Annotated in this window: 36 protein-coding genes; 18 read left to right on the top strand and 18 right to left on the bottom strand. The window is 70.0% G+C overall.

Going from position 1 to position 41,271, the window contains the following annotated elements:
* Positions 1 to 70: 70 nt before the first annotated feature.
* The gene (gene hrpB, locus PMI01_RS23820; protein ID WP_007675534.1) at positions 71 to 2,512 is read right to left on the bottom strand and encodes an ATP-dependent helicase HrpB; all 2,442 of its coding nucleotides are present in this window, start codon (positions 2,510 to 2,512) and stop codon (positions 71 to 73) included.
* 269 nt (positions 2,513 to 2,781) lie between these two features.
* Here hrpB and PMI01_RS23815 point away from each other — a divergent pair, with 269 nt between their 5' ends.
* Together PMI01_RS23815 and PMI01_RS23810 are read left to right on the top strand one after the other, a co-directional pair.
* Positions 2,782 to 4,335 (top strand): amino acid permease, encoded by a 1,554-nt coding sequence (locus PMI01_RS23815; RefSeq protein ID WP_007675530.1) that lies wholly within the window; start codon positions 2,782 to 2,784, stop codon positions 4,333 to 4,335.
* An 85-nt stretch (positions 4,336 to 4,420) separates the two neighbouring features.
* Entirely contained in the window at positions 4,421 to 5,137 is a 717-nt protein-coding gene (locus tag PMI01_RS23810) for an MBL fold metallo-hydrolase (RefSeq protein ID WP_007675528.1), read from the top strand.
* 4 nt (positions 5,138 to 5,141) lie between these two features.
* Here PMI01_RS23810 and PMI01_RS23805 read toward each other — a convergent pair whose 3' ends face one another.
* Positions 5,142 to 5,612, bottom strand: a complete 471-nt coding sequence (locus PMI01_RS23805; RefSeq protein ID WP_007675526.1) for a dockerin type I domain-containing protein — start codon at positions 5,610 to 5,612, stop codon at positions 5,142 to 5,144.
* Positions 5,613 to 5,716: 104 nt separating this feature from the next.
* Between PMI01_RS23805 and PMI01_RS23800 the strand changes: the two genes are divergently transcribed.
* The 6 genes from PMI01_RS23800 to PMI01_RS23775 all read left to right on the top strand — a co-directional run bounded on the left by PMI01_RS23800 (position 5,717) and on the right by PMI01_RS23775 (position 12,498).
* Positions 5,717 to 6,529: a response regulator gene (locus PMI01_RS23800; protein ID WP_007675518.1), complete on the top strand. Its 813-nt coding sequence runs from the start codon at positions 5,717 to 5,719 to the stop codon at positions 6,527 to 6,529.
* A complete protein-coding gene (locus PMI01_RS23795) occupies positions 6,526 to 8,052 on the top strand; it encodes an ATP-binding protein (protein WP_007675515.1) in 1,527 nt (508 codons plus the stop codon). The genes PMI01_RS23800 and PMI01_RS23795 overlap by 4 nt, the downstream gene beginning before the upstream one ends.
* Before the next feature lie 79 nt (positions 8,053 to 8,131).
* A complete protein-coding gene (locus PMI01_RS23790) occupies positions 8,132 to 8,914 on the top strand; it encodes a hypothetical protein (protein ID WP_007675504.1) in 783 nt (260 codons plus the stop codon).
* A 71-nt stretch (positions 8,915 to 8,985) separates the two neighbouring features.
* Positions 8,986 to 10,560 (top strand): efflux RND transporter periplasmic adaptor subunit, encoded by a 1,575-nt coding sequence (locus PMI01_RS26270; RefSeq protein WP_007675501.1) that lies wholly within the window; start codon positions 8,986 to 8,988, stop codon positions 10,558 to 10,560.
* Positions 10,561 to 10,570: 10 nt separating this feature from the next.
* Positions 10,571 to 11,254: an ABC transporter ATP-binding protein gene (locus PMI01_RS23780; RefSeq protein ID WP_007675500.1), complete on the top strand. Its 684-nt coding sequence runs from the start codon at positions 10,571 to 10,573 to the stop codon at positions 11,252 to 11,254.
* A complete protein-coding gene (locus PMI01_RS23775) occupies positions 11,251 to 12,498 on the top strand; it encodes an ABC transporter permease (protein WP_007675499.1) in 1,248 nt (415 codons plus the stop codon). The genes PMI01_RS23780 and PMI01_RS23775 overlap by 4 nt, the downstream gene beginning before the upstream one ends.
* Before the next feature lie 3 nt (positions 12,499 to 12,501).
* On the opposite strand, the gene PMI01_RS23770 is transcribed toward PMI01_RS23775, so the two are convergent.
* A complete protein-coding gene (locus PMI01_RS23770; RefSeq protein WP_007675498.1) occupies positions 12,502 to 13,176 on the bottom strand; it encodes a DUF1345 domain-containing protein in 675 nt (224 codons plus the stop codon).
* A 115-nt stretch (positions 13,177 to 13,291) separates the two neighbouring features.
* On the opposite strand from PMI01_RS23770, the gene PMI01_RS27545 reads away from it, so the two are divergent.
* Both PMI01_RS27545 and PMI01_RS23765 read left to right on the top strand, forming a co-directional pair.
* The gene (locus PMI01_RS27545; RefSeq protein ID WP_007675497.1) at positions 13,292 to 13,459 is read left to right on the top strand and encodes a hypothetical protein; all 168 of its coding nucleotides are present in this window, start codon (positions 13,292 to 13,294) and stop codon (positions 13,457 to 13,459) included.
* A gap of 9 nt (positions 13,460 to 13,468) precedes the next feature.
* Positions 13,469 to 13,678: a KGG domain-containing protein gene (locus tag PMI01_RS23765; protein WP_007675496.1), complete on the top strand. Its 210-nt coding sequence runs from the start codon at positions 13,469 to 13,471 to the stop codon at positions 13,676 to 13,678.
* A gap of 59 nt (positions 13,679 to 13,737) precedes the next feature.
* On the opposite strand, the gene egtB is transcribed toward PMI01_RS23765, so the two are convergent.
* The 13 genes from egtB to PMI01_RS23700 all read right to left on the bottom strand — a co-directional run bounded on the left by egtB (position 13,738) and on the right by PMI01_RS23700 (position 28,222).
* Positions 13,738 to 15,909 carry an ergothioneine biosynthesis protein EgtB gene (gene egtB, locus PMI01_RS23760; RefSeq protein WP_007675495.1) on the bottom strand — a complete coding sequence of 724 codons (2,172 nt, stop codon included), beginning with the start codon at positions 15,907 to 15,909 and terminating at the stop codon, positions 13,738 to 13,740.
* 150 nt (positions 15,910 to 16,059) lie between these two features.
* On the bottom strand, positions 16,060 to 16,479 hold the full coding sequence (locus PMI01_RS23755; protein ID WP_007675489.1) for a response regulator transcription factor: 420 nt from the start codon (positions 16,477 to 16,479) through the stop codon (positions 16,060 to 16,062).
* A gap of 1 nt (position 16,480) precedes the next feature.
* Entirely contained in the window at positions 16,481 to 20,836 is a 4,356-nt protein-coding gene (locus PMI01_RS26265) for a PAS domain S-box protein (protein WP_007675486.1), read from the bottom strand.
* Between the two features lie 88 nt (positions 20,837 to 20,924).
* Complete coding sequence (locus tag PMI01_RS23745; RefSeq protein WP_007675484.1) at positions 20,925 to 21,629, bottom strand: glutathione S-transferase N-terminal domain-containing protein; 705 nt, start codon at positions 21,627 to 21,629, stop codon at positions 20,925 to 20,927.
* Between the two features lie 130 nt (positions 21,630 to 21,759).
* The gene (locus tag PMI01_RS23740; RefSeq protein WP_007675483.1) at positions 21,760 to 22,215 is read right to left on the bottom strand and encodes a hypothetical protein; all 456 of its coding nucleotides are present in this window, start codon (positions 22,213 to 22,215) and stop codon (positions 21,760 to 21,762) included.
* Positions 22,215 to 22,988, bottom strand: a complete 774-nt coding sequence (locus tag PMI01_RS23735) for an ABC transporter ATP-binding protein (protein ID WP_007675482.1) — start codon at positions 22,986 to 22,988, stop codon at positions 22,215 to 22,217. The genes PMI01_RS23740 and PMI01_RS23735 overlap by 1 nt, the downstream gene beginning before the upstream one ends.
* Entirely contained in the window at positions 22,985 to 23,791 is an 807-nt protein-coding gene (locus PMI01_RS23730; RefSeq protein WP_007675480.1) for an MlaE family ABC transporter permease, read from the bottom strand. Before PMI01_RS23730 ends, PMI01_RS23735 begins: the two co-directional genes overlap by 4 nt.
* Before the next feature lies 1 nt (position 23,792).
* On the bottom strand, positions 23,793 to 24,323 hold the full coding sequence (gene mlaD / locus PMI01_RS23725; protein WP_007675478.1) for an outer membrane lipid asymmetry maintenance protein MlaD: 531 nt from the start codon (positions 24,321 to 24,323) through the stop codon (positions 23,793 to 23,795).
* 54 nt (positions 24,324 to 24,377) lie between these two features.
* Complete coding sequence (locus tag PMI01_RS23720) at positions 24,378 to 25,049, bottom strand: MlaC/ttg2D family ABC transporter substrate-binding protein (RefSeq protein WP_007675471.1); 672 nt, start codon at positions 25,047 to 25,049, stop codon at positions 24,378 to 24,380.
* Entirely contained in the window at positions 25,046 to 25,948 is a 903-nt protein-coding gene (locus PMI01_RS23715; protein ID WP_051990029.1) for an MlaA family lipoprotein, read from the bottom strand. The genes PMI01_RS23720 and PMI01_RS23715 overlap by 4 nt, the downstream gene beginning before the upstream one ends.
* A 209-nt stretch (positions 25,949 to 26,157) precedes the next feature.
* Positions 26,158 to 26,580: a DUF2147 domain-containing protein gene (locus PMI01_RS23710; RefSeq protein WP_007675467.1), complete on the bottom strand. Its 423-nt coding sequence runs from the start codon at positions 26,578 to 26,580 to the stop codon at positions 26,158 to 26,160.
* Positions 26,577 to 27,434 carry a metal-dependent hydrolase gene (locus PMI01_RS23705; protein WP_007675465.1) on the bottom strand — a complete coding sequence of 286 codons (858 nt, stop codon included), beginning with the start codon at positions 27,432 to 27,434 and terminating at the stop codon, positions 26,577 to 26,579. The genes PMI01_RS23710 and PMI01_RS23705 overlap by 4 nt, the downstream gene beginning before the upstream one ends.
* Positions 27,435 to 27,451: 17 nt before the next feature.
* Complete coding sequence (locus tag PMI01_RS23700; RefSeq protein ID WP_007675463.1) at positions 27,452 to 28,222, bottom strand: Coq4 family protein; 771 nt, start codon at positions 28,220 to 28,222, stop codon at positions 27,452 to 27,454.
* A gap of 119 nt (positions 28,223 to 28,341) precedes the next feature.
* Here PMI01_RS23700 and PMI01_RS23695 point away from each other — a divergent pair, with 119 nt between their 5' ends.
* The 3 genes from PMI01_RS23695 (at position 28,342) to PMI01_RS23685 (ending at position 31,044) form a co-directional block, all read left to right on the top strand.
* On the top strand, positions 28,342 to 28,959 hold the full coding sequence (locus PMI01_RS23695) for a TetR/AcrR family transcriptional regulator (RefSeq protein ID WP_007675455.1): 618 nt from the start codon (positions 28,342 to 28,344) through the stop codon (positions 28,957 to 28,959).
* Between the two features lie 101 nt (positions 28,960 to 29,060).
* Complete coding sequence (locus PMI01_RS23690; protein ID WP_007675454.1) at positions 29,061 to 29,696, top strand: TetR/AcrR family transcriptional regulator; 636 nt, start codon at positions 29,061 to 29,063, stop codon at positions 29,694 to 29,696.
* Positions 29,697 to 30,000: 304 nt separating this feature from the next.
* Positions 30,001 to 31,044, top strand: a complete 1,044-nt coding sequence (locus PMI01_RS23685; protein ID WP_007675453.1) for an AraC family transcriptional regulator — start codon at positions 30,001 to 30,003, stop codon at positions 31,042 to 31,044.
* Between the two features lie 87 nt (positions 31,045 to 31,131).
* On the opposite strand, the gene PMI01_RS23680 is transcribed toward PMI01_RS23685, so the two are convergent.
* A complete protein-coding gene (locus tag PMI01_RS23680; RefSeq protein ID WP_035038173.1) occupies positions 31,132 to 32,136 on the bottom strand; it encodes a LacI family DNA-binding transcriptional regulator in 1,005 nt (334 codons plus the stop codon).
* A 163-nt stretch (positions 32,137 to 32,299) separates the two neighbouring features.
* On the opposite strand from PMI01_RS23680, the gene ptsP reads away from it, so the two are divergent.
* From ptsP to PMI01_RS23655, 5 genes are read left to right on the top strand one after another with little or no spacing between them, the layout of a single operon-like run.
* Positions 32,300 to 34,813, top strand: coding sequence for a phosphoenolpyruvate--protein phosphotransferase (gene ptsP / locus PMI01_RS23675; protein ID WP_007675450.1), 2,514 nt, complete (start codon positions 32,300 to 32,302; stop codon positions 34,811 to 34,813).
* The gene (gene pfkB, locus PMI01_RS23670) at positions 34,810 to 35,805 is read left to right on the top strand and encodes a 1-phosphofructokinase (RefSeq protein WP_007675448.1); all 996 of its coding nucleotides are present in this window, start codon (positions 34,810 to 34,812) and stop codon (positions 35,803 to 35,805) included. The genes ptsP and pfkB overlap by 4 nt, the downstream gene beginning before the upstream one ends.
* A gap of 38 nt (positions 35,806 to 35,843) precedes the next feature.
* A complete protein-coding gene (locus tag PMI01_RS23665; protein WP_007675446.1) occupies positions 35,844 to 37,559 on the top strand; it encodes a fructose-specific PTS transporter subunit EIIC in 1,716 nt (571 codons plus the stop codon).
* Between the two features lie 35 nt (positions 37,560 to 37,594).
* Entirely contained in the window at positions 37,595 to 38,893 is a 1,299-nt protein-coding gene (locus PMI01_RS23660; protein ID WP_007675445.1) for a carbohydrate porin, read from the top strand.
* A 47-nt stretch (positions 38,894 to 38,940) separates the two neighbouring features.
* Positions 38,941 to 39,756: a shikimate 5-dehydrogenase gene (locus PMI01_RS23655; RefSeq protein WP_007675444.1), complete on the top strand. Its 816-nt coding sequence runs from the start codon at positions 38,941 to 38,943 to the stop codon at positions 39,754 to 39,756.
* 66 nt (positions 39,757 to 39,822) lie between these two features.
* Here PMI01_RS23655 and PMI01_RS23650 read toward each other — a convergent pair whose 3' ends face one another.
* Positions 39,823 to 41,151 carry a polysaccharide lyase 6 family protein gene (locus PMI01_RS23650; protein WP_051990027.1) on the bottom strand — a complete coding sequence of 443 codons (1,329 nt, stop codon included), beginning with the start codon at positions 41,149 to 41,151 and terminating at the stop codon, positions 39,823 to 39,825.
* Positions 41,152 to 41,271 lie beyond the last annotated feature (120 nt).

Below are 41,271 nucleotides of genomic sequence, written 5' to 3'. Positions count from 1 at the left end.
CCCCAAACCTCCCCCCACCGGCCTTCGGCCGCCTCCCCCAGAGGGGGAGGACCTAGATGGGGCAGCGAGCTCACGTCCCCCGAGGCTTGGCTCGCGTCGTCGGCGCGGTCGTCGCCGGATCATCCGGCCACACATGCCGAGGATAGCGCCCCTTCATCTCGCTCTTCACCTCGCGCCACGAGCCGCGCCAGAAGCCCGGCAGGTCGCGGGTGATCTGGATCGGCTTGTGACCGGGCGACAGCAGGGCCAGCACCAACGGAACGCCGGCCACGGTCGGGTGGGCCGTCAGGCCGAACAGTTCCTGCACCCGCACGTCGACGCGCGGCCCGCCGTCGGCGCCGTAGTCGATGGCGAAGCTGGAGCCGGTCGGGGCGGTGAACCGGACCGGGGCCAGGGCGTCGAGCCTTCGCTGGGCCTCCCAGGGGATCAGGGTCCGCAGGGCGTCGGCCAGGGCGGCGTCGCTCAGCGACGCCAGCGACGAGCGCCCGGCCAGCAGCGGCTCCAGCCATTCGGGCAGGCGCGCCAGCAGGGCGGCGTCCGACAGGTCGGGCCAGGTCGCCGCGTCGAGGTCGCGCAGGAAGGCCACGCGGCGGCGCAGGACCTGCGCGCCCTCGCCCAGCGGCACGGCGGAAAGCCCCTCGCGGACCACCTGGTCCAGCAAGGCCCTGGCCACCAGGGCCGGATCGACCTTGTCGAGCAGCCGTTCCGCGATCACCAGCCTGCCCAGGCGCAGCAGCCGGCGGGCCCGGACCTTGCCCCGCGCGTCGGGCTCCAGCCGGTCCTCGGCCACCAGCCGGTCGGCGAAGGCCTCGCGCAGGGCGGCCTCGTCGAGCGGCGCGGCCAGCAGGATGCGGTCGCGGGCCTCGCCGCCGCCCAGTTCGCCGACCGCCAGCCAGGTCTCGCGGGCCAGGGCGTCGGTCGGTTCCAGATAGACGCCGCGCCCGCCGGCCAGTTGGTACTCGCCCGGCTTGCCCCTCGCCTTGGCCACCCGCTCCGGATAGGCCTCGGCCAGCAGCAGGGCGTCGTCCAGCGGGACCGCGCCCGACGGCCGGCCGGCCCCGCGGGCCCAGCGCTCCGACAGCGTCCGGGCGTCACGGGCCCGGGGCGAGCGGTCGCGGCCGAAGCTTTCCAGCCGGTGGCGCAGGTCGACGTCGCGGCCGCCCAGCCCCTGTTCGCTGAGCACGGCGGCGATCTGGGCCCCGCGCCCGGCCTGGCCGGCGGCGGCGGCGCGGACCACCATGTGGGCCAGGCGCGGAGCCAGCGGCATCTCGGCCAGGGCCCGGCCGTGGGCGGTCAGCCCCCCCTGCCCGTCCAGGGCCTGCAGGCGGTTGAGCAAGGTCCGGGCCTCGTTGAAGGCGGCGGCCGGCGGCGGGTCGAGGAAGGCCAGGTTCGCGGCGTCGCGCGCTCCCCAGCGGGCCAGGTTCAGGGCCAGGCTCGACAGGTCCGCTTCCAGGATCTCGGGCCGGGCGAAGGCCGGCAGGGCCCGGGTCTCCGGCTCGTCCCACAGGCGGTAGCAGACGCCCGGCTCGGTGCGCCCGGCCCGGCCCCGGCGCTGGTCGGCGGCGGCGCGCGACACCCGCACCGTCTCCAGCCGGGTCAGACCGCTGGACGGGTCGAAGCGCGGCACGCGGGCCAGGCCGCAGTCGATGACCACCCGCACGCCCTCGATGGTCAGGCTGGTCTCGGCGATCGAGGTGGCCAGCACCACCTTGCGCCGCCCGGGCTGGGCGGGGGCCACGGCGCGGTCCTGCTCGGCCGGGTCCAGCGCCCCGTACAGCGGCGTGACGTCGACCTCGGGACGCCGCAGCCGTTCGCGCAGCAGGGTCTCGACGCGGCGGATCTCGCCCTGGCCCGGCAGGAAGACCAGCAGGCTGCCGCCCTCCTCCGCCAGGGCCCGTTCGACGGCGCGGACCACGCGTTCTTCCAACCGCTGGCGCTCGTCGCGGCCCAGATGGCGCGTATCGACCGGGAACATCCGTCCCTGGCTCTCGACGATCGGCGCGTCGCCCAGCAAGGCCGAGATCCGCGCCCCATCGAGGGTGGCCGACATCACCAGGATCTTCAGGTCCTCGCGCACCAACCCTTGAGCGTCGCGGGCCAGGGCCAGGCCGAGGTCGGCGTCGAGGCTGCGCTCGTGGAACTCGTCGAAGATCACCGCCGCCACGCCGTCCAGGCCCGGATCGTCGAGAATCATCCGGGTGAACACCCCCTCGGTCACCACCTCGATTCTCGTGCGGCCCGAGACCTTCGACTGCAGCCTGACCCGAAAACCGACCGTGTCGCCGACGCTCTCGCCCAGGGTCTGGGCCATCCGCGACGCCGCCGCCCGGGCCGCCAGGCGCCGGGGCTCGAGCATGACGATCTTGCCGTCGCCCACCCAGGGCTGGTCCAGCAGGGCCAGCGGCACGACCGTGGTCTTACCCGCGCCGGGCGGGGCCACCAGCACGGCGGCCTCGCGCCCCGCCAGGGCGGACTTCAGGGCCGGCAAGGCCTCATGGATGGGAAGGGTCACGCGGCGGGTTTAGCGGCGGGCGCGCAAATCGCCAAGCGACCAGCCTCCCGCATCGCAATCGTCATCGCCCAAGCAGGAGGCAGTAGCGGCTACAGAGCGTGCTGCGTCGCAACATTCAGGCGGCAGGTCATGGCCCATATTGCGCACACAAGGGCGAACATTTACGCACGCCCACCGCTTTACCTTGACCGCGTCCCGTTAACCGGGCCACGGTCCGCAAAATTTGTCTACGCGGCCCCCGGGGGGAGCCGCGGGTCTCTGGAGGAAATATGTGGCGCGTTAAGTCACTGGATGCGATTCTAGCCACGGCCGAGAAGAAGTCGTTGCATCGCTCGCTCGGCCCCGTTCAGCTCACCTTGCTGGGCATCGGCGGCATTATCGGCACCGGCATCTTCGTCCTGACCGCGGAAGCGGCCCAAAAGGCCGGCCCCGGGATGCTGATCTCGTTCATCATCGCCGGCGCGGTCTGCGCCGTGGCCGCCCTGTGCTACGCCGAACTGGCCTCGATGGTGCCGGTCGCCGGCTCGGCCTACACCTATTCCTACGCCGTGCTGGGCGAGTTCTTCGCCTGGCTGGTCGGCTGGGCCCTGATCCTCGAATACGCCGTGGCCGCCAGCGCCGTGGCCGTCGGATGGTCCGGATACGTCGTCGGGCTGATCGAGCACCTGCTGCACATCAACATCCCCGACGCCCTCGTCGCGGGTCCCTATGCGGGCGGCGTCATCAACCTGCCGGCCGTGCTGATCTCGCTGCTGGTCACCTGGCTGCTGGTGCTGGGCACCAAGGAAAGCGCCACGGTCAACGGCGTCCTGGTGGCCATCAAGATCGCCGCCCTCAGCGCCTTCGTCGTCCTGGCCCTGCCGGTCATGAAGATGGAAAACTTCCACCCCTTCGCGCCCCTGGCCACCGCCGGGGTCATCGGGGCGGGCGCCTCGATCTTCTTCGCCTATGTCGGCTTCGACGCCGTCTCCACGGCGGCGGAAGAGACGCGCAACCCGCAGGTCAACGTGCCGATCGGCCTGATCGGCTCGCTGGTCATCTGCACCATCTTCTACCTGCTGGTCGCGGCCGGCGCGATCGGCTCTTACGGCGCCCAGCCGGTGTTCGGCCTGCACGGCGAAGTCCTCAACCCCGGCTCGATCGAGCTGGCGGCCCGCTGCAAGGAAATCACCGCCGTCGGCTCCATGCCGCTGGTCTGCTCGCGTGAAGCCCTGGCCCACGTGCTGCGCGAGATCGGCCACCCGGCCGTCGGCAACCTGCTCGGCCTCGCCGCCGGCCTGGCCCTGCCCTCGGTCATCCTGATGATGATCTATGGCCAGACCCGGATCTTCTTCGTGATGTCGCGCGACGGCCTGCTGCCGGAAGTGCTCAGCAAGGTCCACCCGAAGTACAAGACCCCGCACATCGTGACCATGGTCACCGGCGGCCTGGTCCTGGTCGCGGCGGCCTTCTTCCCGGTCGGCCAGCTGGCCGACATCTCCAACTCCGGCACCCTGTTCGCCTTCCTGATGGTGGCGATCGCGGTGATGATGCTGCGGATCAAGGACCCGGATCGCCGCCGTCCGTTCAAGACGCCGCTGGTCTGGATCATCGCCCCGCTGGCCATCGCCGGCTGCCTGGTGCTGTTCTTCTACCTGCCGATGAAGGCCAAGCTGCTGCTGCCGATCTGGGCCTGCATCGGCCTGGTGTTCTACTTCGCCTACGGCTACCGCAAGAGCCACGTCGGCCGCGGCCTGCGCGGCGAAGTCCACGAACTGGACGAGGACGCGCCGCTGATGGCGGTTCCGCCGACTCCGACCGGCAAGCGGCCGGGCGAGGACTAAACTCTTGATCCTGAGCCGATAACGCTTAGTTCGAGCGGGCGGAGGTCTTCGGATCTCCGCCCGTCTTCGTTTTGGAGCCCCTGGCATGTCCGCCGAAATGCCGATCCGCGCCGTCATCGCCCCGGTCACGCCGCTGCAGCAGAACTGCACGATCGTCTGGTGCGCCAAGACGATGAAGGCCGCCGTGATCGATCCGGGCGGCGAGGTCCCGCGCCTGATGAAGGCCCTGGCCGACCAGGGGCTGACCCTGGAGAAGATCTGGATCACCCACGGCCACATGGACCACGCCGGCGGCGCGGCCGAGCTCAAGCGCCTGACCGGCGTGCCGATCGAGGGGCCGCACAAGGACGACCAGTTCTGGATCGACCAGATCCAGTCGACCGGCGAGCGCTACGGCATCCCCGAGGCGCGGATCTTCGTCACCGACCGCTGGCTGGACGACGGCGACGTGGTCACCCTGGGCGAGACCCAGTTCGAGGTGCTGCACTGCCCGGGCCACACGCCGGGCCACGTGATCTTCTTCCACCGCCAGGCGCGCTTCGCCCAGGTGGGGGACGTGCTGTTCAAGGGTTCGATCGGCCGCACCGACTTCCCGCGCGGCAACCACCAGGACCTGCTGGACGCCATCACCGGCAAGCTGTGGCCGCTGGGCGACGACGTGCAGTTCGTCCCCGGCCACGGCCCGATGTCGACCTTCGGGGCCGAGCGGCGCAGCAACCCCTTCGTCGGCGACCTGGCGATCGAGGCGATGAACATCGCGGGCAAGGACTACGCCGCGCCGGTCAACCGGTCGCCGGGTTAGGCGCCTATTTCGGCTTCGGGCCGCCCGGACGGCCCTGCCACATGGCTTTCTGCTCGGCTTCGCTGAGCATGCCGTCCTTGTTCTTGTCGAGCTTGGCGAAACGGGCCTTGCTGACGGCCAGGGCCTCGGCCTGGGTGATCTGACCGTCCTTGTTGGCGTCCATCTCGGCCAGCATGTCGGGACGCTTGCCCGGCCCCTTCGGCGCGTCGGGACGTTCGGCCCGCCGCGCTTCCATGCGCTTCTTGAGCGCGGCCAGTTCGCCGGCGTCGATCACGCCGTCATGGTTCTCGTCCATCCGCTGGAAACGCAGCTTGGCGGCCTTGTCGAACTCCGAGGCGCTGACCACGCCGTCGCTGTTGGCGTCGAGGTTGGGCCGCATGCCGCCAGGGCCGCCCGGCCCCATCTGAGCATGGGCGAGGCCGGCGACGGCGGTGAGGGACAGGGCGGCCAGGGCCGCCGGCAGAATGCGGGACATGCGTGTCTCCAGACAACAATTGCGTCGATAGCTCGCATGGACGGGTTGCGCCCCTGTTTCAGCCGTGAAATCTGCTGGTGACGGGGGCGTGGAAAGAGCAAGTCATGGAAAGTTCGCAAGATCCCGCGACCTCATCGGCCGCGACCGCCTCGACACAAACCGCCTCGACACAGGCCGCCTCGACACAGGCCGCTTCCGACCCGGCGCGCGGCGCCCGCATCCTGATCGTCGACGACGACCCCGGCATCCGCGACGTCGTGGCCGACTTCCTCGGTCGCCACGGCTACGCCATCGACACCGCCTCGGACTCGCGGACCATGGAGCAGGCCCTGGCCCGCGGTCCGGTCGACCTGGTCGTGCTCGACGTCATGCTGCCCGGCGAGGACGGCCTGGCCATCTGCCGGCGGCTGTCGGCCCAGGATGGTCCGGCCATCATCATGCTGTCGGCCATGGGCGAGGAGACCGACCGCATCGTCGGCCTGGAGCTGGGCGCCGACGACTACCTGCCCAAGCCCTGCAACCCGCGCGAACTGCTGGCCCGGGTCCGCGCCGTGCTGCGCCGCCGCCAGGAGCCCCGCGCCATCGACGACGGCATGGGCGCGGCCTGCGAGTTCGCGGGCTGGCGGCTGGACCTGGTGCGCCGCGAACTGCGTTCGCCGCAATCGGTGGTGGTCAACCTGTCGAGCGGCGAATTCTCGCTGCTGCGCGCCTTCGTCGAACGCCCCCAGCGGGTGCTGACCCGCGACCAGCTGCTGGACCTGGCCCGGGGCCGCGAGAGCGACGCCTATGACCGGGCCATCGACGTCCAGATCAGCCGCCTGCGCCGCAAGCTGGACGACGGCGGCGGCGGCGAGCTGATCCGCACCATCCGCAGCGAAGGCTACATGTTCACGTCCAAGGTCACCCGCACGCCATGACGGATGGCGTCAAGGTCAAGGGTCCGGGCAGCGCGCCGCTGTTCGTCCAGGCCCTGGGCCTGGTCATCGTGACCCTGGTGGCGGCGCAGCTGATCGCCATCGCGGTTGTCTTCACCCTGCCGCCGCCGCCGCCGGAGTTCTATCGGCTGAGCGAGATCACCCGCGCCCTGAAGACCGGCGCCAGCGTCCAGCCGCGGGACGGGCGCCTGCTGATCGTGCGCCGGCACGCCAAGCCGTTCCGGGGCCTGGTCGACAACCGCCGGCGGGCCGAGTTCAAGATCGCCGTCGCTCGCGAACTCGGCATCGATCCCTCGCGGATCGAGATCGACGTCGAGAACGGCCCCCGCTTCTTCGTCCGCGCCCAGAAGCGCAACCTGTCGACCCGGCTGCTGTCTCCCGATCCGCTGAGCGGTGGCCCAGGCGGGCCAGGAGGTCCAGGCGGGCCGGGAGGCCGGGAAGGTCGGGGGCCTCCCAACATCCCCGGAGTCCCGCCCGACAACATCGGCGACCAGCGCGGCCGCCCGGTGAACGGGCCCGACGGCTTCCGGGGCCGCCCCCCCGCCTTCGACTTCCCCCACGAAGAACCCTTCATCTTCGGCGACTTCAAGCTGGCCGTGCAGCAGAACGACGGCCGCTGGACGGTCATCGAGCCCAAGCCCGCCCTCCGGTTCGACAGCTGGCAGCAACGCATCCTGCTGATCCTTGGCCTGTCGGTGATTTGCGTCGCGCCCCTGGCCTGGCTGTTCGCGCGGCGGCTGTCGGGCCCGATCAGCGCCTTCGCCGGCGCCGCCGAGCGCCTGGGCCGCGATCCACGCGCCGCGCCCCTGGCCCTCACGGGCTCGGCCGAGGTGATCGCCGCCTCCAACGCCTTCAACATGATGCAGGAGCGCCTGCGCCGCTATGTCGAGGACCGTACGGCGATGATCGGCGCGGTGGCCCATGACCTGCGCACGCCCCTGACCCGCCTGCGTTTCCGCATCGAGGCCGTGCCTGACGAGGTCCGGGGCAAGCTGGCCTCGGACATCGACCAGATGGAGGCGATGATCGCCGCCACCATGGCCTTCGTTCGCGACACCACCCGGCCGGCCGAGCGCACCAAGCTGGAACTGGCCTCGCTGCTGGAAAGCGTCATCGACGAGGCCGCCGAGACCGGCGGCCAGGCGGTGGTCGAGCGCGGCGAGAAGATCATCATCGACGGCGACCCCGTCGCCCTGCGCCGCCTGCTCACCAACCTGGTCGAGAACGGCCTCAAATACGGCGGCGCGGTACAGGGTCGCGTGCATGTCGAAAGCCGGCTGGCGGTGATCGAGATCGACGACGACGGCCCGGGCATCGTTCCCGCCGAGCTGGATCGGGTGTTCGAGCCATTCTTCCGCAGCGAGCCCTCGCGCAACCGCGAGACCGGCGGCATCGGCCTGGGCCTGGCCGTGGTCCGCTCGGTGGCGCGCGCCCACGGCGGCGACGTCACCCTGCACAACCGCCCCAAGGGCGGGCTGCGGGCCCGGGTCGAGCTGCCGTTCTAGATTACAACGTTCGAGGTTTGTTGCGGGGGCGCAAAAGCTGCGCCATACGCCAGACACGCCAGCGCGGTTGATCGAAGGAATGCAAACCCTGTCACGCCTCCGCGCCACCTGCATCCTGATGTTCGCCGCCCTGTGCCTGGCGGCCTGCGCTTCCGGCCCGCCCCAGGACGGACCGCGTGGCGACTGGGGCAAGGCGCCGCGCCCGCCTCGCGACGACGGCGATGGCGGGCCGTCGCGCGCGCCGCACCGGCAGGTGTTCATCAGCCCGGCCGGCGAGCCATTCCGCGCCGACGCCGGGCAGCCCTACCCGGTCGCCGCCTGGTTCGCCGGCGCCGACACCGACCATGACGGCGCCCTGACCCGCGACGAGTTCGTCGCCGACGCCCTGCGCTTCTTCGCGGTGCTCGACGTGGACCACAATGGCGTCATCGACGGGTTCGAGGTCTCCAACTACGAAAGCCAGATCGCGCCGGAGATCCTGGGGGCGTTCCGCGACGCCGGTCAGGGTCCTCGCGGCGGCCAGGGCGCGGGCGGGCCTCCGGGCGGCGGACGCGGACGTGGCGGACCTCCCGGCGGCGGCGGTCATGGCGGCGGCAAGCGCGGCGGCGGCCCGATGGGCGGCATGTTGCAGGGCGCCACCCCCTACAGCCTGCTGGCCGAACCCCAGCCCGTGATGGGCGCCGACGCCGATTTCGACCGCCGCATCACCCGCGACGAGGCCGCCAAGGCCGCCCGGTCCCGCTTCGCCCTGCTCGACAAGGCTGGCGACGGGCGCCTGCACCTGGCCGACTTGCCCAGGACCCCGGCCCAGGCGCGCGGCGAAGGCCCGCCGGATCAGGAACGCCCGCCCAGGCGGCGTTGAAATGTAGCTGCAACCTACAGCGTCTAACGCCATACGGACTTCACCGATTCCGCGCCGGAGCCCCTGCCCCTATGAGCCCACCTTCCCTGCCCGCCCGGCGTTTCCGCATTTCGGCGCCGATGGTCATCGGCCTGATGGTGCTGGTGGCGATCATCGCCGGCCTGGTGTTCTGGCAGACCCGCCCGAAGGCGCCCAAGGATCCCTACCGCACGGCCGCCGTCGCGCGCGGCGACCTGACCAAGACGGTTTCGGCCTCGGGCACCTTGCAGGCCCTGGTCACCGTCGAGGTCGGCTCGCAGATCTCCGGCCAGATCAAGCAGGTGCTGGTCGATTTCAACGACGAGGTGACCAAGGGCCAGGTGATGGCCACGCTGGACCCCCAGACCTACGTCTCGCGCGTCAACCAGAGCCAGGCCAATGTCGCGGCCAGCAACGCCAGCCTGAAACAGGCCCAGGCCAACGCCGCCAAGGCCAAGGCCGACTACGATCGCGCCAAGTTCCTCTATGATCGCGGCATCACCGCCAAGGCGGCGCTGGACGCCGCCCTGGCTGCCTGGAAGGTGTCGCAGGCCGGCATCGACAGCGCCCGCGCCTCGATCAGCCAGTCCCAGGCCGCTATGGCCGTCAACCAGGTCGACCTGGGCCGCACCACCATCATGGCGCCGATCGACGGGGTGGTGGTCGACCGCCAGATCGAGCCCGGCCAGACCGTGGCCGCCAGCCTGTCTTCCCCCGTGCTGTTCAAGATCGCCCAGGACCTGTCGAAGCTGGAGGTGAAGATCACCGTCGACGAGGCCGACATCGGCCAGGTCAAGGAAGGCCAGACCGTCAAGTTCACGGTCGACGCCTTCCCCGAGGATACCTTCGAGGGCGTGGTCACCCAGGTGCGCAAGCAGCCTGAGACCTCGGCCAATGTCGTGGCCTACATCGTGCTGGCCGAGGCCGAGAACCCGGGCGGCAAGCTGCTGCCGGGTATGACCGCCAACGCCGACATCGTGGTCGAGCAGCGCCGCGACGTCGTGAAGGTCCCCTCGGCCGCCCTGCGCTGGAAGCCGGCCGACACGACGGCCGGCCAGCGGGGCGGTCAAGGCGGCGGCCCCGGCGCCGGTGGCCCGGGCGGGCCAGGAGGACCGGGCGGTCCCGGCCAAGGGGCCGGCGGCGGCCAGGGCGGACAGGGTCGCGGCGGCGGCATGGCCGGACGCCTGCTGGCCGAGCTCGACCTCGACGCCGGCCAGAAGACCAAGGCCGAGGCGATCTTCGCCGAGGCCCGGCAGAAGGCGATGTCGGCCGGCGACGGCGACCGGCGCAAGGCGATGCGCGCCAGCATGGAGGCCGCCTTCACCCAGCTGGAGCCGATCCTCAAGCCCGACCAGAAGGCCAAGCTGGTCGCCATCCGCGCCCGCATGGCGGCTCAGCAGGGCCAGCGGCGGGGCGGCATGAGCGCCGGCGTCGTCTATGTGCTGCGCAAGAACAAGCCCGAACCGGTCGCCGTGCGCGTCGGCGCCACCGACGGCTCCAACACCGAGATCGTCAGCCGCGACCTCAAGCCCGGCGACCAGGTGATCACCGGCGGCGGCCCGCGCGCCAAGCTGCAATTGCAGGGCGGCGGCATGCCGGGCGCGGCTCCGCCCCGGGTGCGGATGTAGGGCCAGGGCAATGATCGCGTTCAAGGACCTGACCAAGGTCTATGTCATGGGCGAGGAACAGGTGGCGGCCCTGGCCGGCGTCAGCCTGTCGATCGACCGTGGCGAGTTCACCGCCGTCATCGGCCCATCCGGCTCGGGCAAGTCGTCGCTGATGAACATCCTGGGCGGGCTCGATCGGCCGACGGCGGGCTCGTACCACTTCGAAGGCGAGGACGTCGGCCACTTCGACGACGACCAGTTGGCCGATTTTCGCCGCCGGCGGATCGGCTTCGTGTTCCAGTCCTTCCAGTTGCTGCCCCGCCTGACGGCGATGAAGAACGTCGAGCTGCCGATGGTCTATGCCGGCGTGCCCCCCGAGGAGCGCCGCGCGCGGGCCGCCGGCCTGCTCGACCGCGTCGGCCTGGGCTCGCGCAAGGACCACCGTCCCACCCAGCTGTCGGGCGGCCAGCAGCAGCGGGTGGCCATCGCCCGCGCCCTGGCCAACAACCCGGACCTGCTGCTGGCCGACGAGCCGACCGGCGCCCTGGACACCCACACCGGCGAGGAGGTGCTGGCCCTGTTCCGCGAGCTCAACGCCCAGGGCCTGACCCTGGTGATCGTCACCCACGACCTCGACGTCGCCGGCACCGCCCGGCGGCGGGTGTCGTTCCGCGACGGCCATATCGTCCAGGACGAGAGCGAGGCGCCGGCATGAGCACGATGAGACGCATCGACCTGGTCGGCTTCGCCGCCGGGGCCATCGCCGCCCACCCCATGCGCAGCGCCCTGACCTCGCTGGGCGTGGTGATCGGGGTCGCCGCCGTGGTCATGATGACTTCCATTGGCCTGGGCGCCCAGCAGCGGGTGACCAAGGCCATCGGCGGCCTGGGCTCCAACATCCTGATCGTCCGCCCTGGCGCGGCCCGCGCCCCGGGCCAGGGCTTCGTCTTCCAGGCGGCGGGCTCGGGCCAGTCCCTGAACGACGGCGACGCCGCCGCGATCGCCGCCCAGGTCGAGGACGTGGCCGCCGTCGCCCCCAGCGTCACCGGCGGAGCCCAGATGGCCGCCGACGGCACCAACTGGAACAGCCGCATCGAGGGCGTCACGCCCGACTACCTGGTGGCCCGCGACATCAGCATCGCCCAGGGCCGGATGTTCGACGACCGCGAAGCCCGGCAGGGCAAGAAGGTCATCGTGCTGGGCAAGACCGTGGCCGACAATCTGTTTCCCGACGTCGACCCGCTGGGTCGGCGCGTGCGGGTCGGCACGGTGCCGTTCGAGGTGATCGGCGTCCTGACCGCGCGCGGCCAGAGCGGCATGGGCCAGGATCAGGACGACGTCACCCTGGGTCCGCTGCAGGCGGTGCGCTCGCGCGTCGTCGGCCGGCGGGTCAAGGGCGACAACGTCCAGGCCATCTACGTCAAGGCCAGCTCGGGCGACACCATCGACCGCGTGCAGGAGGACGTCACCAACCTGCTGCGCGACCGCCACAAGGTCCGCAACGGCGGCGAGGACGACTTCCAGGTCCAGAACAGCGCCTCGATCCTGGAGGCCATGCAGGCCTCGACCCAGACCTTCACCGTGCTGCTGGCGGCGGTGGCCGCCGTGTCGCTGGTGGTCGGGGGCGTGGGGATCATGAACATCATGCTGGTGGCCGTCACCGAGCGGACCCGCGAGATCGGCCTGCGCATGGCGGTCGGGGCTCGGCGCTCCGAGGTGCTCTACCAGTTCGCCCTGGAGGCGGTGACCCTGTCGGTGGTCGGCGGCCTGGTGGGCCTGATCATCGGCGTGCTGGGCGCGCTGCTGATGGCCAAGCTGGGCGACTGGCCGATCGCCATCGCCGGCTGGGCCGCGCCGATCTCGCTGGGCTTCTCGGTGATCGTCGGCCTGGTGTTCGGCGCCTACCCGTCCTGGCAGGCCTCGCGCCTGGATCCGATCGAGGCGCTGCGGCGGGAGTAGCGCCTAGGCGGCCACCAGCCCGGCGATGATGTTGATCCCCAGCGCCAGGATGGCGGTGTTGTAGAAATAGGCGCTGACCGCCTGGGCGGTGACGAGGTTGCGCAGCTTCGAGGTCAGGACATTGTTGTCCGAGACCTGGAAGGTCGCCCCGATGCTGAAGGCCAGATAGACGAAATCGCGATAGGTGCTGGCCGGCTCGCCGGGGAACTGGAAACCGGGCTTCCCGGTCCCGTCGCCGAAGTGGCGATGGGCGTAGTGCAGCACGAACACCGTCTGCAGCACGATCCACGACAACACCAGCGTCACCCCCGCGCAAACCGCCGTGAGCGCCTTGATGTCGTGGCCCGCCGTGCGCGCGTTGATCATCGCCGCGACCACCGCCGCCAGGCTGAAGCCGATCGCCGCCAGCACGATGACCAGGATCAGCGACGGCCCCTCGTCCTGCTCGGCCGCGCGGCGGCGCACCTCGGTTTCATCCGCCTTCAGGAACAACCACCAGGTCAGGAGGACGTAGGTCAGGGCGCAGGCGTCCCATCCGACCAGGACGTGGGTGCTGGTCGGCGCGTTCAATTGCCGGGCCGCGAGCCAGCCCAGAACGCCGACCGCGACGGCCGCTCCCAGTCGCCAATGCCTTGTCATGTAAGGCGTTTTCGCCTCGGCCGCCTTGCTCTTGCGCATCACTCGCCCTCGCTTGCGAAATTGGTAAACGCCGGACTCCGCACAATTGTCTTGGCCATTGCGTGAACCGATCGCGACTTCACCGGTTACGTCACTGGAACACGTGGAAGACGCCATGACCGATCCCGACGCCCCGCCGCCGATCGAGCCCTCGCGACCCGACTATGACCCGGGCGTCACGCCCGACGAAGAGCCGATGCGCGAGCCGCCCGTTCAGCCGGACGACGACCGGCCCTATGACGCCTCCCTCGCCCCGTTCCCCCCCGTGACCAGTCCCGATTAGGAGCTACCTATGGACCTCGACAGCGAACGGCCCCGCGGCCGCCGAGGCTTCGCCGCCATGGACCCCGAACGTCGCCGCGAAATCGCGCGCAAAGGGGGCGCCAGCGTCCCCAGCGAGAAGCGCAGTTTCGCCAAAGACCGCGACCTGGCGGCCAATGCCGGCCGGAAGGGCGGTTCCTCGTCGCGCGGCGGCGGACGCCTGTCAGGGCGCGACGCCTGAGATGAAGCGCGCCGCGGCCCGTGGGCCGCGGCCGCCCTCGACCTGACTTCCGCCCGGCCTCACCCGGCCAGGGCGAAGACGCCGAAGCTCGGGCTGTCGCTGATCCAGCGCGCCGCGACCTTCCAGCCCGCGCGACGGGCCAGTTCCACGAACGCCTCCGGCGCGTACTTGTACGAGTTCTCGGTGTGGATGGTCTCCCCGGCCTTGAGCCGGATTTCCCGCCCCGCCAGGTGGGCCACCTGGTCGGTCTTGCTGACCAGGTGCATCTCCATGCGGCTCTCGTCGGCGTTCCACACCGCCCGGTGGTCGAAGGCGTGGAGATCGAAGTCGCCGCCCAGTTCCCGGTTGATCCGCACCAGCACGTTCTTGTTGAAGGCCGCCGTCACGCCCTGGGCGTCGTCATAGGCGGGCACCAGCACGCCAGGGCTCTTGGCGATATCGACACCGACCACGAACATCGCCCCCTCGCCCAGCAGGGCATGGGCGCCGCGCAGGAAGGCCTCGGCGTCGTCGGGCGCGAAATTGCCGATCGTCGAGCCCGGGAAGAAGCCGGTCACGGGACGGCCGCGCGCCGAAGCCGGCAGCCGGAAAGCGTGGGTGAAGTCATCGACCAGCGGAGCAACGATCAAGGCCGGATAGTCACGCCGGATGGCCGCGCTCGCCTCGTCCAACGCCGACTGGCTGATATCGATCGGCGCGTAGACGGCCAGTTGCGGCATGGCGTCCAGCAGGATCCGGGTCTTGGTGCTGGCCCCGCTGCCGAACTCGACCAGGGCCGCGCCTTCCATCACGCGGGCGGCGATCTCCGGCGCGATCCGCCGCAGCAGCGCGGTCTCGGTGCGGGTGGGATAGTATTCCGGCAGCTCGCAGATCGCCTCGAACAGGCGCGAGCCTTCGGCGTCGTAGAAGTACTTGGCCGGCAGGGTCTTCCGCTCGGCGGTCAAGCCCGCCAGGGCGTCTTCGAGGAAGGTCGAGGCGGGCGCCGCCGTCTCGCGCTCCATCGGACTCATGTCGTCGGCCAAGCGGACCCCCGTGAACGCCCAGCGCTGCCGGGGATGAAAGAAATTGCGATAGGACGGCCGCGTGTGGCCGGGCGGCGTTTCCGCCGCGCCGCCGCGCAGGACCATCTGGTTGATCATGAACTTGCCGTTGTACTCGCCCAGCGCGCCCGCCCCCGGCTTGAAGCCGGGATAGGCGACATAGGGACTGGCGGTCCATTGCCAGGTCTCGCCGATCGCCTGGTCCAGCGCCCGGCCTTCGGGCGCGCGAACGGCGGCTTCCCATTCGGCCTCGGTGGGCAGACGGCGCCCGGCCCAGGCGGCGAAGGCGGCGGCTTCGTAATAGCTGACGTGACCGACCGGAGCCCCGGGATCGACCGGGCGCCGCCCCGACAGGGTCATCACCGACCAGGTCGCGCCCTCCTCGCGCCGCCAATAGAGCGGCGCGTCCCAGCCTTCCTCGGCCACGGTCGCCCAACCGTCCGACAGCCACAGTTCCGGCCGGCGGTAGCCGCCGTCGTCCATGAAGGCCAGCCACTCGCCGTTGGTCACCAGGCGGTCGGACAGGCGGTAGGGTTGGAGGAACACCCGATGCCGGGGCCGCTCGTTGTCGAAGGCGAAGCCGGGTCCGTCGTCGCCGATCTCCACCAGCCCGCCCTCGAAGGCGAGGTACCGCGCCTGGGCGGCGGTCGGACGCGCCGCGGGCGGATCATCGCAATAGGCCGGTTGCAGCGGTGACTGGGCGAAGAGGTGCAGCAGGTCCATCAGGATCAGTTCCTGGTGCTGCTCCTCGTGTGCCAGGCCCAGGTCCAGGCGCGCCATGACCTCGGCGGTTGGCGACGTCGTCAGCAGCCGGACCATGGCCGCGTCGACATGCGCGCGATAGGCGCCGACCTCCTCCGCCGAAGGCCGGGTGATCAACCCGCGCTGGGGTCGAGGCTGCCGGGGTCCGACGGCCTCGTAATAGGAATTGAACAGGTAGCCGAAACTGGGGTCGAACATCTGGTAGCCGGACAGGAACGGCGTCAGCAGAAAGGTCTCGAAGAACCAGGCGGTGTGGGCCCTGTGCCACTTGACCGGGCTGGCGTCCGGCATCGACTGGGCGCCCTGGTCCTCGGCCGACAGCGGTCGGGCCAGGGCCTCGGTGCGCCGGCGCACCGCCAGGTAGCGATCGACCAGGGCGATGACGCGGGCCTCGGAGGCCTCCCGTGCGGGGGTATCGTCGGGACTCATGCGCTCTCCTGGCGGCCTCGCTCGGGGGCTTGGACCACCCGATGAGCTCAACGAATATGCAACTTGAGTGTTCCGGCATCGCCATTCAAGCGGCGTCGGGAATGAAAAGTGAACGCCGGTGGAAAAACCGCGTTCCACCTGTCGCGCGATTCAGACGAGGAAGGGCTCGGGATCGGCCTTCGGCGGCGGCGCCGGCTTCGGCCTGGCCTTGCGCAGCAGGCGACCGACACGCTGCAGGAGCTGCTCGTCCTTGAACGGCTTGGACAGGAAATCGCGCGCCCCGAGGGCGATGGCCTGCTTGACGTCGTCGGGCTGGTTGCGCGCCGTCAGGACCATGGTGGGCACGCTCAAGCCCTCCAGCGCCATCTTGCGCAGCAGGCCAAAGCCGTCCAGGCGGGGCATGTTGAGGTCGAGCACCATCGCGCGGGGCCGCAGCTCGTGCAGCCGCGCCAGGCCTTCGACGCCGTCGCGGGCGAAATAGGTGTCATAGCCCGCCAGGTCGAGCCGGGTGGTGATCAGGTCGAGGATGATCGGATCGTCCTCGACCACGAGAATGCGCGTCCGACGCATGTCAGAAACCAACCACGCCGCGGGACATCTCGTCCGCCGTCTCTTCGTCCGTCGCGTGGCTCCAGGTGGTGGCGTTGCTGACGGCCCGGACCAGGTCCAGCGCCACGATCGGCTTGGAGATCACGCCGTCGAAGCCGTGCTCGCTGGCCGGGAGGTCGGGGAAGGCGTCGGCGGTGAAGGCCAGGATCGGGACATCCTGGTTGGGCCCCGCCCCCGCGCGGATCTCCTGCAAGGCCCCCTCGCCCGACAACCCCGGCATGCGAAGGTCCATCAGGATGCAGTCGAAAGGCTCCACGGCGGCGGCGGAGACCGCCGCCAGCCCGCTGGCCGCCTCGCCGACCTCGGCGCCCATCTGTTCCAGCACCGCGCGGGCCAGTTCACGGTTCACAGGGTTGTCGTCGACGACCAGGACACGGACGCCGTCCAGGCTCATCGTCCCTTCGTCATCGGCGACCGCCTCCGGCTGGAGCGACGTCACCAGCGGCGCGGTGATGTGGAACGAGAACATGGAACCGCCCCCCGGCGCGCTCGTCACCGAGATATCGCCCCCCATGGCCTCGGTCAGACCCTTGCAGATCGCAAGGCCAAGGCCCGTGCCCCCGTGCTTGCGCGTCGACGAGGCGTCGACCTGCGAAAAGCGCTGGAAGAGCTTGGTCTGCTGGTCGCTGCTCATGCCGACGCCCGTGTCCTCGACCCTGACGCGCAGGATTTGCGCCTCCAGGTCGTAGGCGACACCCAGGCGGACCGAGCCTTGATCGGTGAACTTCACCGCGTTGCCGACCAGGTTCAACAGGACCTGCCGTACGCGATCGGGGTCGATCATCACCAGGTCGGGCAACTCGCCGTCCACCCCACATTCCAGCCACAGGCCCTTCGCGTCGGCCTGGGGCGCGAACAGGGCCAGGGCGTCCTGGGCGACCGCCAAGGGCGAGACCGCCCGCGGCGCGATCTCCACCTGGCCCGCCTCGAGCTTTGAGAAATCCAGGATGTCGTTGACGATCGCCAGCAGCGCCTGGCCGGCGCTGGACACCCGCTGCACGAGCCGGCGCGAAAACTCGTCCAGTTCCGGGCGTTGCGAAAGCAGGCCCGAAAAGCCGATGACCGCGGTCAGGGGCGTGCGGATCTCGTGGCTCATATTGGCCAGGAACTCGCCCTTCACGATCGCGGCGGCCTCGGCCTGCGCCCGCGCCGCCGCCAGGGCTTCCTCCTGGGCGACCTGGTCGGTCACGTCGCGGATCACGTCCAGGAAGCCGGTCGGCGCATCGGTCGCCGGGTCGCGCAGCAGGGACGGGTTGGATTCCAGCCAGACGTCCCGGCCGGCCGATTTGTGAAGCGTGCGCCAACGCAGGCGTTCCGTCGGCCCGCCCCGGATCAGGTTGCGATAGACCCGACGCACGCGCAGCCGCTCCTCCGGATAGGCCAGGTCGGCGGCGCCGCGCCCCATGATCTCGTGAGGCGCATAGCCCGTCAGGACCTGGCAGGACGCGGCCACGAACGTGATCTTCCCGGACAGGTCCGTGGTCAGGATCATGTCGGTGGTGTTCTCGGCCATCAGCCGATAGCGCGCCTCGCTGTCCTTCAGCGCCGCTTCGGCTTCGCGCCGGGCGGTGAAGTCCTCGATCTGCGAAATGTAGTGGAGGGGCGAGCCGTCCGGATTGTCGACCCGCGAGACCACCAGCTGGACCCAGATGATCGACCCGTCCTTGCGGAAATAGCGCTTGTCCATCCGATAGGTGGAGATCAGCCCGTCATGCAGGTTGGCCACCAGTTCCATATCGGCGTCCAGATCGTCCGGATGGGTGATGGCCTGGAAGTCGAGGGCGAGCAGTTCCTCCCGCGAATAGCCGAGCATGTCGCACAGGGTCGGATTGACCTTCAGGAACGCGCCGTCCAGCCCGACCAGGGCCTCGCCGATCGCCGCGTGCTCGAAGGCGTTCTCGAACAGCGCCAGCTGGGCCTTGCGTTCACTGATGTCGTGCATCAGCGCCGTCATCTGCCAGCCGGCCGCGTCACGCACCGCGCTGACCGCCAGTTCGATGGGGAACTGCGCGCCGCCCTTGCGACGGGCCGTCACCTCGACCCGTTGGTCGATGTCGCCGCCGAGCCGCCCGCCCAGGAAGGCCGCGATGTCGGTATGGTCGTCAGGCAGGATCATCGCCATGTCGGCGCCGATCGCTTCGTCGGCGCTCCAGCCGAAGGTCAGCTCGGCGTGGCGGTTCCACCCCGTGATCCGGCCGTCCTCGTCGGCCGTGACGATGGCCTGGTGGGCGTTGGCGATGACGTTGCGCGCCCGGTCCTCGCTGGCCCGCAGCGAGAGTTCCAGGTTTCGGACCTCGGTCACGTCCCAGTTGGTTCCGACCATCCGCAGGGGTGCGCCGTCCGCCGCCCGAACCACCGTCGCCAGCGCCCGGATCGAGCGCACGTCGCCGTCGGGGCGCACGATGCGAAATTCAGTGTCGTAGGGCGTGTCGCCCTCGATCGCGGCGCGGGCGTGCGCCTGCTCCTCGGCCAGGTCCTCCGGATGCAGGCAGGCGACGAACCGTCCAGCCGTCAGCTCCTCCTCCCGTTCCACGCCGTACAGGGCGTACATCCGGTCGTCCCATGTCAGGGCGTTGGTCTGGACGTTCCAGTCCCAGATGCCGATCTGGCCAGCCTGGGTCGCCAGCAGCACGCGGTCCGACATCGCGCGATAGCGAGCTTCGTCCTCGGCGCGGGCCGTCTCGGCCTCCATGCGGGCGGTGATGTCGACCACCGTGCCGAACACCGCGACGACGGCGCCGGCTTCGTTGCGCTCGCAGCAGCCGTGCCCCTCGAGATAGCGCAGCCGGCCGTCCGACGGCACGACGCGGGTCACGGCCAGTTTCCAATCGACGCCCTTGTCGATCGCCAGCCTCAGCCGGGCGCGCAAGGCCGGCCGATCGTCCGGATGCACCGCCTGGATGAAATCCTCGAGCTGCGGCGCCCCGCTCGAATCGAGACCATAGATCGTCGCGACATGCGGCGACCATGTCGCCTCCATCGTCGCCGCGTCGATCCGCCAGTACCCGATGCCCGCGACTTCCTCGGCCAGGGCGCTCTGCCGCGCCGCGCGTTCGGCCTGTTCCTGAAGCTTCCGACGTTCGGTCACGTCGCGGAAGACGTTGACGATCTCGGTCGGTCGTCCCTCCGCGTCGCGCACCACCCGGGGATTGCCCTCCAGCCACACCCAGCGACCGTCGCCGGTCCGGTAGCGATGCTGGCGAACCGCCGTCGGATCGACCGGCTCGCCGGCGTAGAGCGGCGCGGAATTGCCCACGAACCGATCCAGGTCGTCGGGATGGACCAGCCGGGTGGCCGGCGTCCCGATCAGGTCTTCGGGCTCGTAGCCCATGGTCCGGCAGGCGGGGGACACATAGAGCAGCGTGCCGTCCAGGGCGGTGCGCACGATGACGTCGGAGGTGTTCTCGGCCAGCAGACGATAGCGCGCTTCGCTGGCCGTCAGGCTGTCGAGGCCGCGCGCCTGCTCGGTAACGTCCTGGAGGAGGCCGATCAGCGCGACGACGGCGCCGCGCTCGTCCAGTTCGCACGCGGCCTTGGATTGAACGATCCGCACCTCGCCGTCGGCCCGGACCAGACGCGCCTGCAAACTGCACGATCCCTTGGTCTCGATCGCCATCACCATCTCGGCCTCGACCATGGCCCGGTCGTCGGGATGAAAGGCCTTGAGATGGGGCTCGGCGCCCGGAATGTGGCTCAGGGGGTCATGGCCGTGGATTTCGTAGACCAGGCCCGACCAGAACAGGTCGCCGCTGATCATGTCGTAGCGCCAATGCCCCACGCCCGACATGGTTTCGGCCAGTTGCAGCAGGCGGGTCTGTTCCCACCGCAGGCGGTTGACGCGCAGCCGTTCCATCTCGTCGACGACGATCTTGGCCAGGGTGCGCAGGCGGTCCAGGTCTCGGTCCGAGGGCCGCTCGCGCGGCTTGGTGTCGATGACGCAAAGGCTGCCGAGATTGCAGCCGCTCGGCGAGGTCAGCACCGCGCCGGCATAGAAGCGAATCCCGACCTCGCCCACCACCAGGGGATTGCCGGCAAAGCGAGGGTCCAGGGTGGCGTCCTCGACCACCATCACCGCGTCGGGACCCAGTTCGATCGCTCGGCTGCAGAACGACCACGCGCGCGGCGTGGAACAGGCGTCCAGGCCGTGGCGCGACTTGAACCACTGCCGCTCCTCGTCGACCAGCGAAACCAGGGCGATGGGCGCGTCGAAGAGATCGCTGGCCAGGCGCGTCAGGCGATCGAAGGCGATGTCCGGCGAGGTGTCTAGGACACCGTAGCTCCGGAGCTCCCGGATTCGCCGCGCTTCATCGTGATTCATCATCACCTCCAAGGGCAGCGTGCCCCAAGAGGACGTCGGAACGGTTAAGGCGGCGTGCGACAATCGCGCGCGCCGCCAGCGCCCGCCCCTAGGGTCGCTTGGGAAGCTCCAGTCCGCGCTGAACGGCCGGTCGCGCCAGCCCGCGTTCCAGCCAGGCCGGAACGTTCTTCAGGGCGCCGTAATCGACCAGGTCGCCGGCGCCGTAGAAGCCGATCAGGTTGCGCACCCAGCCCAGGGTCGCGACGTCGGCGATGGTGTAGGCGTCGCCCATGATCCAGTCGCGACCGGCCAGCCGGGTCTCCAGCACGCCCAGCAGGCGCTTGGATTCGGCGACGTAGCGTTCAAGCGGACGCTTGTCCTCGTACTCGCGGCCGGCGAACTTATGGAAGAAACCCACCTGGCCGAACATCGGCCCGATCGCCGCCATCTGGAAGAACACCCATTCCAGGGTCTCGTAGCGCTCGGCCGGCGCGGTCGGCAGCAGCTTGCCGGTCTTCTCGGCCAGATAGACCAGGATCGCACCCGACTCGAACAGGGCCAGCGGCGCGCCGCCGGGGCCGTCCGGGTCGATGATCGCGGGAATCTTGCCATTGGGGTTCAGCGACAGGAATTCCGGCGTCCAGGTTTCATTCTGGCCAATGTCGATGAAGTGCGGCTCGTAGGGAAGGCCGATCTCCTCCAGCATGATCGACACCTTGACCCCGTTCGGCGTCGGCAGGGAGTAGAGCTGCAGGCGGTCGGGATGCTGGGCAGGCCAGCGCCGGGTGATCGCGAAGGCTGAGAGGTCGGTCATGGTCGGCTCCGGAGCGATGGGGTCGCCAGCCTCGGCCGCGACGCTTACTGGCTTGTCAGATAGCCCCGCCAAGCGCCGCCACAAGGTGGGGCGGACCGACGGCGCGAACATTCGTGAGCTGGCGTCCGGCCTAGCGCGCCAGCTTGGTGCGGGTCGAAACCTCGACCTGTTCGACGCCGCGCAGGGCGTCGCCGGACTTCTCCAGCATGCCCTTGAACGTGCGCAGGTCGCCGGTGTCGATGCGCCGGACCTTCTTGTCGCGCGACCATTCCAGGCCGATCAACTGACCCAGCCGGCACGCCTTGGGCAGCAGCGCCGCCTGCTCGGCCGGGCCACCTCGGACCACCAGCTTGCCGACGATATCGTTCCAGTTCGGCGAGCCGGGAATGCAGAACGGCAGGTGGTCGCAATCGCCGGTCCAGAAGCGCTTGTACCAGCGCACATGCTCGGGCGAGTCGAAGCGCAGGGCGGCCGGCGCCACCTGGCCACGGCAGTCGGCGCGCACATAGTCCTGAGCCTGGGCCGGGCCGGAAAAGCCGAAGACCAGGACCGCCAGCAGCGCGGTCCCGCGCAAGGGATAGGTCATTATTCCTCGACCACGCTCGTCATCGGCCCGTCGGCCCGAGCATCGACGAACTGGCGCACATAGGGGTTGTCCGTGCGGTCGAGCTCGGCGGGCGCGCCGCGCCAGACGATGTTGCCGCCATGCAGCATGGCGATCTCGTCGCCGATCGTCCGGGCCGAGGCCAGGTCGTGGGTGATCGACACCGCCGTGCAACCGAGGCCCCGCACCTGGTCGACGATCAGCTCGTTGATCGCCGCCGAGGTGATCGGGTCCAGCCCCGTGGTCGGTTCATCGAAGAACAGGATCTCGGGATTGGCGACCACGGCCCGCGCCAGGCCGACGCGCTTCTGCATGCCGCCGGACAGTTCGGAGGGGTGGGAATCGGCGACGCTGGCCTGCAGGCGCACGCGCGCCAACGCTTCGATCGCCCGCGCCTTGGCGTCCTTGCGCGACACGCCGTCGGCGTTGATCAGGCGGAAGGCGACGTTCTCCCAGACGGTCAGGCTGTCGAACAGCGCAGCGCCCTGGAACAGGACGCCGACGCGCGAAAACAGGTTCCGCCGGGAACGCCCACCCATGCCGATCAGGTTCTTGCCATCGACCAGCACCTCGCCCGCGTCAGGACGCACCAGGCCCATGGCCACCTTGATGGTCACCGACTTGCCCTGGCCCGAGCCGCCGATGATCACCAGCGACCGGCCGGACGCGACGCTGAGGTCCAGCCCGTCCAGCACCGGCGCGCCGTCGAAGCGTTTGCGGACGCCTCTCCATTCGAGTTTGGCGATGTCGGTCATGTGTGGGTGAACAGCGTCGTGAGGAAGTAGTCGGAGGCGAAGATCAGGATGGCCGACGACACCACCGCATGGGTGGTCGCCCGGCCGACGCCGCGCGCCCCGCCCTTGGCGTTGTAGCCGTGGTAACAGCCCATCAGCGCCACGATGAAGCCGAACACCGCCGCCTTGATCAGGCCCGAACCGACGTCCCAGAACTGCAGAAAGTTGGCTGTGTTGCGGATGTAGACGCTGGAGTTGAAGTCCAGGATCCGCACCGCCACCAGCCAGCCGCCGGCCACGCCGATGATGTCGGCGATCAGGGTCAGCAGCGGCAGCACCAGCGTCGCGGCCAGCAGGCGCGGCGCGACCAGGTAGCGGAACGGGTCGGTCGACAGGGTGCGCATGGCGTCGATCTGTTCGGTGGCCCGCATGGCTCCGATCTCGGCGGCGATGGCGGCCGAGACCCGGCCGGCCAGCATCAGGGCCGCCAGCACCGGGCCCAGCTCACGCGTGATGCCCAGGGCCACGATCTGCGGCATCACCTGCTCGGCGTTGAAGCGCCCGCCGCCGGTGTAGATGTTCAGGCCCAGGGCCGCGCCGGTGAAGATCGCCGTCAGCCCGACCACCGGCAGCGAGAAGAAGCCGATGGCGACCAACTGCCGCCAGAGCTGGCCCGGAAACCATGGCGGGGTGAACACCGAGGCTACGCCGCGCACCGAGAAGACGCCGACCGAGCCCACCATGCGCAGCGCGCCGAGCGTCGAGCGCCCGATGGAGCGAATGGGTTTGAAGACGGCGGGGATCGCCGCGTCAGCCGCGGTCATCTCAGTAGCTTTCCGGGGCCACGGTGGCGTCGGAAACGGCGGGCGCGGCGGCGCCCGGCGCGGGGGCCGCCGGCGCTTCCGCGCCGCCCTGGGGCCGCATGACCGAGCCGATCAGGCCGAACAGGTCGACCGCGCCCTGGGTGTTCTCGATCTCGCCGCCCGGCTTGATGTCGTCGATCGCGCCGCCCGGCGCGATGGCCACGTGCACCCCGCCCAGCAGGCTGTCGCTGGTGATCTTGGCGGTGGAGTCCGACGGCAGCTTGACGGTCGGGTCCAGGCTCAACTTCGTGACGGCCAGGAAGGTCTTCGGATCCAGTCTGATTTCCGAAACGGTGCCGACCTTGACGCCGGCCACGCTGACGGCGGCGCCCGGCGCCAGCGATCCGACCTGACCGAACTTGGCCGTGACGTCATAGCCGCCCGGCTTGCTCCCCACGCCGCCGACGCTCAGCGAGTAGACCAGAAACCCCGCCGCGAGGACGAGGACGAGAAGACCCATCAGGGTCTCGGCCCATTGTTCGCGCAACCCCATATCCTTTCGAAGTCCAGTAAGACCGCCCACCCGACCGGACGGCTTCGTCGTTGTCTATTTACGCGCCACGGAACGCTGGCCGTCACGCTGCAACTGGGCGATCAGCACGTCGATATTGCCGCCGGCGTTGTCGATCGTCGAAACGAAGTCCTGCTGCTGGGTGATCGCCAGCCAGACGCCCTTGAACTGCACATCGACCACCTTCCACGAGGCCCCGCCGCCCATCACCCGCCAGGCCACCGGCAGGGGCTGACCGACCTGGCCGCCCGAGATCGTGGTGTTGACGATGACGTCGCCCGGCTTGCGCACAGTGGAGCCGGTGACCGTCAGCTTTTCACCGTGATAGTCGTCGATGCGATTCTGGTACACGTTCTCCGCATAGGTGCGGAACGCCGTCGAGAACCGCGTACGTTGGTCGGGCGTGATGGTCCGCGCGTACTTGCCGAGCACGAAGTTGGTGATCTTGGGCACGTCGGCCAGTTGGTCGATGGCGGTGTGGAAGGTCGCCTTCTTCTGGGCGACGCTCTGGTTCTTGTCGGCCAGCACCGTGATGACCCGCTGAGCCCGCGTCTGCACGAACTGCTCGGCCTGGGGGTCACGGGCGGCCTGGGCCAGAGCCGGGCGCGCTTGCGACAACGCGCCGAGCCCGACGAGGGCCACCAGCGCGAACTGGGTGAAACGGCGGGTGGGGCGGGCGTTGATCATGGTCGGTTCCGGATAGGTCATTGGGGTCCAGCCGCACTGGACGTCGTGACGGCTGACGGGGCTTCGGAAGAGGTTGACGGTGCGTCGTCGAAATCAGGCAAGGCCTGAACCTCGCCCGTGGCCTCGCGCAGGAAGGATTCCCGGTACTGCCCATAGGCCGACCGCGCGGTCACGTAGGGATCCACGGAGTCGTCCAGCGCCCGGAAGGCGCCGTCCGCCCTGGCGCGGACGTCGACGACGCCGACGCCCAGGCGCGTCGCGCCGAAGGTGGTCGTGTAACCGCCGCCGATGATCCCGACAGGGTCGGTCGCGAAGTCGAGCGCGCGGCCCACGCCCTCGCGGAAGCTCAAGGGACCCATGACCGGGACATAGAGATAGGGGCCCGGCTTGACGCCGTAGCGTCCGAAGGTCTGGCCGAAGTCGGCGCCATGCCCTTGCAGCCCCATGCCGGCCGCCACGTCGAACAGCCCCAACAGGCCGATGGTCGAATTGATCACGAAGCGCGAAGTGGTCACGCCGAAGCGCTTGGGATGTCCCTGCAGGACGTCGTTCAACGCCGTGCTGGGTTCGCCCAGATTATAGATCACCGAACTCACCCGGTTGCGAACCGGCTTGGGCGTCACCGCCATGTAGCCATGGGCTATGGGGCCGACGACGGCGCGGTCCAGGCCCATGCTGACGCCAAAGCTGGCCCGGTTGAAGCCTTCGAGCGGGTCATAGGCCGCGAGCCCGGGATCTTGGACCGGCGGCGCGTCCACGAGCGGCGCGGCGTCTTGCGGCGACGCCTCGGCGGGTTCGGCGGCGGTCTGGGCGAAAGCGGGCGAGGCGATCGCCATCAGGCCGGCGGCGGCGATCAAGCCCAGCGCCGTCGACGCTAATCCGGCGCGGTGCTGCGCCTGCGCGGGTCGCGCCTCGGTCATGGACACCTTCGAAACTTGCTTCACCGACGCGCCGATCATTCCAGCCTCCCGCCGGAACCCGGCAGGAGGCATGTAGGCGCCTGAGATAGCTAAGCAAGGGCCAGACCCCTTCCTGAACGTCATCCGTGCACAGAAGCAGCGCGACGGTTCAAACCCGGGCGATCATCGCCAAGTCGCGACGCTTTGTCGGTCGATGAAGCGTCGCCGGTTCAGTCAGCCTGGGCGCGGCGCCAGATCTGGGTCTTGCAGAACGGCCGCACGATACACCCGGTCAGGCGCAGGGTCCCGTCCGGTTTCAGCTCCATGACGCCCTTATAGGTGCCGCCGTCCTCCGGATTGTACACCCAGCCGTCGCCCCAGGTTCCGGGGCCGGTCGACCTGATCTTCATGAAGGTCAGGTCGCGCAACGCCCGGCCGCGCAGGGCGATGTCGCGGTTGTGGACGTCCTTCTGGTCGGGCGCGATCCGCAGGCGCGGTGAACTGACGATGCGGCCGCAGATCCCGTCGCCACAGGGCGCCAGCCGCACCAGCGACCCGCCATCGGTCGGGGTGCGCCAGAGGCCCTTTACATCCTCGGACGTCGACGTCGCGGACGAGGCCAGTCCAGCGGCCAGGACGAGGCCGGCGATCATGCCGGCGCCCCGACGCCATAGGTCGCCGCCAAGGTCTGCTCCACCTCGCTGACCAGGGCCCGATTGTCGTGCTGCCACGGATGGAAGCCCGGCAGGAAGTAGGCGAAGTAGCTGCCCATCACCTGGCGCAGCATGCCGGGCCGCACCAGCATGAAGTGGAAGAGCCGCCGCCAGGTGCGGCCGTTGTTGATCCCGTCCGAGGTGAAGATGTCGGCGATGTTGCTGCCGACGACGGCGAACAGCAGGTGGGTGGCCGCCACCATGGTCAGCACCCGCAGTGTCCAGCGCCGCGGGGCCGGCAGGGACGCGGCCGCCGCCATGTAGACGTCGTAGGCCACCGACTTGTGCTCGACCTCCTCGATCGCGTGCCAGCGCCACATGGCCCTGGCCTCGTCGGAAGCGCCTTCCAGATGGCGTGGGTCGGCCAGCAGCGCGTGCGCCAGGATGGCGGTGAAGTGCTCGAGGGCGATGGTGGCCCCCAATTGCTGCAGCGGCGGGCGGGTGCGGGCGTAATCCAGCCGCGCCCGGGTCCGGTCCTCCATCGCCGCGATGTCGAAGCCGTGGTCGGCGATCTGCTTGTTGAAGAAGATGTGTTCGCGGGTGTGCATCGCCTCCTGGGCCAGGAACCCGGCGATCTGGGCCTTCAGCTTGGCCGGCGCGACGTTGCGGTAGCGGCGCACGCTGTCCATGAAGAACCGCTCGCCGAGCGGGAACGTCGCCGACAGGGCGTTGTAGAACGCCGTGCCGACCGGATCCCCCCCCAGCCACCAGCGCCCGCTGGGCGCGTCACGGCCGAACGCCATGTCGCGTGGCTGGATGGTCAGGTCGGGCGGGGTCTTGCTGGACTGGGTCATCAAAGGTCTCCCGACAGTCAATTGTCGAAGCGGTAGCCGTTGCGCGCCTCTTGCGGCACGGCCTCGTAGAGGGTGGGGCGGGCGATGCGCAGGCGGGCTCGGGCGGCGTCGAGCGGCTGGGCCAGCAGCGCTTCATAGTCGAGCCCCGGCAGCCAGGCCGCCCGACGGCCATGGCGCCAGGCCTGCCAGATGGCGCGGCCGTAGGGATGGCCCTTGCCCAGCTTCCCGAACTCCAGCGCCGCGCCGGCGGCGATGAAGGCGAAGCCCGCGCTGCGGGTCTGGGGGTGGGAGAACGCCACCACGCAGGCCTCGCCCAGGGCGTCGGTTCCGTAACCGGTCAGCACGTGCCAGACATCGTGGACGTCGCGCAGGCGGCGGGCGTACCAGCCGTTGGGATGGGCGGCGTCGATCTCGGTGTCGACGACCTTGCGGCTTTCCTCGGCCAGGCCCTGGGCGGTGAAGCCACGCGCGGCGACAAAGTCGCGATAGGCCGCCCCGACGCTGCCGTCGGGCAAGCTGGCCAGCCAGATCCTGTCATCCAGGCGATGGGCGAACTCGACGGCCAGATAGGCCTGCCGACCGCCCTCCTCCGAATCGAGCAGCCGGATGTAGCCGTTGGGAATCGAGCGACCCGACAGGGCGCTCATGATCTCGAAGACCTGCTCGGTGTCCTCCTTGTCGGCCACCAGGCGACGAAAACCGCGTACGGCCCGCAGCGGATCGATCGCGTGCTTGCGACGAAGCGTCGCAGACCGGCGCTCGACATCGGCATGAAAGGTCTGGGCCAAGGCGACGCTATCTCCTAAACTTCCTGTCAATAAGGCGTCCGACTCCGGTGGAGCTGGAGGCTGTCCAACGCGGAATATATCGACGCTCGACGATATCTACATAGATGTAAGTGACACTGATGTCAATACGTAATGACACCGCCGTGGCCGAGATCCCGAAGCGCCGGCGACGCGCGCCCGACGAAGCCCGACGTGAGGCGCTGGTCGTCGCCCGGCAGCTGCTGATCGAATCCGGTCCGACGGCGATCACGCTCAAGGCGGTCGGCGACAAGATCGGCGTCACCCACGCCAACCTGATCCATCACTTCGGGTCGGCGGCGGGACTGCAGTCGGCGCTGATGGAATCCATGGTCCGCGACCTGGCCGACGCCCTCGACGCGGCGGTCAACCAGTTGCGCTCCGACGCCGGCGCGCCGCGAGCTCTGGTCGACGCGGTCTTTGACGCCTTCGATCGCGGCGGCGCCGGGCGGCTGGCCGCCTGGATCGCGCTCTCGGGCGACCTGCAGCACCTGGAGCCGGTGCGCGCCGCCGTCCAGGACCTGGTCAGGGCCATCGACGAAAAGTTCTCCGCCGAAGGCGAGCAGACCCACAACCGCATCACCTCCGCGGTGCTGTTCATCGCCCTCTGCGCGTTCGGCGACGCGGTGATCGGCGCCCCGCTGCGCGACATGCTGGATCGCGACGAGGACAGCGGCCGCAAGATCGTCGCCCGCCTCCTGCCCAGCTTCCTACTCTAACCAGGGTTGATCTGCGGTCGCCAAACCCCTCGCCTGATTGCATCCTTTTCCGAACCAAGTCATGGTGACATTTACATTGATATAAATATGGAGAAAGCAAGGTGCAGAGCGAAGCGCCTCCGGCGTACGTCAAGACCCGCCGCCGGCGCTCACCCGACGAGGCTCGCGCCCAGGCCATCGCCTGCGCCAGACAACTGCTCATCCAGCATGGCCCCACTGGCGTGACCCTGAACGCCGTCGCTCGCGAGATCGGCGTCACCCACGGCAACCTGATCCATCATTTCGGCTCGGCGGCCCAACTTCAGTCGGCCCTGATGGGGGCGATGGTCCGCGACCTGGCCAAGGCGCTGCAAACGGCGGTGACCCATGTCCGCTCGGACGCCAATGCGCCAAGAGCGCTGGTGGACATCGTCTTCGACGCCTTCGACGAGGGCGGCGCGGGCCAGCTGGCGGCCTGGCTCGCCCTCTCCAACCGCTACGAGCACCTGGAGCCGGTGCGCGAGGCGGTGGGCGATCTGGTGACCGCCCTGGACGAGACCGTCCGCGCCACGGACGGCGCGCCGCAGCACATCCCGTCGGCCCTGCTGTTGCTGACCCTGTGCGCCTTTGGCGACGCCATGATCGGAGGCCCCCTGCGCGGGATGCTGGGCCGCGACGCCGAGTCCGCCCGGCGCATCGCCGCCCACCTGCTGCCCAACCTCCTCGATCAGATCAACACCGGCGCCAACAACTATTGATGGCCCCAGACCCTGGCCGGCAGGGCCTGCCGACACTCGACCCGATGGAGACCGTCCGCCAGCGGCACCCCATTCCCTGGAGATCCGTCGCCACGAACGCGCGGCGGTCGCGGATATCCCTGTCATTCCGCCAGCGCCGCCGTAACCCTTTGGGAATGCCTGGGAATCTCCGATCGAGCGACGTACGGGACATTGCAAGCGCGGCGGGAGAAAACCGGTGAATTTCACGCGGAAATTCGCTACCAAAGTGAAATATGGCGCCGTTTGCGTTCCCCAAGCGCCACACCGTGCGTCAGGATTCCGCTTGCCCGCCTCCCATGTGATATCCTGGGATGTCTCCACCGACACCCTGCCCGACGCCTTCGAGCGCTACATCGTCGGCATGGCGGACCTCTACGAGGTCTCCGGCATCAGCGACCACGACCGCCGGCATTTCTACAACAGGACCCGCTCGGCGCTCACCGAGTCCGGGGTGCTCGGACAGGGGCGCTCGGTGCGCCAGACCCTGTCGCGGGGCGCGGCCACGCTGCGCCGGTCCGACCTGGACGGCCTCAATCTCCTCGTCAACAACGCCGCGGTCGTCGGCGACGCGGACGGTCGCGAAATCCGGGCGGCCCCCGGCGCGATCCAGTTCCGGGACCTGTCCCGACCCACGGCTTCCCGGGTCGATCTCATCGACGTCATTACCGTGCTGGCGCCGCGCGCGGTGGCGCCGCCTTCCCTGATCGCGAAGGACGCGCACGGCCTGGTCATCCCGCCCGACCGGCCGGGCGCCCGCCTGCTCAAGGCCCACCTGACCAGCTTGATGGAGCTCAGCGAAAGCCTGAGCCAGGAAGAGATCGAAACGGCGATCCAGGCGGCCTTCCTGATCGCCGTGCGCATCACCGGGCTGGAGAGCGCCGTCCCCGAACCCGAGATGGCGGCGCTTCAGCGAACCGTCCGCCGCGCCGCCGGCGACTATATCGAGGCCCGGCTGAACGCATTCGAACCCACCATCGACAACGGCGCGGTCGCGCGCGCGGCGGGCGTATCCCGCGCGACGCTCTATCGCGCCTTCGACACCGAGGGCGGGGTCAATCGCTATGTCCAGGATCGCCGCCTGCAACACGCCCGCAGGGCGCTGCGGCGGCGGATGGGGCCCAGCCCGACCATAGCCGACATCGCCTATCAGTACGGCTTCGCCTCCCCCACCCACTTCAGCCGCCAGTTCCGGGCGTGCTTCGGCTACTCGCCCTCCGAGGTCGAGCCGCCCCAAGTGCCCAGGGATGTCTCGATGTCGAACGGTCCGATCCGCCATGACCTTCTGGTCGACTGGCTGAAGACGCTGGAATCGAGACTGGCCGACTGACCTCTCCAGCGGAGGCGGCCCAGCGCGCCGCGCGCCTCGTCCGACCGAGCGAGACCGACTCGCGGCTCGGCTCTATTGACGGGCCGCCTAGTCCGCCACGGCCGGGACCCCGACTCGAGCCGTCGATCCGCGGACGATGCAGCGCCCGGACAGCACCACCTTGCGCGCCGGCTGCGACGGCGTTTCCAGGCGGTCGAGAAGCATCGCCATGGCCTCGCGGCCGATGGCGTCGATCGGTTGGCCGATCACCGTGATCCCCGGCTCGACCAACTGGGTCCAGGTCTCGTCGTCGAAGCCGGCCAAGCCAAGGTCCCCCGGAATGGACAGCCCCGCCGCTCGGACCGCCTTGACCACCCCCTCGAGGAACAGGCCATTGCTGACGATCAGCGCCTCGGGCCGATCCGGGCCGGCCAGCCAGGCGTCGGTTTCGGCCATCGCCGCCGCTACCGAGGGCGGCGCGAACCGCGCCTGGGGCGACAGTCCGCGCCGGGTCATGGCGGCGACATAGCCTTCGTGACGCTCCGCGCCGGTCGTGCTGGTCGAACCGAACAGGCCGCCGATGCGACGGTAGCCTCGGGAGAACAGATGTTCGACGAGGTCGGCGCTGGCCTGGCGATTGTCGAGCACGACGGCGTCGTACCGGCCGCCGGCCCCGGCCCGGTCGATCAGCACCACCGGAAAATCGAAATCGTAGTCGGCCAGTCGCTCGATCGTCGCGCGGGTCGGCGCGAAGATCAGGCCGCTGACCCGTTCTTCCTGCATCAGGCCCAAATAGAGCGCCTCACGCTTGGGATCCTCGTCGGTGTTGCAGAGGATGACCCGCATGCCGGCCTTGTAGGCGGCGTCCTCGACCGCCCGCGCCACCGTGGTGAAGAACGGGTTGCCGATGTCGGCGACCACCAGGCCGACGGTCTGGGTATGTTGCGAGCGCAGGCGTCGGGCCGAGAGGTTGGGCTTGTAGCCGGTCTGGCGCACGGCGGCCTGCACCTGGGCGCGAACCTCGTCGCTGACCGGACCCTTGCCCAGGGCCCGGGAGACGGTCGATACGGCGACGCCGGCGACCTTGGCGACATCCTTGATGCTGACGGTCATGCTGCAGAAAACGTTTCCATCCCAACACCAAGCCTGCACCGGGTTCCCGACCGGCATCAAGCCCTTTTGACGCCACAACCACCTTCACTGCAAAATTTCTTTGACAAATGTTAGTGGAAACGTTTCCACTGACAATCAAGAAACGCCGTAGGGAGGTTCCCAAATGTCCTTTGCCGCAGAAAGCGATCTGCTGCCGCGCGAGCTGGTGCGGCTGGACGCCCGCCCCGCGACCAAGGAAGAGGCCATCCGCCAGGCCGCCCTGATGCTGATCTCCGCTGGCTGCGCGCGCCCCGGGTTCGAGGAAAGCATGATCCGCCGCGAGGCGGTGGCGAACACCTTCCTGGGCCAGGGCGTGGCCATCCCTCACGGCATGGGCGGCGATCGCCACCTGATCAACCGCAACGGCATCGCCATCCTCCAGGTCCGCCAGGGCGTGGAATGGAACCCCGGCCAGACGGCCCGGTTCGTCATCGCCATCGCCGCCCAGTCCGACGCCCACATCGCCACCCTGCGGCGGCTGACCCGGCTGATCCAGGACGAGGAGCGCCTCGCCGCCCTGGCCGTGACCGACGACGTCCGGGAGCTGATCGCCGCCCTCAGCGGCGAACCGCCGCCGGTCGCCGACGCCGCCCCGGCCGACGACCTGGGCGAACATTTCGACTGGACCGTCGACTACCCGGCCGGGCTGCACGCCCGCCCGGCCTCGCACTGGGTCGAGACCGCCCGCCGGTTCGCCGCCCAGATCCGCGTCCGGCATGGGGACGAGGCGGCCGACGCCAAGAACCTGATCTCGCTGCTGCAACTGGGCCTGCGAGCCGGGGACCCGATCACGCTCTCGGCCCAGGGCGGCGACGCGTCCGAGGCCCTGGTCGCCCTGCGCGCCGCCGTCACAGGGCTCAGCAACCAGGAAAAGGCCGACGCCGCGATCGCCGCCCAGCGGGCGCGCCAGGCGCCGGTCGCCGGCTGGTCGCCCGCCGGCGAACCCGCGACGATCGCCGGCGTGGCCGCCGCGCCGGGCCTGGCGATCGGCGTGATCCACCTGCTGTCGAACGCCGAGGCGGCCGTTCCCGACCACCCGACCCCGCTGGTCGAGGCGGCCGCGACCCTGCACGAGGCGCTGAGCCGCACGCGCCAGCAGCTCCAGGCCCTGGCCGACGACACCGCCCGTCGGCTGGGCGCGGCGGATGCGGCCATCTTCAAGGCCCAGGGCGAGTTGCTCAACGACACCGACCTGATCACCCTGGCCTCGCAGATGATGGTCGAAGGCCATGGCGTGGCCTGGTCCTGGAACCAGGCGATCGATCGCCTGGCCCACCGCCTGGCGGCCCTGGGCAACCCGGTCCTGGCCGCGCGGGCCGCCGACCTGCGCGACGTCGGCCAGCGCGTCCTGGCCCAGATCGACCCGAACCTGCGGACGGGCTCGCTGCAGGACCTGCCCGAAGGCCCGTGCATCCTGGTCGGGACCGACCTCTCGCCGTCCGACACGGCGGGCCTGGACCTTTCCCGCGTCGCGGGCCTGGCCACCGCCCAGGGCGGGCCGACTTCGCACACCGCGATCCTGGCCCGCACCCTGGGCCTGCCGGCCATGGTCGGCGGCGGAACCGCGCTGCTGGACCTGACCGACGGGGCGCAGGCCATCGTCGACGGCCAGGCGGGCAAGCTCTATCTGTCGCCCAGCGCCGAGGACCTCGCCTCGGCCCGCGCCTGGATCACGGCCCAGGCCAGAATCCGCGAGCGGGAGGCCGAGGCCCGCGCCCTGCCCGCCCGCACCCGCGACGGCCACGTCGTGGCGATCGGCGCCAACATCAACCTGCCCGACCAGGCCGCCTTCGCCCTGTCGCAGGGCGCCGAGGGCGTCGGCTTGATGCGCACCGAATTCCTGTTCCTGGAGCGCGGCGACACGCCGACCGAGGACGACCAGTTCGAAACCTATCGGGCCATGGCGGCGGCCCTCGACGGCAAGCCGCTGATCATCCGGGCGCTCGACATCGGCGGCGACAAGCAGGTGGCCCACCTGAACCTGCCCAAGGAGGAGAACCCGTTCCTCGGCGTGCGGGGCGCGCGCCTGCTGCTGCGCCGGCCCGACCTGCTCGAGCCGCAGCTGCGCGCGCTCTACCGCACCGCCAAGGCCGGCGCCGAGCTGTCGATCATGTTCCCGATGATCACCAGCGTCGGCGAGGTCCTGACCTTGCGCGCCGCCTGCGAGCGGGTCCGCGCCGAACTCGACGCGCCACCGGTGCCCCTGGGGGTGATGATCGAGGTGCCGGCCGCCGCCCTGCGGGCCGAGGCCCTGGCGCGCCACGTCGACTTCTTCTCGATCGGCACCAACGACCTGACTCAGTACGCCCTGGCCATCGACCGCCAGAACCCGGTTCTGGCCGCCGAGGCCGACAGCCTGCACCCGGCGGTGCTGCGCCTGATCCAGATGACCGTGGCCGGCGCCGCCCGGCACGAGCGCTGGGTCGGCGTCTGCGGCGGCATCGCCGGCGACCCGTTCGGCGCCGCTCTGCTGACGGGCCTGGGCGTCGACGAGTTGTCGATGACCCCGCGCGACATTCCGGCGGTCAAGGCCCGCCTGCGGGGCAGCGCGCTCGGCGACCTGCGGGCCCTGGCCCAGAGGGCCGTCGATTGCGCAGACGCCGAGGACGTGCGGGCGCTGGACGGAGACCTCGCATGAGCGGCCCGGTGCGCACCGTCACCCTGAACCCGGCGATCGACCAGACGGTCGCGCTGGACACGCTGCGGCCGGGCCAGGTCCACCGCGCCCTGGCCGTGCGGCACGACCCCGGCGGCAAGGGGGTCAATGTCGCCTCGTGCCTGGCCGACTGGGGCGTGCCGACCATCGTCACCGGCCTGTTGGGCGCGGACAACGCCGCCCCGTTCGAGGCCCTGTTCGCCGCCAAGGCGATCGAGGACCGCTTCGTCCGGGTGCCGGGCGACACCCGCACCAACATCAAGCTGCTGGAAACCTCGCCCGGCGGGACCACGACCGACATCAACCTGCCCAGCCCCTTCGCCGACGCCGCAGCCCTGGCCGAGGTCCGCCGGCGCCTCGACGACGTCGCCCCGGACGACCTCGTCGTCCTGTCGGGCAGCCTGGCTGACAGCCTGCCCGACGACACCTACCGGCGCCTGATCGGCGACCTTCGCGCGATCGGCGCCCGCGTCGTCCTCGACGCCAGCGGCGCGCCCCTGGCCGAGGCGCTCACCGCCGCGGAGGACGCCCTGCCGTTCTGCATCAAGCCCAACCGGCACGAGCTGGAGACCTGGGCCGGACGCGGCCTGGAGGACCCCGTGGCCCTGCTCGCCGCGGCGCGCGCCCTGCACGGCATGGGGATCGCCCTGGTGACGGTGTCCCTGGGCGCCCAGGGCGCGCTGTTCGTCTCCGGCGAAGGCGCGCTGCACGTCGCCCCGCCGGTCCTGGAGGCGGGCAGCGCCGTGGGGGCCGGCGACGCCATGGTGGCGGGCCTGACCGCCGCCGTGCGGGCCGGCGCGAGCCTGGAAGCCGTCGCCCGGCTGTCCACCGCCTTCGCGACCGGAAAGCTGCGCCACCCGGGGGCCCACCTGCCGGACGGTGAAACGGTGCTGGCGCTGGCGGCGCTGGCGGCGATCACCCCGGCCCAGGACTGGGCGCGCCGGACGACCGGCCCACGACAGACGGCCCATTGAAACAAGAAGGCGCGGCCCAAGGCCGCCGAGGAGGAGCGATGTCCAATCTTCTGGCGGTCGTCGGGGCCGGTGAACGCGGAACCCACGCGGTGCTGGCGAGCGAGGCCTTGCGCAAGGCCGCCGCGGCCATGGGGAGGACCCTGGCCGTGGAGGTCCATACGCCTCAGGGCGTGCTCACACCCCTGGATCCCGCGCTGCTCGAACAGGCGGACGGCCTGCTGGTGGTCGGGGCCGGCGCGCCCAGCGACGAACGCTTCGCGCGGCTGCCTCGCCAGGAGGCCAGCATCGACGAGGTCCTGGCCGACGCCTCGGCCGTCCTGGCCCGGCTGGCCCGGCTGGCCGGCGCGTCCGGACAAGGCCCGGCGGCGGCCTCCGGCCCCTTGAAGATCGTCGCGATCACCTCCTGCCCGACCGGCATCGCCCACACCTTCATGGCCGCCGAAGGCCTGCAACAGGGCGCCAAGGCCCTGAACCACGACATCCGGGTCGAGACCCAAGGCTCGGTCGGCGCGCGCGACGGCCTGACCGCCGCCGAGATCGCCGCCGCCGACCTGGTGGTGATCGCCGCCGACACCCAGGTGGACCTGTCGCGCTTCGCCGGCAAACGCCTCTTCCTATCGCCGACCAAGCCGGCGATCAGCAACGGCGCCAAGCTGATCGAGCGCGCCCTGGCCGAGGCGACCACCCAGGGCGGGGCGCCCGCCGCCGGGGCGGCCGACGTCAGGGTCAAGCCCGCCCAGGCCGGGCCCTACAAGCACCTGATGACCGGCGTGTCGTTCATGCTGCCGTTCGTGACGGCCGGCGGCCTGCTGATCGCCCTGGCCTTCGCCCTGGGCGGCATCTACGCCTTCGACGACGCCCACAAGGGCACCCTGGCCTACGCCCTGTTCCAAATCGGGGCCAAGGGCGCCTTCGTCCTGATGGTGCCCGCCTTGGCCGGCTACATCGCCCATTCGATCGCCGACCGGCCCGGCATCGCGCCCGGCATGATCGGCGGCCTGGTGGCGGCCAATCTCGGGGCCGGCTTCCTGGGCGGCATCGCCGCCGGGTTCATCGCCGGCTACGCCGTGGCCTTCCTCAACCAGCGCATCCGGCTGCACCGCAACCTCGAGGGCCTCAAGCCGGTGCTGATCCTGCCCCTGCTGGGGACCCTGATCACCGGCCTGCTGATGGTCTATGTGGTCGGCGGCCCCGCCGCCCAGTTGCTGGCGCTGCTGACCACCTGGCTCAAGGGCATGCAGGGCTCCAGCGCCATCGTCCTGGGCCTGCTGATCGGGGCCATGGCCGCCTTCGACATGGGCGGCCCGGTCAACAAGGCCGCCTACGCCTTCGCCACCGGCCTGATCGCCAGCGGCGTCTACACCCCGATGGCCGCCGACATGGCCGCCGGCATGACCCCGCCGCTGGGCCTGGCCCTGGCCACCTGGCTGTTCGCCGACCGCTTCACCGTCGACGAGATCAAGGCCGGCCCGGCGGCCGGCGTGCTGGGCCTGGCCTTCATCACCGAAGGCGCGATCCCCTTCGCCGCCCGCGACCCCTTGCGGGTCATCCCGTGCCTGATGGCCGGGTCGGCGACGGCCGCGGCGATCTCCATGGCGATCGGCGCGGAGCTGAAGGTGCCGCATGGCGGCGTCTTCGTCCTGCCCATCCCCAACGCCGTGACCCACCTGCTCGGCTACGTCGTGGCCCTGATGGCCGGGACCGTGGTCACCGCCCTGGCCCTGCGCCTCGTCAAGCGTCCCGCCACGGCCTGAACCGAGCGACAGAAAACAAGAACAGGGAGGATATCGTGCGTCATCTTGTGGAAACGTTTCCATCAGTCGTCTTCGCCGCCACGCTCGGCCTGGCCGCCGGCGCGGCCGCCCAGACCGACCCCGCCAAGAGCCCGATCACCTGGCAAGCGGCCTATACCGGCGAGGCCGCGGCCAATGTCGACGGCGGCCTGCGCGAGGGCCAGGCCTATGCCGGCCAGATCCTGCTGGGCGCCGACGTCGACCTCGACAAGGCGTTCGGCTGGGACGGGACCCGGCTCCACGTCGCGGTGACCAACCGGCACGGCGACAACCTGGTCGCCGACGACGTCGGCGGCAGCACCTCGGTCCAGGAGATCTACGGCGCCCAGAACACCCGCCTCGCCCGCCTGACCCTCGAGAAATCGTTCCTCGACGGCCGGCTGGTGGTCGAGGGCGGACGCACCGTCGCCAATATCAGCTTCCTGGGCTCGCCCCTGTGCAACGCCTTCCAGCTCAACGCCGCCTGCGGCAACCCGACCTTCGTGTTCAAGACCAGCAACTTCACCTGGTGGCCGGTGTCCAGCTGGGGTGGCCACGCCACGGCCTGGCTGACGCCAAAGGTCTACGCCCATGTCGGCGTCTACGAGGTCAACCCCGGCCACCAGTCCGACGACGAACACGGCTTCGACTGGGGCGCCTCGGGCTCGACCGGCGTCGTCGCGCCCTTCGCCCTCGGCTACGCCACCACCTTCGCCAACGACGCCATGCCGCGCCGCTACGAGATCGGCGGCTGGTACGACGGCGCGGACTACGTCGACCCGCTGCGTGACGCGACCGGCGCGCCGGCGGCGACGAGCGGCCGCCCCTACGCCACCCGGAACGGCCGCTCGGGCGCCTTCTTCCGGTTCGAACAGATGGTCACGCGCCCCGATCCCGCGTCCCATCGCGGCCTGACGGTGTTCGGAACCGCCATGGCCGGAACTTCGGGCCGGCTGGTCGAGGACCATTTCCTGGAACTGGGCTTCGTGCAGCGGGGCACGTTCAAGAGCCGTCCCGAGGACACGGTCGGGTTCGTGGTCACCCAACAGAAGTACAGCCACGACGCACTGGAGAACCTGCGCCTGGCCCGCGCGGCGGCGGGCGGGACCGGGACGCCGCCGTCGGACCAGGTGATGATGGAGCTCAGCTACGGCGCGCAGCTGGGACCGTCGATCCGCGTGCAACCGAACCTGATCTACATCGTTCACCCCGACCAACTGGACGAACCGGGCCGCCGGCGCGATGCGCGCAACGCCTTCATCGTCGGCCTGCGGTTCGACATCAACCTGGCCGACCTGGCCCGGGCCCGCCGCTAGCGTCGCCGACCTCGAAGACCTGAAGACCCCTGGAGACCTTGCAGACCATGATCGACAGAGACACCCAGCTTTGCATGTCGCTGGCCGGCCGACCGGGGAACTTCGGGACCCGGTTCCACAACTTCCTCTACCGGGAACTGGGCCTCAACTACGTCTACAAGGCCTTCACCACCACCGACCTGCCCGCCGCGATCGGCGGCGTCCGGGCGCTGGGCGTGCGCGGCTGCGCCGTCTCCATGCCGTTCAAGGAGGCCTGCATCCCCCTGGTCGACGAGATGACCCCGTCGGCCGCCGCCATCCAGTCGGTCAACACCATCGTCAACGACGACGGGCGCTTGCGGGCCTACAACACCGACTACATCGCCGCCGCCAAGCTCATCGAGGCCCACGGCGCGCCCAGGTCGTCCAAGGTCGTGCTGCGCGGCAGCGGCGGCATGGCCAAGGCCGTGGCCCACGCCCTGCGCGACGCGGGGTTGAGCGACGGCTGTATCGTCGCCCGCAACCCAGGCGCCGGCCGGGCCCTGGCCAGCGCCTGCGGCTATGACTGGATTCCCGACATGGACGACCGTCGTCCCGACCTCCTGGTCAACGTCACCCCGATCGGCATGGAAGGCGGACCCGAGGCGCGGGACATGGCCTTCGCCCCCGAGGTCGTGGACCAGGCCCGGACGGTGTTCGACGTCGTGGCCCTGCCGGCCGAAACGCCGCTGATCGTCTATGCGCGGCAGGTGGGCAAGCCGGTGATCACCGGCGCCGAGGTCATCGCGCTTCAGGCGGTCGAACAGTTCGTGCTCTATACCGGCGTGCGTCCCGAGGGGGCGCTGATCGAGCGCGCGGCCCGGTTCGCGCGCTCACCGGCTTGAGCCGAGGCTCCTTCGCCTCGCGCCGGTCGCCTGGCGCGAGAAGTGGCCAAGGTCGGCGCCGCGACTTCAGCCTCCGCGATCGCTTCGTACTGGAGGCCCTGGATCCTTGCCATACCAAGGCACGCCCGTCGACGCGCGATCGACGACGGTCAGCGGCCCGGCGCCGAGGTCAGGCCCGTCGGCCGCTTCGATCAAGCCGTTGCCTCCCCGCTTGAGCGGGGTCTTCGGGTCGCGAAGATTGCCGTCCATGGCGATCCCACCGGCGTCGCCGTTGACGCGGACGGGATCGGCGCCGTCCAGGTTCACGATTAGGTTCGAGGCCAGCCGGCTGTTGATCGGTGGCGCCGTCCGCTCCTTGTCCATGCCCAGGCCGAACACGATGGAACGGGCATTGATGATCGTGTTGCGCTCGACCACGGCGCCGTCGACCTGGACGTAGCGAATGGCCGGACTGTTCGGGACGCCGTACATGATGCTCAGGGCGCTGAAGAAACCTTCGCCCGCCAACCCTTCCATGTAGTTGTGGCGCACTGTCTGCCCACGATTGATCACCCGCACGCCGCCCGTGCGCGGCTTGCCCCCACCCAGGAACACGTTGCCTTCGACCAGGGCGTCGTCGCCATGTCTCAGGACGAGCGCGCCCTGGCTCTCGAAGAAGACGTTGCCGCGATAGATGTTCGCGCCGGACTTGTTGGAGACGATTTCGGCTTCGCCGTCGCAGTGCTCGAACCAGTTGTGATCGACGGTCGTGTGCGAGGCGGAGTCGGCATGATGGCTGGTGCCGACGCGGATCGTCTCGCCGCCGTTCACGCCGAGATCGGGACGCGGCCCGAAGAAGTTGTGGTCGATGCGATGGTCGTTACGCTGCCCGTCGTCGCGGACCACCGCCAGCGTCGGCCCCTTGTTGGTCTTGCCGGTCAGATGGCCGTGATCGAAACGATTGCGCCGGCCGTAGAGTCCCACCCAGTAGTCGAGCTCTTCCGACGAGGGTTTGTTGAAGCCGTCGATGACGATCCCGGTCACGCGGGTATCGACGGCGTCGTCTCCGGGGGCGCGCCGAAAGGACAGCACCTCCCCCCTTGGCGAGTAGCCGTCGCGAAACACCAGGTTCGATACGACCAGATGGGACCCGGACAGCCGCAGGCTCGACCGGCCCGAAAACACCACGCGCCCTGGCGTCTGGGCGGTGAGCGTTATCGGCTTTCCCGCGCGGCCGTTGCCCCGGAACTCCAGCTCGACGTCTCGCCAGACGCCGTTGGCGAGAACGATCGTGTCCCCTGCCCCCGCCTTGGACAGCGCTTTCTGATACTGCGCCGGGGTCTTCACCAGCATCGTTCGCTGGGCGAGGGCCGGGTCGGCACAGGCGAGCAAAACGACGACGATGAGGCTGCGCATGGTCAAGACTGGAGCTCCGTCACGAGTTCGGCGGAACCGAACCGGGCCGGCTCCGTGACGCCTTGGCTTCGGAATGCGTACTGCTCCAGGGAGGCGACCTTCATCTCGATCGAGAAGCCG

This window comes from Caulobacter sp. AP07, assembly GCF_000281955.1.
In the GTDB taxonomy this organism is placed as follows: Bacteria; Pseudomonadota; Alphaproteobacteria; order Caulobacterales; family Caulobacteraceae; genus Caulobacter.
Note: the sequence above shows the minus strand (reverse complement) of the source record. Positions and strands in the feature narration are given on the sequence as shown.

What these genes read in the sequence shown, in the direction of transcription:
- PMI01_RS23815 (WP_007675530.1), top strand. Translation starts at nt 2,782, where the DNA reads ATGTGGCGCGTTAAGTCACTGGATGCGATTCTAGCCACGGCCGAGAAG.
- PMI01_RS23810 (WP_007675528.1), top strand. Translation starts at nt 4,421, where the DNA reads ATGTCCGCCGAAATGCCGATCCGCGCCGTCATCGCCCCGGTCACGCCG.
- PMI01_RS23805 (WP_007675526.1), bottom strand. Translation starts at nt 5,612, where the DNA reads ATGTCCCGCATTCTGCCGGCGGCCCTGGCCGCCCTGTCCCTCACCGCC.
- PMI01_RS23800 (WP_007675518.1), top strand. Translation starts at nt 5,717, where the DNA reads ATGGAAAGTTCGCAAGATCCCGCGACCTCATCGGCCGCGACCGCCTCG.
- PMI01_RS23795 (WP_007675515.1), top strand. Translation starts at nt 6,526, where the DNA reads ATGACGGATGGCGTCAAGGTCAAGGGTCCGGGCAGCGCGCCGCTGTTC.
- PMI01_RS23790 (WP_007675504.1), top strand. Translation starts at nt 8,132, where the DNA reads ATGCAAACCCTGTCACGCCTCCGCGCCACCTGCATCCTGATGTTCGCC.
- PMI01_RS26270 (WP_007675501.1), top strand. Translation starts at nt 8,986, where the DNA reads ATGAGCCCACCTTCCCTGCCCGCCCGGCGTTTCCGCATTTCGGCGCCG.
- PMI01_RS23780 (WP_007675500.1), top strand. Translation starts at nt 10,571, where the DNA reads ATGATCGCGTTCAAGGACCTGACCAAGGTCTATGTCATGGGCGAGGAA.
- PMI01_RS23775 (WP_007675499.1), top strand. Translation starts at nt 11,251, where the DNA reads ATGAGCACGATGAGACGCATCGACCTGGTCGGCTTCGCCGCCGGGGCC.
- PMI01_RS23770 (WP_007675498.1), bottom strand. Translation starts at nt 13,176, where the DNA reads ATGCGCAAGAGCAAGGCGGCCGAGGCGAAAACGCCTTACATGACAAGG.
- PMI01_RS27545 (WP_007675497.1), top strand. Translation starts at nt 13,292, where the DNA reads ATGACCGATCCCGACGCCCCGCCGCCGATCGAGCCCTCGCGACCCGAC.
- PMI01_RS23765 (WP_007675496.1), top strand. Translation starts at nt 13,469, where the DNA reads ATGGACCTCGACAGCGAACGGCCCCGCGGCCGCCGAGGCTTCGCCGCC.
- egtB (WP_007675495.1), bottom strand. Translation starts at nt 15,909, where the DNA reads ATGAGTCCCGACGATACCCCCGCACGGGAGGCCTCCGAGGCCCGCGTC.
- PMI01_RS23755 (WP_007675489.1), bottom strand. Translation starts at nt 16,479, where the DNA reads ATGCGTCGGACGCGCATTCTCGTGGTCGAGGACGATCCGATCATCCTC.
- PMI01_RS26265 (WP_007675486.1), bottom strand. Translation starts at nt 20,836, where the DNA reads ATGAATCACGATGAAGCGCGGCGAATCCGGGAGCTCCGGAGCTACGGT.
- PMI01_RS23745 (WP_007675484.1), bottom strand. Translation starts at nt 21,629, where the DNA reads ATGACCGACCTCTCAGCCTTCGCGATCACCCGGCGCTGGCCTGCCCAG.
- PMI01_RS23740 (WP_007675483.1), bottom strand. Translation starts at nt 22,215, where the DNA reads ATGACCTATCCCTTGCGCGGGACCGCGCTGCTGGCGGTCCTGGTCTTC.
- PMI01_RS23735 (WP_007675482.1), bottom strand. Translation starts at nt 22,988, where the DNA reads ATGACCGACATCGCCAAACTCGAATGGAGAGGCGTCCGCAAACGCTTC.
- PMI01_RS23730 (WP_007675480.1), bottom strand. Translation starts at nt 23,791, where the DNA reads ATGACCGCGGCTGACGCGGCGATCCCCGCCGTCTTCAAACCCATTCGC.
- mlaD (WP_007675478.1), bottom strand. Translation starts at nt 24,323, where the DNA reads ATGGGGTTGCGCGAACAATGGGCCGAGACCCTGATGGGTCTTCTCGTC.
- PMI01_RS23720 (WP_007675471.1), bottom strand. Translation starts at nt 25,049, where the DNA reads ATGACCTATCCGGAACCGACCATGATCAACGCCCGCCCCACCCGCCGT.
- PMI01_RS23715 (WP_051990029.1), bottom strand. Translation starts at nt 25,948, where the DNA reads ATGACCGAGGCGCGACCCGCGCAGGCGCAGCACCGCGCCGGATTAGCG.
- PMI01_RS23710 (WP_007675467.1), bottom strand. Translation starts at nt 26,580, where the DNA reads ATGATCGCCGGCCTCGTCCTGGCCGCTGGACTGGCCTCGTCCGCGACG.
- PMI01_RS23705 (WP_007675465.1), bottom strand. Translation starts at nt 27,434, where the DNA reads ATGACCCAGTCCAGCAAGACCCCGCCCGACCTGACCATCCAGCCACGC.
- PMI01_RS23695 (WP_007675455.1), top strand. Translation starts at nt 28,342, where the DNA reads ATGTCAATACGTAATGACACCGCCGTGGCCGAGATCCCGAAGCGCCGG.
- PMI01_RS23680 (WP_035038173.1), bottom strand. Translation starts at nt 32,136, where the DNA reads ATGACCGTCAGCATCAAGGATGTCGCCAAGGTCGCCGGCGTCGCCGTA.
- ptsP (WP_007675450.1), top strand. Translation starts at nt 32,300, where the DNA reads ATGTCCTTTGCCGCAGAAAGCGATCTGCTGCCGCGCGAGCTGGTGCGG.
- pfkB (WP_007675448.1), top strand. Translation starts at nt 34,810, where the DNA reads ATGAGCGGCCCGGTGCGCACCGTCACCCTGAACCCGGCGATCGACCAG.
- PMI01_RS23665 (WP_007675446.1), top strand. Translation starts at nt 35,844, where the DNA reads ATGTCCAATCTTCTGGCGGTCGTCGGGGCCGGTGAACGCGGAACCCAC.
- PMI01_RS23655 (WP_007675444.1), top strand. Translation starts at nt 38,941, where the DNA reads ATGATCGACAGAGACACCCAGCTTTGCATGTCGCTGGCCGGCCGACCG.
- PMI01_RS23650 (WP_051990027.1), bottom strand. Translation starts at nt 41,151, where the DNA reads ATGCGCAGCCTCATCGTCGTCGTTTTGCTCGCCTGTGCCGACCCGGCC.